Genomic DNA, 55526 nt, shown 5'->3' with positions numbered 1-55526 from the left:
TATCAAGCCCACGACTCGATGCACAACCTCTACGAATGGATCTATCAGATGCACACCGGCGAAGGCCTCTGGTGGCTGGGCCTGCCGCTTGGGTTCTGCGCCCTCTGCGTGCCGTTGATGAGCGTGACCGGCATCCTGTTGTGGTGGCGCCGCCGCAAGGCTGGCCCGAACATTCGCCACAACAGCCCTGCTCAATCCGCCGACAGCGTGATTCTGGTGGGCAGTGAAAACAACAGCACCTGGGGCTTTGCCAACACCTTGCATGAAGCCTTGCACCAGGGCGGACACCGGGTGCATAGCGCGGCGATGAATCAATACGCCAACGACTACGGCAGCGCCCAACGCGTGTTCATCCTCACCGCGACCCACGGTGACGGCGATGCGCCGGCCTCGGCTTCGCAGTTCCTGGCGCGGCTGGCCAAAACCGGCCTCAAACCCGGCATGCCATTTGCCGTGCTGGGCTTGGGCGACCGCCAGTTTGCGCAGTTCTGTCAGTATGCCCAACAGGTGCAGGATGCGATGTTGCAAGCCGGTGGCTCGCCGTTACTGGGGTTGGAAACCGTCAACCGCCAGTCCTCTCAGGAATTTGCGCGCTGGGGCCACACCTTGGGTGAAGTGTTGGGGCATGACCTGATGCTGGTTCACATCCCGCAGCAGCCGCCGACTCATCAATTGGAGCTGACGGAGCGCATTGCCTATGGCGAACTGGTGAACGCGCCGACCCACGTACTCCGCTTCAAATCACCCGGCGAGCGGCCGGGCTTTCTGGCCGGTGACCTAGTCGGGATTCTACCCCCGGGCAGCCCGATCCCACGTTTCTACTCGCTGGCCAGTGGTTCGCAGGACGGCGTACTGGAGATCTGTGTACGTAAACACAAAGGTGGCATGTGCTCGGAATTTCTACATGGCCTGAATATCGGTGCGCAGATCGAAGCTTTTATCCAGCCCAACCCGCAATTTCGTCCCGCATCGGGCTCGCACCCGGTGATCCTGATCGGCGCGGGTACCGGCATCGGTCCTCTGGCCGGTTTTATCCGCAACAACAAGGCCCGACACCCGATGCACTTGTATTGGGGCGGGCGCAACCCGGCCTCGGATTTTCTCTATGAACCGGAGCTCAACCAGTACTTGTCGGACCGACGCCTCAAGGCATTGCGCGCCGCCTTCTCTCAGGTTCAGGACCGCAGCTACGTGCAAGACCGGCTGATCGGCGATGCCCAGGCCTTGCGCCGACTGATTGAAAAAGGTGCCCAGGTGCTGGTGTGTGGCAGTCGCGAAATGGCCAAAGGGGTGATGCAGGCCCTCGATGAAGTGTTGGCGCCTCTCAACCTGAGTGTGCTGACCCTCAAGGCACAAGGACGCTACCGTGAAGACGTCTACTGAGTTGCAGCGCTATAGCCTGAACGGCGAAACCATGGGCACCCGCTACACCTCCCTGTTTTATGCCGGGGCCGGGATCAATACCGACGAAGTTGGCCATAGCTTGGCGCGCGCCGTGGCCCGGGTGGACCAGCAAATGTCCGCATGGAAACCCGACTCTGACCTCAACCGCCTCAACGCCGCCCCAGAACAGGAATGGGTGTCAGTGCCCAAGGAACTGGCCACGGTGCTGTCTGTCGCGCTGCGTGTCAGTCAGCAATCCGGCGGCGCCTTTGACATCGCTGTCGGTGATCTGGTTAACGCCTGGGGGTTCGGCCCCGGGGAACAGACGGTCACAGAGCAGGCGCTGGGCACGATTCCGCCGCGCGCCCGGCTGTTAGCCAGCGCAGCGTTGGTGGTTGACCCGCAACGCAATCAGGTGCGCAAGCGCGTGCCGTTGAACCTTGATTTGAGTGGCATCGCCAAAGGTTTTGGCGTTGATGAACTGGCTCGTTGCCTGGAGGGTTTGGGCATTACCTGCTACCTGGTCGGCATCGATGGCGAGATGCGCGCTCGGGGCGTCAAACCTGACGGCCAGTGCTGGGCCGTGGCCCTGGAAAAGCCCAACCGGGGCGTGCGTGAAGTCATGGGAGTGATGGAACTCAGCGATGCCGCTATTGCGACATCCGGGGACTATCGACACTGGGTCGACGTGGCCGGTCAATCCTATGCCCATACCATGAACCCGGCTACCGGCGCACCGCTGTGCAACCCGCTCGCCGCCGTCACCGTGGTGGCGGCCTCGTGCATGCTCGCCGATGCCTGGGCCACGGCGCTGATGGTATTGGGCGAAACCGAAGGCCCACGTCTGGCTCAGGAGCGCGCGATGGACGCGTTGTTCGTGCTGCGCGAGGGTGAACAGTTCAAAGAAATATCCATTGTCGGCGGCCAGTTGCAGGCGCAGATTGAAACGCGCTGACGCCGATTGCCGGGCCGCTCGGAACCCGTCCGATTTGAAACACCTAATGACAGTGAGTCTCGTTAAACAATGAAATTCATGCGCAGGCACACCGAGTCCCACCGAAGTGATCGTATCGGCTGGCTCCGCGCCGCCGTCCTGGGTGCCAACGACGGGATTGTCTCCACCGCCAGTCTGCTGATCGGCGTCGCGGCAGCCAACGCCAGCCACGCCACGTTGCTAGTCACCGGAATGGCAGGGCTGATGGCCGGTGCCATGTCCATGGCCGCAGGCGAGTACATTTCCGTTCACTCCCAGGCCGATACCGAGCAGGCCGACATGTCCCGGGAACGGGCAGAATTGGCGAGCGACCCGAAAGCCGAACACCTTGAACTCGCCAACATCTACATGCATCGCGGCGTCTCGCCGGAACTGGCCCATCAGGTGGCCGACCAATTGATGGCCTACGACGCGCTGGGCTCCCATGCCAGGGACGAACTGGGCATCAGCGACACCCTCACCGCCAAACCCTTGCAGGCCGCCCTGGCCTCCGCCGCCAGTTTTGTGGTGGGCGCAGCATTGCCTCTGGCGGTGACGTTTGTCGCACCGGAGCACAGCGCGGTGGCTTGGATATCGGGCATGTCATTGGTGTTTCTCGGGACACTGGGCGCCATTGCTGCCAGGGCCGGCGGCGCCAAGGTCATCACCGGCGCCTGGCGGGTGACATTCTGGGGGGCTCTGGCCATGGGTATTACGGCACTGGTGGGGCACTTGTTTGGCGCAGTGGTCTAGCTGGAGCGCCCTCTCCAAAAACAAAGGGCGACATGCCCACCTACACCAACCGCTCAATCTTCTGATGCTGCCAGACCAGTTTGTAATACGCCGTCTGCAACGCCAGCATCCCCAGATACGCCACCGGAAACGCCATCCACACACCTTGCAATCCAAACCGCGCATCCAACGCATACGCCACCGGCAATTGCACCAGCACCACGCAAACAATCGAAATCGCCATCGGCACCAGCACCGAGCCGCTGGCGCGCATGATGCCGCCGACAATCGCCTGGAAGCCGAACACCAACAGGCTCCAGAGCATGATGTGCAACAGGTGTTCCGCCATCGCCCGGGTGGAATCATCCGTGAGGAACAACCCCAGCAACCAGTGCGACAACAGATAACCCAACACCACCAACCCACCGGTCAGGCACACATTGATCAACAGCCCCGTGCGCAGAATCGGCGCCATGCGCTCAAGGCGCCCTGCCCCAATCGCCTGAGCGCCAAGAATCGACGCCGTGATCGCAATCGACAGCGCCGGAAACTGCACGTAATTGACGATCTGTGTCACCGCCCCGTACGCCGCCGTCGCTTGCGAACCGTGCTGATTCACCAGCGCCAGAATCACCAGCTCCGACACCGACAACACCACCATCTGCAACCCGGTCGGCAGACCGATGCGCAGCACCTTGCCGAGAATATCCAGGTCCAGCCGCATCGCCGCAAACATCTCCCGATCCGGCGCCAACGGATGCCCCTTGCGAATCAACCGCCACGCCAGCCACCCCATCGCCGACAAGTTACCCGCCAACCCCGCATACGCCGCACTCTGAATCCCCATCATCGGCAACCCGAACCAACCCCGAATCAACGCCGGCGTCAGTGCCAACCCGATACACGTCGACACCACCAACGCAATCAGCGGCGACACCGTATCGCTCACCCCGCGCAGGAGTTGGGTGAAGAGTACGTAGACCAGGAGGGACGGCATGATCCACATCATTACGTGGGCGTAGGACACTGCGTCGTCGAGTACGTCTGCCGGGGTCCCCAAACCCTGCAACGCTGGTCTTGCGAACACACTTCCGAGTACTGCTGCTGTCAGGCCGATCATTGCGCCTAACAGCAAGGTGGTGCCGGCGATGGTTTTCACCAGATGCGATTCGCGCGCGCCCCAGGCTTGGCCGATCAGGACACCCGCGCCCGCGCCGAGGCCGATGACCAGAGCGATGAAGAAGAAGACGATGGGGAACATGCCGGAGACGGCGGCCAGGGCTTGGGTGCCGAGCATTTGGCCGATGTAGATGCTGTTGATGGTGCCCGACATGGATTGGAGGAAATTGGAGAGGACCATGGGGGCCAGGAAAAGGAGGTAGGTTTTCCAGAGGGGATGTTGGGTGGTGGGGGTTAGCATTGAGGGTCCGTCTCGGGGGTGGGCTCGTGTTTTGGAAATTCTACGCTAGGGGACTAGGCGACATCCGATCCGATTTCGCAGATTTGGGTAGCCATTCACCGCTTACATCCAAGGCATGAGAATTGCCTTTCTGACACTGTCCGCATCGCACAGCAGCTATCGACGCTGCTTGCGCAAGTCGCCCCGTCTCCAGCTAGCGTCGCCAAAAACCTGGATATCAAGGATGGCTTTCCAAACGCCAAAATCATAGTTAATGTAATAACAACTACAAAATAAATAACGAGTTCTACATGAGCGACTGGCTGACACTGATTCTCGCTTTACCCACCGCTAATGCCACCGAGCGCATGCGAGCCTGGCGTGCTCTGAAAGCCTCAGGTGCGGCGGTTTTGCGCGATGGTGCCTATCTGTTGCCTGATACCGTTGTCTGTCGTGAAGCTCTGGCATCTGTCGAGCGCGACATCCTTTCTATCAATGGCACTGTTTACATCCTGCCCGTGGTCGATCCGGAGGGTGAGCGCTTTATCGAGTTATTCGACCGTAGCGATGACTACAGCACGCTACGCGCAGAGATTGAAGAGTGCCGTGGGCAGCTCAATCCTGAAAACGCATTGGCCACCACCAAACAAATTCGCAAGCTGCGCAAAAACTACGATCAGCTCGCCAACATCGATTATTTCCCAGGTAAGTCCAAGGAACAGATTGATTCAGCCTTGCAGGCGCTTGAGACGGCTGTCAGCAGAGCGTTGTCTGCGGATGAACCACATAGCCGCGACGAGCCCATAACGGCACTCAACCGTGGCGACTATCAAAGTCGTGTCTGGGCAACACGTAAGCGTCCGTGGGTTGACCGTCTGGCTTGTGCTTGGTTGATTCGGCGCTTCATTGATCCTCAAGCTCAGATCCTCTGGCTGAATACTCCACATGACTGTCCGGCAGATGCGCTGGGCTTCGACTTCGATGATGCGACCTTCAGTCATGTCGGCAATCGCGTGACCTTCGAAACCTTGCAAGCCAGTTTTGAACTTCAAGAGCCCGGCCTAAACCGCATCGCGGCCTTGGTGCACTACCTCGATATCGGCGGCATTCAGCCTTTGGAGGCTGCCGGCATCGAGCGCGTGCTGGCAGGACTGCGCGAAACCATTACCCATGACGACCACTTACTGGCTGCTGCTAGCGCCATTTTCGACGGCCTGCTCGCCGAGTTTGTGAAAGAGGAACAACCCAATGAGTAAGGTTTTGGCACCAATGGTTGAAGAAGAGCTGTCGAGGCCGGAAGCGATCAGTTTTCGTGAGGCGTTCTGGTTCTGGTTGAAGCTCGGCTTCATCAGCTTCGGCGGGCCTGCGGGACAAATCTCGCTCATGCACCAGGAATTGGTAGAGCGGCGGCGCTGGATATCCGAGCGCAGATTCCTGCATGCCCTCAACTACTGCATGTTGCTCCCTGGGCCAGAGGCTCAGCAATTGGCGACCTACATCGGCTGGCTGATGCATCGAACCTGGGGCGGGGTGATTGCTGGCGTGCTGTTTGTGCTGCCCTCATTGTTCATCCTGATTGCTTTGTCGTGGATGTACATCGCTTTCGGCGAAGTGCCTGTGGTGGCTGGGCTCTTCTATGGCATCAAGCCTGCCGTGACCGCCATCGTCGTGCAGGCGGCCCATCGAATCGGCTCCCGGGCATTGAAGAACAATTGGTTATGGGCGATAGCGGCAGCTTCATTCACCGCGATCTTCGCGTTCAATGTTCCGTTCCCGTTGATCATTCTGGGTGCCGCATTGATCGGTTATGTCGGTGGACGCCTGGCACCCGAGAAATTCAGAGCCGGGGGCCATAGCGCCGCCAAAAAAACCTTCGGCCCGGCCTTGATCGATGACGACACCCCGTCCCCGGAACATGCCCGGTTCAGCTGGTTCAAGCTGGCGTCGCTCGCCCTGACTGGCGCCGCGTTGTGGGCTTTGCCGATGGGCATTTTGATCGTCCTCTTTGGTTGGGAAGGCACCTTGACCCAGATGGCCTGGTTCTTTACCAAGGCCGCGTTGCTGACTTTTGGCGGGGCCTATGCAGTCCTCCCGTATGTCTATCAAGGTGCTGTCGGTCACTACGGCTGGCTTACCCCGACCCAAATGATCGACGGCTTGGCACTAGGGGAAACCACACCAGGGCCGCTGATCATGGTCGTGGCCTTCGTCGGCTTTGTCGGAGCGTACGTCTCACAAGTGTTCGGCGCCGATCATGTGTTTCTGGCCGGAGCTGTCGCAGCCACCTTGGTGACATGGTTCACCTTCCTGCCCTCGTTCCTGTTCATCCTCGCCGGTGGCCCGCTGGTGGAATCGACCCACAACGAACTCAAGTTCACTGCACCGCTTACCGCCATTACAGCGGCGGTGGTGGGAGTGATCCTTAATCTGGCATGTTTCTTCGGCTATCACGTGCTGTGGCCGCAAGGCTTCAGCGGCAACCTCGACTGGCCCTCTGCACTGATCGCCATTTTGGCGGCAATTGCCTTGTTCCGCTTCAAACGGGGCGTCATTCAGGTACTGATGGCTTGTGCGCTCGTCGGCTTGGCGGTGCATCTGCTGCGCTAGAGAGCACAGGTGAGGGACGAAGCAAAAAGGGAGGAGATCCGTTTGGGTTTCTGAATATCCGCTATGGGTTGTGGATTCAACCGCCCGTTCGCAAAGACTACTGTGCGCCGAAAGATGCCTGCCTCGAACAACCGCAACACTGCGTTTTTTGGGGGTCTAAGTGCTCTCCAATATCACGCCTGCTTTCCATACCGGTCCTCCAGCAACCTCGGAAACCGTTCCTTGTGACTTGTTAGGTGTGATCGGCGGGCGCTTGCGGGCTCAAGCAACGGAAGAAACGAAACGGGCCTCAAAGTCTGGAAGCCAACAATGAGCAAACAACCTCAACCCCGGAGCCGCTCCAACCCCCAGCCCAGATCTCGCCCGGTAGTGCCTGCCCTGCCCAGCAAAACAGGCACCCAGTCCGGGGGCTTGCGCGGTCACTACCCACCGAAGAAGTCGAATTGAGCTCAAGAGTGCGGCAGGCTTTGCCATTGAGTCTGTTGTACTTCTTTAATCAGCAGTTATGGCTGATCAGTGCGATTTTTTTGATACCGACGTCCCGGCTTTGCTCAACCCTTTCGCGTTGTGATCGCCTGGAGTCGAGGTCGAGATTGCACTGGCTTTGGTCACGCCGCGAGTATCTTTGGAATGGGCGATGCCTGAAGTCGTTGGGCCATGACCGCGATCACTATTGCGTTCACTGCCGTAGTGGTTTCCGCTTTCACCATGGTCGCGAACAGCCTTGCCGGCGTGATCGCTGGCCAGTCCATTACCGCGGCCGTTACTGGTAGAGCCGCCGGAGTGATCTGAACCACTGTGACCGCCGCCTATACCGCCGCCGTGGCCACCGCCATTACCGCCTCCGTTACCTCCCCCATTACCACCGCCGTTACCACCACCACCACCACCACCACCACCGTCTTTCGCATAGGCGGAGGTCATGATGGACAGGTCAGTAGGGAGTAATGGGGCGGCTGCAAACATCAGGGCGCATGACATTACAGCAACGAGACTCTTATTCTTTAAAAGCATGATTGCTTCCGTAGGGATGGTTGATATCGCGAGTCTTATGACGCTTTAAGCCCCAGTCAGTTCAAGTCCTGCGACCGACGGATGCAATGTGCACCGCCCCAATTGGCAGCTGCCAGCGCTAGCGTGCCGCGCTCCGGGTACTCGCGAACGCGCTCGTGCCAAGCCAGCGCCACAAGCTTTCCGCATCCTTCACCGCGCCATCCACACGCAGCTCTCGCGACTGAAGAACTTCCCGTGGTGTGCGGTCGCCCGTCCACACTTCGGTCAACGCGCGCACGCTGGAGTCCACGACGAGCGTCAGTTCGCGTCCGGGGTCGTCGCGGCACAGGTCTGCCACACCCTGTTCGACCACGAGCCACCACGCTTGCTCGCCGGGCCGCGCGTCGCGGAACGTGAACTGGATGACCACCGGTCGGGACGGGAACGTTTCGATGCGCACGAACCGGCGCACGTCCCACATCAGCAAACCCGCGTCGAGTTCGTCATCGCGAAGGCGACTGCCGATCCAGCGCGCGCCCCAATGTCCCAGCGCCATGATGATGGGGCGCAATTCCTCGCCCGCCTCGGTCAGGCTGTACTCCCAGACTTTGCCTGCGGGCGTGCGGTGCACGACGCCGATTTCTTCCAAATGGCGCAGCCGCTGTGTCAGCAGGTTGGTGGACATCCGTGGAACGCCGCGGTGCAGTTCATTGAAGCGTTTACTGCCGCACAGCAACTCGCGTACGACCAAAGGTGTCCAGCGCTCACACAGTGCTTCAGCACCGCGCGCGACCGTGCAGAACTGACCGTAGCTTTCTTCCATCGCCTGGACTCCGCAACTGCAACGCTTCAGATTTTGAACTAGCCCCGCCACTTCGCCACGCGCACGCTGAAACCTCGAAAGCCAAATGCCAAAGGAGAACGCCATGACCAAGGTAGCCATCATTCAGCGTCCGCCAGTGCTGCTCGATCGCAGCGCGACGATCGCCCGGGCCGTGCAATCGGTCGCCGAGGCTGCGGCGGCGGGAGCCTTGCTGATCGTTTTGCCCGAATCGTTCATTCCCGGTTACCCGTCGTGGATCTGGCGGCTGGCGGCGGGAAAGGACGGGGCTGTAATGGGGCAGTTGCACACGCGGCTGCTGGCCAACGCCGTCGATATTACTAACGGTGACCTGAGCCAATTGTGCGAGGTCGCCAGGGTTCACGCCGTGACGATCGTGTGCGGCATCAATGAATGCGAGCGGCAGAAGGGTGGCGGCACGCTCTATAACAGCGTAGTCGTTATCGGCGCGAACGGCGCAGTGCTCAACCGCCACCGCAAGCTGATGCCAACGAATCCCGAGCGCATGGTGCATGGCTTCGGTGATGCCTCCGGGTTGCGTACGGTCGATACACCGGTCGGCCGCATCGGTGCGCTCATCTGCTGGGAAAACTACATGCCGCTGGCACGCTATTCACTGTATGCCCAAGGGGTGGAAATCTACGTCGCCCCCACGTACGACACTGGCGAGGGTTGGATCAGCACGATGCGTCACATTGCACTCGAAGGCCGCTGTTGGGTGCTCGGCAGTGGCACCGCGCTGCGCGGCAGCGACATTCCCGACGACTTCCCGGCGCGTACGCAACTGTTTCCCGATCCGGACGAATGGATCAACGACGGCGACTCGGTGGTGGTCAATCCTCAAGGCCGGATCGTGGCCGGTCCATTACACCGAGAGGCAGGCATTTTGTATGCGGACATCGACGTCTCACTCGTGGCGCCAGCGCGGCGGGCGCTCGACGTCACCGGGCATTACGCGCGCCCTGACATTTTCGAACTGCAGGTGCGGCGCACGCCGGCGACAGCGGTGCGCTACATCGACGGGTGAAGGCAGGCAACGTTCAGGCGATCCAAGCCATGTCCGACGGTATCTCGCCTGGTAATTGATCAAGGAGTCATGCCATGAGCATTGAACGGTCTTACAAGGGCAGTTGTTTTTGCGGCGCAGTCGAGTTCACAGTCAGCGGCGAGTCGGCCGGAATGGGCTATTGCCATTGCGAGTCGTGTCGGCATTGGTCAGCAGGGCCGGTCAATGCCTTCACGCTGTGGAAACCCGAGGCGGTGCAAGTGACTCGGGGTGCTGACAACATCGGCACCTACAACAAGACATCGCGCAGTTACCGCAAGTGGTGCAAGACGTGCGGCGGGCACATCTTCACTGAACACCCGAGGATGGGACTCATCGACGTGTATGCCGCGGTCATCCCGGATCTCGCGTACTCGCCAGGCGTTCACGTCCACTATCAGGAGACCGTGCTGCGCATCAAAGATGGACTGCCCAAGCTGAAGGATGTCCCCAACGAAATGGGGGGATCGGGCATCAGCGTGGACGAATAGCGCTAGCAAGGTAAGGGCAATTTCATTGGCAGCCGCCGCAGAACATCGAAATGAGGCTTCATGACCGCCCGTAACCCGTGCACGAGGGCTGGCTCACGCTTCGCTATTCTTAATGACACAAACCGCGAGGACTGTTGAATGAATGGCCTGCGGCATGAGCGCCAGACGCAAAGGTCTGGCTACAGGGTTGCAAGTTAAGCAGAGGATTGAATGATGAAGATGTTACTGATGGTCGAGTGCCCTAATGAACCCTTTAATTCCCTTGTCAAAGCTGGAAAAGTGGGCGAGGTCATTGAGCGCATTCTGGTCAGCATCAAGCCGGAGGCGGCGTACTTTACTGAGCAGGATGGCATGCGCGGCGGGATCTTTCTGGTCGACGTAAAAGACCCATCCGACATACCCGCTTTTGCAGAGCCCTTTTTTCTCAACTTCAACGCCAACTGCAAGTTCCGTATCGTGATGAGCGCGCAGGATCTGCAAAAGGCCGATCTGGCGATGCTCGGGCAAACCTGGGTGTGAGGCGCATCCATTGCCGGCGTCGATAGTCACCATCAATTCAATGAAGTTCTCTTAAAAACTCCGGGGCGTAACATCGCGTCCATACCCAACAACTACACCCCGGAGCACACCCTCATGAAACGCCAAATCATCCTCAGCATCGCTTTCTCGGTTTTTGCAGTAAACGCTTTCGCCGCTACCTCTGCTCACCCGGTTGTCGCTGAAGGCGGCTCGGATCGTCTGATTGAAAGTCGTGTTGCTGAAGGTGGTTCCGATCGTCTGATCGAAAGCCGCGTTGCCGAAGGTGGCTCCGACCGTCTGATTGAAAGCCGCGCGGCATAAATGCGTAGTTTCACCGCGGTACTCAACGAAAAGCCCGGCCTGATCAGCCGGGCTTTCGTGCGTCGTGAGCACCAGCAATGGACGCGCCACTTCAGCATTACTTGCCTCTATTTCTGACATTGTTTTCCATGTGCACCGTCAAACACGCCAAGTTTGATGGCGAACGGCTACTCTCCTTCACGGTCTTCGCGACTTCTCAAGAATGCCTCGGTCATTACCGACTACTGATTTAAATCCTTGCCCTCCCCTCGTTTTTTGACCACTACCGCAAAGCCGACCGAATCATGCTGGGTTTGATCTGGCTGATGTTCCTCTTCGCATTGGGTTTGGCGTTCTGGCACCGCTAAGCCAACGGTTGATGACCGGTCACACAGTGGATACCGCCGCCACCGGCAGCGATGGCGTCGATGTTGAGCTGCACCACCTCACGGTCCGGGTAGAGTTCAGATAACAGATCCAGGGCGCTGGCATCTGCCGCCCGGTCACCGAACTCGGGCGCGATCACCGCCCCGTTGATGACGAAGTAGTTGATGTAGCCGGCAGCAAAGTCCGGATTGTTGTGGCTGAACCTGCTCTTTCGTGGTTTGAGGGGTGGCGACACGGTATGTATTTGCAACGTGCGACCATCGGCATCCGAGGCATTTTTGAGAATATCCAGATGGGTACGGGTGACTTTGTAATCGTATGACTCAGGGTCGTTGTCGAGGTTGGCGATCACGACACCTGGCTTTACGAAACGGGCGTAGAAATCAACATGGGCGTCGGTGATGTCTTTGCCTTTGACGCCGGGCAGCCAGATGATCTTACGCAAGCCCAGTCGGGCTTTGAGCTCTTGCTCGACCTCGGCCTTGCTCCAGTCAGGGTTGCGGTTGGTGTTGATCCAGCTACTTTCGGTCATGATCCCCGTGCCGTGACCATCCACTTCGATACCACCGCCCTCGCCCACCAACTCGCTGCGGATATAACGGGCATCCACGGCGCTGGCAACCAGAGCGGCCAGTTGCGCATCCTCGTCATGTTGCTGTTTGTTGCCCCAGCCGTTGAAGTTGAAATCCACAGCGCCGAGCCCACCTTCCCCATCGGTGACGAAGTTGGCGCCGATATCGCGCATCCAGATATCGTCCAGTTCGGTGGTGACGTAAGTGATGTTAGTCGTGCCGCAGTGTTCTTCAGCCAGACTCCGCTCGCGCTCGCGACAGAACACGGTGACCGGTTCATAACGGGCGACGGTGCGAGCGATCAGGCCAATGGCTGCTTGCACGTGGGGAGTGAAGTCCTCCCAGATTGCCTCCTGAGCACCGAAAGCGATGAAGGCCTGCCGGTGCCTGTCGCCCTCATCCGGCATGCGCCAGTGGCCTTGGGTCGCCGCGCGCACGTTCAACGCTGTCAGGCCAAGTCCGATGGAGGCTGCCGCGCCCAATCCCGCGACTGCCGATAGCTGTTTGATGAACTCGCGACGCGTCGACATGCGTTGATCCCTGAAGTGTCTGCCTGAAGTCATTTCGCGGTGGCCGTCTTGAACTTGGTCCAGGTTCGCATGCGCGCCCGCATGTCGGACTGGGGAATGTCCTTGCCAGGAATCAGCCGTGCGTAAGTGGCCTCATCGATGTAAATGTCCGGGTTGTCGCGCATTGTCGTATCGACTCTCGGACGTGCCTTGGCATTGGAGGTGGGATAGCCGGTGAAGTTACTGATGGCGGCCATGTTCTGCGGGCGCATGACGAAGTTGATGAACGCATAGGCGTACTCCGGATGTTTAGCGTCGACAGGAATCGCCATGGTATCCATCCACACCGTGGTGCCTTCACGGGGGATGCGGTACTGGAACGTGGTGTTCTTGCCTGCGGAATCCGCCGTCCGTTGCGCCTGAGTCATATCCCCGCTGTAGCCGAGCGACAGGCACAGGTTGCCGTTCACCAGGTCGGTCACCGGCTGCGACTGGAACTTGCGAATGTACGGCCTTAGTTTCAGCAGCAGTTCACTCGCGGCCGCCAGGTCTTCAGGCTTGGCGCTACGTGGCTCGCGGCCCAGATAGTTGAGCACGACGGCCAGTACTTCATCCGGCGAGTCGATGATTGAGATACCGCAATCAGCAAATTTGGCAGCCAGTTCCGGTTTGAACAACATGTCGAGGCTGTTGACCGGGGCATCCTGCATGCGCTGTTTGATCTGCACCGCGTTGTAGGTCAGGCCGATGGTGCCCCAGGTGTAAGGGACGGTGGCCTGGCTCGAATGTTCATACTGCGAACGCAGCTTCTGCAAACCGGGCTCGATGTCATTCAGGGCCGTGAGTTTTGACCGGTCCAGCGCTTGCAGGCTGCCGGCGCGCATCAAGCGTTCGGCGACGGTGTCGCCCGGGAAGATCAGGTCATAACCGCTGCCGCCGGCGAGCATTTTGGCTTCCAGTGTCTCGCTGCCATCCATGACGTCGTAGATCACTTTGATCCCGGTTTCGGCGGTGAATTTGGCTAGCGTGTCTTCGGCAAAATAGTCGGCCCAGTTGTACAGCCTGAGGGTTTTCTCCTCCGCGTGCAGCGACGGCATGGCACAGCCAAGTGTCAGTCCCAGGGCACCGCTCAACCACGTGTTGATCGTGTGCATATCAAACCTCTTGAGTGTTCCAGCGTGCATTGATGTGGCGACCGTCCTGAGTCAACAGCGCGCCATACATGTCCGGACGGCGATCGCGGAAAATGCCCCAGCTCAAGCGCTCTTCGCCCATGGCTGCCAGGTCCAGGCTGTGGACCTGCACGCCGGTGCTGTCGCGGTCGGCCTCGGCGAGCAACTGGCCTTTGTGGTTGCAGATAAAGGACGAGCCGTAGAAGCTCATTTGCAGGGCTGGATCGGTGGTGGCCACCTCGCGGCCAATGCGGTTGGCGGCCACCACCGGCAGGAGGTTGGCGGCGGCGTGGCCGCGCATGGTCATCTGCCAGTGATCACGGGAATCCAGCGTCGCGCAGCCAGGCTCAGAGCCGATGGCAGTGGGAAACAGCAAGACTTCGGCGCCCCATCAACGCCAGGCAGCGTGCGGTTTCGGGGAACCACTGATCCCAGCAGATTCCCACACCTATGCGCCCAAAAGCCGTGTCCCAGATACGGAAACCGGTATCGCCGGGGCTGAAGTATTCCTTCTCCTGATAACCGATGGCGTTGGGGATATGGGTCTTGCGATACACACCTAGCAGGCGCCCATCGGCATCGGCCACGCTCAAGGAATTGAAGTAAGCATTGCCGGCCTTCTCGAACCAGCTCAGCGGCAGCACCACACCCAACTCTTTGGCCAAAGCGGCAAAGCGCTTGAGTACGTGGCTGTCTCGATAGTCTTCAGCCAGCGCCAGGTGTTTATGGCTTTGCTCGATGCAGAAATAGGGTGTGGCAAACAGTTCCTGCAACAGGATGACCTGGGCGCCCTTCGCAGCCGCCTCACGCACCAGTTGCTCGGCCTGATCGAGGTTGTGTTGCAAGTCCCAGGTGCAGGGCATCTGGGTTGTAGCGACGGTCAGAAGTGTCATGGCATCAGCCCTCCACCGGCCAGGCCGGCTGTTGCTGGGTGATGCAATGCACTCCACCACCGCCATGAGCAAGGTGATTGATTCGAACCGGCACCACTTCGCGCCCGGGGAACGCCTGCCCCAGGACGGCGGCCGCCACGTTGTCGGCATCAATACCGTAGGCCGGCATGATGATGGCGTTATTGGCGATGTAGAAATTGGTGTAGGAGGCGCAGAACACTTCAGCCTCGGTGTCCACGGCGTCGGTGGCTTCATACAATTCGATCAGCTCGAACTGTCGGCCTTGGGCATCGGTGGCCAGCTCCAGCGCACGACGGTTTTCGCGAGCCACTTCGGCATACACCGATTGCTGGTCGTGGGTGGCGTCTACCAGCAAAACCCCAGGGCGGGCGAATGCGCACACGCCATCGACATGACCGTCAGTCATGTCGCCGGTCACATAGTCCGGATCGCCTGGCAGCCAGATAGTTTTCTTCACACCCAGCAGACGCGTGAAGATTTCCTCTATGTCAGCCTTGCTCATGCCCGGGTTGCGATTGGGGTTGAGCAATACCGATTCGGTGGTGATCAGCGTGCCCTCGCCGTCCACATGGATGGCCCCGCCTTCATTACTCAGCGCGGTACCAAAGCATTCCGCGCCCAAGTGATTGAGTGCGCGACGCGCCAGGCTTTCGTCCAGGTTGTGGGCGGACTTGCCGCCCCACGCATTGAAGCGCCAGCTCACCCCGGCCAGGCCTTGTTGCGGATGGCAGACGAAGCTCGGTCCAGAATCCCGGCACCAGCTGTCGTTCACCGCCAGCTCGATCAATTCGATGTTTGGCCCACATAACGCTTTGGCGCTGGCGACAGCAGAAGGGTCGACGACCAGTTTCACCGGTTCGAAGCGGGCTATGGCGTTGGCCACGCGAGCAAAGTCCTCTTGCACCCGCGGCAATGTCACGCCCCAACCGGACTCCCAGAGTGCCTTGTTGTGTGGCCAGACCATCCAGGTGGCGGCATGCCTGACCCACTCGGCCGGCATCATCCAACCACTGTTTCGAACTGCATTCTGCTGCATGACAAGTACCTTTAAGTTAAGTCATTGTGTTCAATGAAAACTGCTTGGGTGGTCCTGGCATGCATGCTACGGCCGTGAATACAGGCAAACAAACGATGAATTTTGCAGACAAATGATTAGAGGAACTTATCAATATGCTCAAGCACTGGCCGCCTCTCAGCACCCTTCGCGGCTTTGAAGCCGCCGCCCGGCTGGGCAGCTTCCACAAGGCGGCCGCGGAGTTGCACCTCACCCAATCTGCGATCAGTCAGCAGATCCGCAGCCTTGAGGCGTACCTTGAACAACCCTTGTTCTTTCGCAGTGGACGCAGCGTCAGCCTGACCGATGCCGGTCACGACTTGCTCAGCACCACCCAGGCGATGCTGCAACAACTTGCCGTCGGCATTCGCCGCCTCGGGCAGTACCAAAAACCCAACCAACTGGTCCTCAACACCACACCGGCGTTCGCCCGTCACTGGCTTCTGCCGCGTTTGAGAGATTTTCGCCGCGAGCATCCGGACGTTGATCTGTGGATTTTCAGTACTGATGAAGTCCCGGACATGGCCACCCAGACTATCGACCTCGCGGTGCGCGATGACATCAGTTCCCAAGCCGAGTGCAGCTTCAAGGTGCTGCACGCCGACCGCCTCTACCCGGCTTGTCACCCGAACCTGTTGGCGCTGCCACGCGAGCAGCGCACAACCCTTCACGGCGAGCGGGAAATGGACTGGAGTCACTGGGCGGTGGAGGCTGGCATTGATGTCGGCCAGAAAGATCAGGGGCTGAATTTTTCCGACGCTGGCCTTCTACTGGACGCCGCGTGCGCGGGGCTCGGTATCGCTTTGGTCAGCCAATTATTAAGTCGACAGGCACGCGCCAACGGTGTGTTGCTACCCTTGGTGGAGCAAACCATTCGTGGTCCGAACTGGGCCATGCTGACCCATCGTGACAGTGAAAATAATGTGCTAGCGCGAAGTTTCAGTGAGTGGCTGCTGAGTAACCTGGAAAATCGCCTGTAACGTCCGCTGGTCGAGGCAGTCTTGATCTGTAGATTCAATATGACTATCTTTGAGTCTATGGATTCATGATGAGGTATTGAACATGGCCGTTGCCCTCCAGGAACAAGCCTTTACCAAGAGCCAGTGTGTGACGGGCCTGCGTGCCGCTGTCGGCATACTCGAAAAATGGGGTGCGTCCAGCGATCAGGCCTGCCGCATCCTGCGCATTTCCCGCAGCACTTACACCCGCGCCCGGCAGCGTGATCCCGACTGGGCTGTGACGCTGGACTCGGACCAGATGCAGCGCATCAGTTTTGTGCTCAACATCCACGCCGCGTTGCGCCTGGTTTTCGATAACCCGGAGAACGTCTACGGCTTCCCGTCGATGGCCAACGACAACGAGTTTTTCAATGGGCGTAGCCCGCTTGAGATCATGTCTCAGGGCGATATGATTTCTTTGTATGAAACCTTCCGGCGCATTGACGTGCTGCGTGGTGCGCAATGGTAAAGGTGAACGAACTGGCAGAACTTACCGGAGAGCAGTTACAGGCCTATCGACTGGTCAATTCAAAGTTTCCACCTATCGCGATGTTTGATGACGTTGCGGACGCGGATGAGTTTGAGGTGCTGTATCAGATACAGGCGCTGACAAATCCCAGACTGAAAAATGAAGTGGGTCATCTTGAGTTGATTCCCCGTAACCAGATCCCTTTCGGCATTCCTGGCTGCTCTTACGCGACAGCGCCTTTTACCCACGTCAACCCGGCAGGTTCGCGGTTCAGCGATGGCAGTTTTGGGGTGTTGTACCTGGCGGACTCCATGGAAACGGCGCTGGCCGAGGTGCGGCATCACCAGAGTCTGTATTGGTCGAATGTCCCGAGCCTGAACTATGAGCGGTTCGTTTTTCGGGGACTGTCCTGCTCCTTCGTGGACGTGGCGATGAAAGATGCTGCAGCCATTGCGATGACTGATCCTGTCTACGCGCTTGACGATTACACGCACTCCCGTCAACTGGGGAAATCCATCAAAAAAGCGGGTTGTCCCGGCATTCGTTACAACTCCGTGCGCATGCAAGGTAGTTATTGCTGGGCGCTGATGACACCGAGACCGGTTTTATCAATCATTCAAGCAGCGCATTACGAGATGATCTGGAATGGGCTGGTGACCAGTGTCAGTAAGATCAGCGAAGCCTGATCGGGATACCCCTGCCCTCACCCCATGTCGAACCATCCGCATCCATTGCTAGCGACTATCAGTCTTATCGAAGCTCGTCGCGTGGCGAGCACGTAGAGGAAGAACGCATCCATTGGCGTGCCCATCCCGCAATCGGAGGTAGGGTAGTTTTATGTACCTGCGGGCATTTCACTATTTTCTATAATCCTGCGGAACAGACGCCACCGACGCTTCAGTAGAAACGCTCATTTGATCGCGACCAATAGAGCTCCGCCATCGCTTTAACACGCAGGCGTTTGCCAGCTTCGATCGGCCGAGTGGTTGAGTGGATGCGATTGTTAAACCCAAGGCTTAGAGCTATCTCTGCGTTAGGCAAAACATTCAAGCAGGGACGAGTCATGCGAGGGACGGAATGAAAAAGCTGAAAAACCCGCTCACTCTGTTGGTTTTGATTATTGTTGCAGCGTCCTTCAGCGCTCCATTTGGAACTCCGAAACTAGCGGCTTTCGCAAAAGACTTTTTGCCGGCTGTAGCGACATTGATCGCCGCCTACGCCGGTGCATGGTATGGAGCATCCTTGGTACGAGATGCGGCTCAGGAGGACGAGCGGAAAAGGCGGATAGGTGCTGGTGCACGCGCCATGTTCACGCTGTGGTGCCAGGTCAACATTCTCGCTCAGATACAAATGGACTTTGTGGATGACTACCGCGACAAGCCCTCAGTAGTAATTTCACTCCCTCCCATAGACTACCCCTGGATGAGCCGCCGAGGATAGACCTAGATAGCCTTGCATTCTTTCTCGACCTAGTAAATGCCGGGATACTGGCAACACTGGTCATTACCGAACAAAACTTTCTTCATGCGATAGACGTGGTACGAACCCGTTCGACGCTGCACCTCATGGAAGTACAGCCTATTCTAGAAAAGATCATCCCTATTGGCGGACCGGTCTCGCACGCTTCTTTAGAGCATGCACTTGGTCCTCGGCTGTTCTCACAACTGATTGACCAGACGAAACGACTGATTTTCAGGGTGGACAGCTCAATCGCGGATTTAGATAAGGTGGCTGATGAACTACACACGGCGCTGAAAAAAGGCTTTCCAGATGCAACATTTCCTCGACCGTCAAAACCAGCAACTGAGTGACAACATCGCGGTGCCAAAGATTGCGCGAAATTCAGTGATTTGAATGCAAGCGACCTGCGCCAAACATCCTGTAAGGCGGTGCCAAATCCGGCGCCAATTTACAGTTTTGCGCGGGTTTTGCGCAAGCCTGAAACGAGAAAGGGGATCAAGCCGCTAAGTGCTTGATCCCCTTACGAAATATGGTCGGGACGGAGTGATTCGAACACTCGACCCCTAGCACCCCATAAAGGTGAATCCATCTCCCACTATGTCCAGCACCATCCATCAAAGCACATAAACCCCAAGCAAATGTTGGACTATCCCCTTCCGCACGTCCACTAGCGTCCGCTAAGCTTCGCCTGAAGCTCATATCAATTAACTACCAATTAACTACCATAGAGTTAGCGCATGGCCAACATCACTGATAAGGCAATGAAGGCAAAGCCCGGTCACACCCATAAATGGATGAGCGAGGTTGCAATTTGGGGTCATGGCTCCCTGCTAGCCCGAATCACCCCAGCCGGAGACCGTCTTTTCTATTTTCAATATACAAACGAAGCAGGCAAACGATACGCGCTGCCAATTGGCACGTACGGCCCTGGAGACGATGCCGCAACAATGACTCTGTCTGATGCGCGACAGAAAGCAATAGAGCTCGCCAGCCTTCACAAGACAGGCATCAAAAATATTCGAGAACACCTTGAGTCTGAAGAAGTCGCACGCATCGCGGCCCGCGACGCCAAGCTGGCACAGTCAAATGCGGAGAAAGCCACGGCACAAGCCGAGCTGGACCGCCAAGCCGCCCGTAAGAGCGTTATTGAGCTATTTGAGCAATGGGCTAAGGTCGACTTAATCAATCGCAAGGATGGAGGCGCGGAGGTGCGCCGAATGTTTGAGAAAGATGTTCTGCCTGTTCTAGGCAGCTTTGCCGTAGCAGATGTAAAAAAGGGACATATCACCGAAGTGACCGATGTGATGCTCGCGCGTGGCGTCAATCGAGCAGCCAAAATAGCCTTTTCCCTCATGCGTCAAATGTTCCGCTTCGCAGTAGACCGCGATCTGATCGAACACGATCCTAGTGCCGGTATTCGCAAATCTAAGATTGGCGGCAAAGATGTCGAGCGAGATCGAGTATTAAATGATGATGAGATACGCAGTCTTTCCCAAAAGTCCCCGAAAGCTGGTCTGCTGGTCACAACTGAAGCAGCCATCTGGATTGCTTTATCCACCTGCTGTCGTATTGGCGAACTGCTGAGCAGCAGATGGCAACATATCGACCTTGAGCAGCGCACTTGGCTAATTCCGGGCGAAGACAGTAAAAATGGAAAACCACACCTCATCAGCTTATCGAACTTTGCAGCGACACAGTTCAAGCGAGTACAACAAATAAACGGTAAATCGATCTGGTGTTACCCAAATACAGACGACAGTGGGCCAGTCAACTCGAAGACTGTTACCAAACAACTGGGGGACCGTCAACGTCAGCCTGAGCAAGGGACCATGAGTCGACGTAGCGCCAAAGCCCAATCCCTTCTTCTAGCAAGCGGCAAGTGGACACCGCATGACTTACGTCGAACAGGAGCCACTCTGATGACAGCCCTGGGGGTGATACCAGAGGTCGCTGAGCGCTGCCTTAACCATACTGAAGATAACAAGATGAAACGAATCTATCAGCGGCACAGCTACGCTACCGAAATGGCCACCGCCTGGGACTTACTTGGCGAGCACCTGGAAACACTTACAAAGGTTGAAGCTAATAACCCAACCCCGCCAATTCCGCCCTCCCCTGAAACGCAGAACTAATGTAGCCAATCGAAGTGCCCCCCTCCTCATCCGCGATGAAGTCTGGCGCAGACTGAATCGCAGTCAAAAAATTCGTAGTCGTACATCACTCCCCCGCATCCCTCCGCACGTAACATCACATCCCCAGACTCCGTGGAGCCCACCACTCAAGTAGGCCGCAAGCGCGGCCTACTTGACGGGGCCTATGCCCGTGCAATGACTTAAACCCCGACTCACTCGACAGGAATCCTGCACATGAACACCCAATGCCCCAATTGCCAGTCCGCCGCTGTCACCACTAAAGATTTCGCCCGGAAATTCGGCGCACTCATCGGCACCCTCGGCGGCGCCACCCAAGGCGCGCAAGGCGCCCTCGCTGGCGCAGAGGCCGGTGCTGTCGCAGGACTCGCCGGTGGCCCTGTGGCCGTTGCTGCGGGCACGATGACCGGCGCCATTCTCGGTGGCTTGATCGGAGCCGCGACCGGCTGTATCACCGGCGCCAAACTCGGCGAAATCATCGATGATCAGGTGCTGGACAATTACAACTGCCTCAACTGCGGGCTGTCGTTTAGCTGCCGTCATTACGTTTGAATCGCTCCTCCCGGCTGAAGCTTCTTCACTGCCCCTGATCCACCGTTATCTCTCCCTGTCCCATCCCTCGCACGCGATTGATCCCTGCTGACTGTTCAGCGGCTTCGCCGTGCGCAACTGAAAAGGAAACTCCTCATGGCACACCTCATCGAACAAATGGCTTATGTCGGCGCTACCCCTTGGCATGGCCTGGGCAGTCGCCTCACGGAGAAACAACCGCTGGAAGTTTGGCAGCGTGAAGCCGGTATGAATTGGCAGATCCAGGAAAGCCCTGTGCACTTCAAATCCGACACAGTCGGCAACCTCGGCACCATCCATTCGTTTGCCGAACAGAAGGTGCTGTTTCGCTCCGATACCAAAGCGCCGCTATCGGTGGTCTCGCAACGCTACCAGGTGGTCCAGCCCCGTGAGGTCCTGGAGTTTTACCGCGACCTGACCGAGCGCTCCGGGTATGAACTGGAAACGGCGGGCGTGTTGAAAGGCGGACGCAAGCTCTGGGCACTAGCGCGCACCGGGCAATCGACGGCGCTCAAAGGCAACGACGTGGTCAACGGTTACCTGTTGCTGGCGACTTCCTGCGACGGCACGCTGGCCACCACCGCCACCCCAACCACCATTCGGGTGGTGTGCAACAACACCCTGACCATTGCCGTCAACTGCGCCAGTCAGGCAATCAAGGTGCCGCACAGCACGCGCTTCGATCCACGCGCGGTGAAACAGCAGTTGGGCATCACCGTGTCGCAGTGGGACGATTTCATGTATCGCATGCGCACGCTCGCGGCACGCCCGGTCAAAGACCAGGAAGCCAGGGACTACCTGCGCAGCGTGCTGTGTGAGGTACAAACGGGCAATCCTGAGCGCAGCGGGCTGTCGAATGAGCGCGCCTTAACCAAGGTGCTGAGCATGTATGACGGTCATGGCCGAGGGGCAGAGCTCGAAGCGGCCAAGGGCACCGCGTGGGGACTGCTCAATGCCGTCACCGAATACGTGGACCACGAACGCCGGGCGCGCAGCAACGAGTACCGCATGGACACCGCCTGGTTCGGCCAGGGTGCAGTCATCAAACAACGAGCGCTCAATACCGCCCTGCAACTGGTGGTTTGAAGCACTCGCCGCATAAAGGGAGGCCGTCGCCTCCCACATCCATAGACTTTCTCTCAGTGGTTTAATCCCTTCACGGAGCTCCACCATGCCCACACGCTGCCTGATCTGCGATTCCCAGGCTGTACTGTCCAAGGAGGCGACCAACGCGGCCGTCATGCTCATTGGCACCATTGATAATTTTCTACTCGGGGTTCACCAGGCCCATACCCAGGGTCGGGAAACGGGCGCAGAAATTCGACAGGAAAGCCTGCTGGTGCAACTCCTCGATCTGATCGGCGAGAGCGTGTCCAGTACGACCTCTGGCTATACCGCTTTGACGGCCTTTGCCAAGGACGTGCAGAAATATCAGTTCGGCGACTATGACTGTCTCTGTTTACGCTGCGGAGCCAAGTTCGATCAGAAAGCCGATGCCTGATAGCACCACAACCAAACCTGGTAGTCCGGCAATCATCCCTTACTTAGGCGTTCGGCCAGGCGCTCAACCAGCTCCACGACCAGTTGCCGATCATCATGCCCCAGCTGCATCAATAATCGACTGATCCGGTTGGCTTGGTCATCCGGGCGTGAACTGGCCTCGGTCAACAACTCGGCCGCCTCGCAACCAAAGATGCCGGCGAACTCCAGCAACCGCGCAATATTAGGAATCACGACGCCACGCTCAATGCGGGAAACGGCTTCGTTGCCAATACCCAGACGCTCGGCCACTTCCTCCTGCGTCAAGCCACCGCGAGTGCGTTGCTTGGCAATCGCACGCCCCACCACACCCGCCAAATACTTCTGATCAGTCTCTATCACGGCGCCTCCCAATATCCACCTAGATGGTTGGGTAACGCCTCATTGACATGAAGAGCTATTCAGGTTGAAAATCAACCTTTAAGGTTGTTTTTTGACTATTTGTGCCCACAGGAAAAACAAGGAGTTTTACAATGGATACTGGTGTTTACTCGGCTTCCAGCATAACAAACGAAGAAATATCGAAACTAATTTCTCAGAAAAAAACATTCACAATAAAAGACATCCCCACTTATTCCTTTGGAAATACGGTCGAAACAATTGAAAAACTCATCGAAGCAGAAGGCTTAAGCTGTCGAGTATACGTTGCAGGCCGCATCGCCGCTGTGGCTGCAAGTGCATGGACTGTAATGGGTGGATTAGCGGCAGGGTTGGCGATAGCAGCTCACAATATCGCCACGTACGACCCAGACTACGAAATAGCAAAATATTTCGTAGTGAGCACACTGATAGTCACATATAAGAAAAAATGACTTCAAACACATGACGTAATCTTTGTGTGGGGGTCCATTAACTATGCTGAACGGCCGGTTATCGGTAAGCACCTGTTTCGTGATCATCGTAGTGACATCCCAATGCTTAACGTAATCCCTTGGATCTTCAAGCCCCCGCCCGTGGGCGCTGGAAAGTCAGCTCGACAGGTTGATTTTCCAGCCATTCATTCCAAGCACTGCACTGCCACCTACTTAACAGAAGGAAACAACTCCATGAACAAAAAGTTTCTATTGATTGCACTACTTAGCTTTATTTCGAGTGTATATTCCTTAGGTGCAGCCGCTTGGCAAGCAAACGAAATACAAGAGTGCCCGACCAATAAACGCAACGCAGCTTGGTTGGATTGCGCACCTGAGGATGCTCCTGCCAAACTCCCTTACAAGATGCAGGATGGCAGCGTGAAAGTTCTACAAACACGTGGAACGGTATTCTGCGACCAAGGCACCTGTGAGTATCAATATCAGCGCGACAGCGGTCTATGGGACTCAACTAACGAATATGCAGGGCAAATACAGCAAACTCAAAAAACTCCCGTAGTCCTATTACGTGGATACTATTTAGGAAATGCTGAGGATGGTCGTATCGTAGCGTACCTAAAAGGCACAGGCCCAGAAGTGGGTGGACGAGCAGCGCCAGCCATGCAGAAAGCCTCTACGAACTCATCGAATAAAGCAAATATAGACAGCTGTGTCGATCAATGGGGCGCTGCGTTCCACAAGGAAAATGGTGAAGACGCCATGGTTATCTCCGACATGCTCGACGAGTGGGAAAACTGGTGTAAAGCAGGCAAGCATCCATGATTGAAAGAAAACTTAATGAGTTCAGCCAACTCTAGAAAATCTATCATCTGCACGACTTAAGTCCCTATCGGTTAAGCTCGAAGTAACCGTCCCCCCACCTTTCTGATCCAGCGCTTAGGGCAATGGTGTCCACCAAAGTGGCCACCATTTCTAACCTTTTAAGCGCCCCACTCATGCTGCCTACACTTAGCCTTCTACTTCGATAGAGGCAGCTGGAATAACCAACAGCAGTTCAGACTCGTCGACTAGTTGATAAGTTGGACGAATACCGGATAAGCGCTCGCTACTATCTAGAATAATCTGAACGCCCTCACCACGTTGACTCAGGGTGTAAGTGACCCTAGTGAATATGGACGTCTGGTGCAGCGTCGTTGTCGGCGACGGGGTCGAATACGCTTTCGGGTAAATCTTCGGCATTGGCAACTAGCCCCTTAGCCGGGGTGTCACCTTGTGATTCTGTGTAAATATCGTCCTTGAACTTGTCTGGAACCCCGAGTAAATCTCGTAGCGAGCGGACCCTATTGCTCGTGGCCGATCGCCGTGAGGGACAACACCAGTGGCTGCTCTATCAGCTGGCGTGGCAAGATGAAGGTGAACAAGTGGAAATTACATTCACCGGCGTTTACTCAGTAGTGAACGAAAGCCAATCCTGTACCTGCCACAGCGGCCACCCAGACCAGAATGATGAGTGCCGCCGCGACCCTGTTCATAGGACGCCTCACACCATTTTTCTCCCACTCACTCGCTTTCAGTTGACACTCTTCAAGCACCAAGGGGGGCATTAACCTGACGGCGAGCAGGATGCCGAGGGGCAAAATGATTACGTCGTCCAGATAGCCCAATACCGGGATGAAATCTGGAATGAGGTCGATGGGGCTTAATGCGTAAGCCACCACGAAAACCGAAATCCATTTTGGCAGCCATGAGGTTTGGGGATGCTGGTAGCAAAACCACAGAACCATGGTTTGTCGTTTCAGCCCTTTTTCCCAACGCCGCAGATGCTCAAGAATACCTTTCACTTGGTCATTGTCTGTGCAAGAGCGAATGTCCCAACAAGCATTAACAAAGCAGCAACGCTAAAGCCGAACACGGGTGAAACCGCCGTCCAAAGTACGCCCACCGCCGAACTAGCGATCAATTTGGCTGTGCCATTGACGGTGCCTAGGGCTCCGTAGCTCATAGCCAACGTATCGCGACTGACCATGTCCGCTGTCACTGTGGACTCCAGAGCTTCTTGTACCGCGACATATAGCCCGGCGATGAAGAAGATGACGCCTAACATCAGGAGACTGTCCGCCCCGATCCAGAAAGCGATTACCGTCAGTACTGCGGTCAACGTGCCCAGCGCATAGCCAACAACCAACATAGTCTGGGAGCCAAAGCGGTCTGCCAACATACCAACAGGGTAGGAAACAGCTACCTGCACCACATTGCGCCAGACATATAGCAAACCTGCAATTTGCGCTGCCGGCACAACTCCCATTGACGGTGTGAGGAGCTGAGTCGCGGCCAGGATGAGTAGGCTGTGCGAAAAGTCTCCAGAACCAAAGATTCCGACCGCGCCTAGGTAGCGCTTAAACCGCGTTGGCAATCCGCGTAAAGCCGCAAAGAACTTAAGCTCAGGGTTCGGTGAGTGCTCAGGGTCTTTTACCAGGGTCAAAAACGCCAGCACAGCAAGGGCGCCGGGGATAACACTCAGCCATAGAACCAGTCGAAATGGTCCGGCAGCATCTTCCCACGGTAACGTTTGAGCCCAGCCAAGAATGGCCACGCCCAGCAACGGACCTATCACCGCTCCGACCGTATCCATGGCGCGGTGAAAACCGAAGGCTCTTCCACGAGTTTCTGGTGTCACCGCCTGGATCACAATGGCATCGCGCAAAGGTCCTCTCAGGCCTTTGCCGAACCATGACACCAATCGTCCCAAAAGGATCAACGGCCAGCCCAGAGCAATGGCCAACAGCACTTGGCTAATGGGGGTTAATCCATAACCCACCAGCACTAACAGCTTACGGTGCCCGAGTTTGTCGGCGATGTAGCCTGAGACCATCTTGGTATAGCTGGCCAAGGCATCAGCCACCCCTTCAATGATCCCCAGGGCAGCAGCTGGAACACCCAATACTGCAAGAAAGCCGGGGAGGATAACGGTCGTTGTTTCGTAACAAAAATCCCCCAGCGCACTGGTCAAGCCAGCACCTACGACTGTCCGGTTCAACCAGCCTTGCGACTCTTGCGGCTGACTCGTATTTTCCTGCTTTTGCGTTTCGAGCGAGCCTTCATCCATCTTGTTCATCTCGACGACTCGGTGAATTTTTCGGAGAAAGTCATAACTACAACTCGTTGATAGTCAGCATTGAATGAGGACCCGCTTCAGTCAGCGGATTAAAAGGTTGTTGCGAAATTACTCACGGTTGGGGAGCTGCAACGTAAAGCGACTGCCACCGCTCGGGCTGGGGGCATGCTGAACACTCCACCCAAGGTGCTCGGTTACGCGCTTGACGATCGACAGGCCCAGGCCCGAACCGCTGGTGAAGTCATCGTCACCTCTGACGAAGCGATCAAACAGACGGGCACGCACCGCTTCAGGTAAACCCGTGCCGCAGTCTTCCACCACAATTCCTGCCGCATTCAAGTACACGGAGATGACGCCTTGCTCCGTGTGCTGGCAAGCGTTACGCAGCAGATTACTCACCGCGATGGTGACCAGTTCCGAAATGGCCCGCACCGAAACCTCTTCAGTGCAGAGGAAGTTGAGTGTCAAAGCCTTTCCTCGGAGCAGAGGTTGGCAGCGCTCCAGCTCACGTTCGATCAAGGGCCGCAGGTTGATCAAGGCGAGATCGGTAATTACCGGTACACGGGCCAGCTGCAATAAGGCCCCGACCTGCTGTGCAGTTTCCGAGGCGTTACGTCGGATACGTTCGGTCATGAGCAGAAGGTCCGGACGATCCTGCAAGCGGCTGGTGAGGATCTCTGCTGCGCCGAGCATGATCGTCAGCGGGGTCCGCAACTCATGGCTGACGTCGGCAGTGAACCAACGTTCGCGTTGCAAGGCATGGCTCAACTGGTTGGTTCGATCATCGATCGCCCTCGCCAGTACACCAATCTCGTCAGTGGCATCAAGGCCAGGCAACTTTCCTGTCGCATGCTTATCCTGAACCGAAGAAGCCAGCTTGGTCAGTGGCAGGATTACCCGATTGGCACTGGTTCTGCCAATCAAGATGGCTAAGCCGATGCCACCGAGGAACGCAAGGCCCAGGGTGATGTAGGAAGAGGTCTCGATAGACTCAAAGTCGCTCTGGTCATCCACGATGGCATAGCGCTCTCCATTCGCCTCGCCGATCAGGACATGCAGCCCTCGTCCATTCAACTTCATTTCGTGAGTGCCCAGTCCTAACGTTTGCAGAGGCTGCGGAATCAGTGCACCTTTGAAAAAGCTCAGATCAAGGGTTCGTGACTGCGCCACATGAAATGAATCTGCCGCCCAAAGATCAGCGGCGCGCACGAGCCGGTTATCGATGAGTTCTCGCTCTATTTTCGCGACGGCAAAGAAAGCTGAGCCCGTGAAAAAGCCAACGATGATGACTGCCAGCAACACATAGGCAGAGACCATGCGACCACGTAACGAGTCACTGTGAAACATCATGGCCCACCAGTCGATAGCCTATCCCCTGAACGGTGAACAGCATTGGTGGGGATTGCGGGAAGGATTTGTCGATTGCCAGCCTCAGGGCGTGGATATGGGTTCGTAAAGCATCGCTGAGCGGCGGATCACCATTCCAGAGTTCTTGTTCAAGCTCTTCACGGGTCACCAGACTTGGGGCGGCACGCAACAGCGCCACCAACATCTTGTAACCGAACGGTGTCAACTCCAGCCGTTGTCCTGCTCGACGAGCCACGAAGATTCCAGGGTCGAACTCCAGCTCACCAAAACGCAATATCTGACCAGTAGCTGATTCGCTAGCTCGTCGCACCAAAGCATGAAGCCGAGCTTCCAACTCAATCAGCGAGTAAGGCTTGACCAGGTAATCATCAGCTCCCGCTTGCAGCCCATCTACTTTGTCATGAATAGTGTCTCGTGCAGTGAGCATCAGCACCGGTGTAGTGCATTGCTGCTCTTCACGTAGCCGTCGGCACACTTCCAACCCATCCAGGACTGGCAGCATGCCATCCAGGACAATCACGTCGAAACGCTGCTCAACCACCCGAGCCAGTCCAGCATGCCCGGTGCGGGCATTGTCGAGTTCGTGCCCCAGGGGCTCGAAATACTCGTAGAGGTTGGCCACGATGTCCGGGTTGTCTTCAATAATCAAAATTCGCATGGTTTGGCTCAAACAACCTCATTCATACATGGAAATCGGTGAGTTGGCCGTCGCATGAGCGAAAGCAACGCTCGGTGGGACAACCTATCTGCGTGCTCCGGTGCAGGTTGCTATCAAGAACTACTTGGCAGACGTTTCTTTGCTGCACTTAGGCTCCATGGTGAAGGTGTGGGAAACGTCCACCAGCCCCAGGTTCTCAAGCGTACGGCGACCGATCAGAACTGGGTATTTCATCTTGCCTCGATCCTTCAAGGAGAACTGCTCGTTATAGATCTGGTCGCCAATGCAGATGGTCATCAGCACCACTGGCCGGTGCTCGGCACCACCAGCCCCCCGGACTTTTACATTACGCTCAACCTTACGCTCGAACGGCGCAGTGACCAGCTTTCCCGTTTCGCTGTCTTTCACCTCAACATTGAAGCGAACCCATTTTTCACCGTCCTTGCGGAAAGGCTCAAGGTCCTTGGCATCCAGTGAGGAGGTCAATGCCCCGGTATCCAGCTTGATCTTCACCGAGATTTTTTCGGGCATCAGCACGCCTTCCTCGATCCAGCCAAAGACCTTCGTTGGGCTTTGAGTTGCCGAGAAGGCAGGCTGTATCAGTGATAGTCCAAGAACGGATGCTGCAAGCCATTTTGCCATTGAGCGTGCCATATCGGGCTCCTCCAGGATTCGAAGCGTCACTTTGCATGAAGCACCGTCAAGAACCTGTTAACACCGATTTATTGATTTCCATTGTCCAATGGAACGGTTTTTTTTCAGTTCGTCGGGCAAGCCCTCTGCCGAACCAGTTGTGCGTCAAAATGGGATAGAGCAGTAGCTATGCGTTTACCCAACTGAACCATTTGTCTTTTAATCTTTACTCAAGAGCTGTACCAGCAGTACAAATGTAATCCCTACGATTGGCACGATAACCACGTTTACAAAGAGTTCTGGTAGTTCAGTCAAAGCCATATGATATTGCTGCGCGGAGGCCATTCTTAAAATATCGGACAGCTTTTGTGAAAGCATCACAATGCCCAGACAGTAGACAATTAAAGCTCTGAGGCGAACGTCGATATCGAATTTCAGGAAACCGAGAATGATGGTGATTGCCATACTGGATACGACCAGCATAACTAGGCTGAGTCCAGATCGCGTATTCAGACAACCGACTAGAGCACCGAAGAGTGCGCATAACGGGTACCGTATCATCGGACCATGGATCCCATGTGAATTAAGATAAAACACGCAATCTCACCCCCCTGATACTTGTATCAACTTTTTTATTTTCAACACCTGAACCAGCATAGCGCCCCTAGGATCACAGCTTTCCCGCCTTTGGCAAGAGCAGGGAGAAGGTCGCACCTTTCCCTGGCGAACTGCTCACCGTGACTTGTCCGCCATGCAACTGAGCCACCGACTGCACGATCGAAAGGCCTAGACCGGTACCGTGCCATCCGCTGCGCGACGAATCGATCCGGTAAAACCGTTCAAAGAGGTGCGGTAAACATTCTGGAGGAATGCCCAAGCCGCTATCCTGTACGGTCAATCGGACGAATTCGTGGTCCTCACGTGCCATCAACCAAACCTTCCCGCCCTCGGGAGAGTGGCGTATGGCGTTTGCAATGAGGTTGGACAGTGCTCGTCTTAACAGTATCGGATCGGCTTGAATTGAGGCTTCGCCTTTTCTGGATAGGATGACCCGTTTGTCGGCTGCGAGAGCATCGAAGATTTCCACTTGCCGCTGAAACTCATTTGCCACCGACAGGGTTTCGACGTGCAAGACTTCAACTGCATTTTCGGCACGGGCAAGAAACAGCATGGCCTCGACCATATGGGCTAAGTGTTCACATTCCTCAATGACGGTGGCCAGCGCGTCCTGATACTCCTCCGGCGTGCGTGGACGGGCCAACGTCACGCTCGCAGCTGCCACCAGATTGTTGACTGGGGTACGCACTTCATGTGCTAGGTCAGCGGAAAAACGGTTGAGTTGGGCGAATGCATCTTCTAATCGTCCCAGCATTGCATCAAAAGACTCAGCGAGTTCCGCCAACTCACGCGGCCATGATTGTCGGCCAATGCGATGAGACAGTTTCTCACCAGAGATCCGATGCATTTGCGTACCGATCAGCAACAGAGGGCGTAATCCACGCTGCGCAATCAATCGTCCCACCATGGAAGTAAGGATTGTTGCGATCAGCAGTAACCACGCCAGTCGCCGTACATACGCCTCCAACACTTCATGGCTGTGCGTCAAGTCCAGTGCGGCTTCCACGCGCCAAAACTGGCCTGAAGGGGTCTCTACCGGGACGGTGGTCAGCAGGTAGTGCTCATCATCCTCGGCCGTCCGCCAGCGGCCATAAGCAGGAGGAGAGGCAATGGCTGGGAACGCTGGTGACGGTGGCAGCATGCCAGGCGTTGCAATGTAAACGCCACCATCCGGTTTCAGCACCCGCGCAGAAAGGCGCGGGCTTCGAGAGACACTTTCCTCCCATTCGCGTCGCCAGTTTTCGCGTTGCTCTTCGCTTGCCAGTTCTCTGACGCTTTCACTCAGCGCGATTGCTGCCTGGTGTAGCTCGATCTTGTCTTTTGCCCGCAGTTGTAGCTTCAACTCGCTATACAACAGCCCCGATACACCGATCAGAATGGCAGCTGTTGCAAGCGTGAAAAAAAAAGCTAACCGAGCCGTTAGCGACCAGCAACGCGGATCGAGCGCATCAGTCGCGCGCTTCCAAGACATAGCCGGCCCCGCGTAGTGTATGAATAAGTTTCAGATCGTAACCATTATCAATTTTGGCGCGGAGCCGCCGGACTGCGACGTCAATCACGTTGGTATCGTAATCGAAATGCATGCCCCATACCTGTTCGGCCAGCACGGTCCGCGATAGGACCTCACCGCTTCGCCGCATCAAGAGTTGTAGCAAGCCGAATTCTTTCGGGGTCAGTTCAATCCGCGCACCTGCGCGGACGGCTTGATGCTTAAGCAAATCCAGCTCTAGATCAGCCACTTTCAGTACTGTTTCCACGGCGGTGACGGGCGCATTACGGCGGAACACGACTCGGATACGCGCCAGCAATTCAGAGAATGCAAAGGGCTTCACAAGATAGTCGTCAGCACCTAGTTCGAGCCCTCGAACACGGTCCCCGACGGTGTCCCGTGCGGTCAAGAACAATACAGGGGTCGATTTGCCAGCGCGGCGCAGTGTTTCGAGAATCGTCCAGCCATCCAGCCCAGGCAGCATCACGTCCAGTATTGCAAGGTCGTAGCCCCCTGTGAGCAAGAGATGCAGACCATCAGGACCGTTGCTGGCCAACTCGACGGAAAACCCCTCTTCACGCAAACCCTTCGTGATATAGGCCGCAGCCGTTGCCTGATCCTCAATCAGTAGCAGTTTCATGCGTCTTCCTTATGAGATCCCTGGGCCTGAAGCCGCGGCCATATCTGATTCGCGAACTTAGAAGTTGACGCCAAACTTAAGCTTTACGAATGAAAAGCGGTCAGTCGGGTCATCTATCTGCTGATGATAGAAGTAGGAGACGCCCATGACATAGCGCTCGCTTGGATAGTAATTGAGGCCCGTCTCGAACTCACGTTTGAAAGACGGGGTAGTATCGAATTCACCGAGGTTTTCATAGAGGTGGGTCGCAACAAAGGCCCCATATTTTTCCCACAACCGTCGCTCCAAGGTTGCCGAAAAATCATAGAACACACGTCCGCCGTCGTTGCGTTTTTCGGCGAGCAAACCCGTGGTCAGATTCGTGTTGGTCGCTACTTCACCGTTCCAAACCAATCCGGCAATTCCCCACCAGTAGTCGTCTGGGAATGTCGAGTTATCGTGATGCAGGATACCGGTAGTCGCGCTCAGATGTTCAGTGAGCGGCAGGTTGTAATTGAACTGTTCTTCCTGCTTGTGTTCCCTGACGATTGCACCATCCTTTCCGTGATACGAGGTTTCGGTGTACTGCTCAACGCGAAAATCGAAGTTGCCCGTCATCCAGCTTGGCGCATAGTTGGCGGTCAATTTGTTGTTCATTGACGGCATCAGGGCTGTCTGCGTCGACAGGTTGCCAGTCGCCATGTACTGCCCAGTGAACCCCTCCGCTTGAGCGGCCCCATTTCCCCCGACAAGACATCCCAGCAACGCAGGAACAGTCGCACTTGCCCATTTCTTTTTCATTTTTTTACGTTCCCTTTCCTTACCCTAAAAAAAACCACGTTCATGCTTCAAGCTGAATTTCACCGATCACCGAGCGCGCTTGGCAGGCGAGGACGATCCCCTGACGCAGCTCCCGCTCCGTCAGCAGGTCATCGCGATGCATCTTGACCTGGCCCACCAGCAGCTTCACTTTGCAGCTGCCACAGGTGCCCGTTCTGCACGATGATTGGATGGAAATGCCGGTTTCCTCAGCGGCGTCGAGCAACGTCTTGCCGGCCGGCACGAAACACGTCTTGCCCGACCTCGTGAAAGTTACCGTCGAGTCGGACAACTGATCGTCACGCTCAACCTCACCATGGCCTCCGAAAGACTCGGTGTAGATTTGGCTATCCGGGACACCGAGTCTGTACAAAATGGCGATCGTCGCGTCCATCATCGGCTGAGGGCCGCAGACGTGGACACGCCGGTGGTTGAGATGTGGAACAAATTCAGACAGGTGCCTAGCTTCAATGAGGCCGTGCGGGCCGCTCCAGGTATGGCCCTCGATTGATGTTGGAAGAATTAAGAGCTTGAGATGCCGATAGCTGGCTGCGATGCGCTTCAGTTCGTCCGCAAAGAGCACGTCACTGGGCGTGCGGACGGCGAACACCAAATAGACCTCATGCGGCCAGTCCTGCGCCGCGAGGTGCTTCACCACGCTGAGCAACGGGGTGATGCCGATCCCCCCAGCGATCAGTACGACACTGGTCGCTTCTGTACCCTGGAACGTGAACATGCCGTGCGGGCCTAGACATTCCAGCGAACTACCAACACCTACCTGGGTGTGCAAGTAGGTGGAGCCCTGTCCGTCTTCCAGCAGCTTGACCGAAATATCGCAATAATTCGTTTCACCCGGTGCGGAGGAGATGCTGTAGTTACGCGTCAACGAGCGATTGCCGTCACTGATGCGCAGGCTGAGATATTGGCCTGGATGAAAACTGAAGGGCAAAGGGCCACCTTCCGGCGTCGTCAGGCGGAAGGTCTTTACATCCGGGGATATGTCAGTGATCGCAGTGACATCCAGAGGCCCATGCCAATCCAGGCTTGTCTCGGGGCTCTGCACCTCGACGGCTTGCGCATTAGCCTGTCTAAGTGTCTTCCCGGCGGTCACGCGCCACGCAATGAGGGCCACTGAAATCAGCGCGCAGGCCTCGATGAACAGCTTTCCTCCGTCCAGAAAGTCGATCGGAGTACCGGGTTTCAGCGAGGGTTCGGTGAACACGCCATGAATCAGGAACGATCCGATGACGAGGTAGGACGCATAGTGCAGCTTCTTCCAAGACGCATACTGAAAGCGGTGCCGGAAGTAAGCGGTGACCACAACAAAAAACAGCGTATAGATCGAGAGCGCGCCCAAACTATTGATGATGGGCTGCTCGGGCGCAACCATCGGATAAAAGACCGCGAGTACTGTGTAGTTTGCGGCCTTCGCCAGCGGCAGCCAGACGGGATGAAGCAATGCAAGGAACAGCGCACCGTAGCCGGACCATTTATGCAGGCCTGAGAGCGGTATCCGCTTATACGGCCAACGTGCTATTGGGTTGTATTGGAGCGACAGTAACAACCCCACGAACAGGTTCAGGGTCATCACGCCGGCCGCAGCCAAACCAACATACGAACTGATGTCGATAAATGAAATACCGAATAGTTGAGTGAGTTGCTCTTCCATTTAACTGCCCCAATTCGTTCTATCAATACACGGCACCTGGCTGCGGAGCTTCTCCGTTTGAGTGTGCTTTGGCGGACATGGTAGAGAGGGACAACAAACAGAAATCAAACCGGCAGATGACAAAATTGTCATTTATTAGTCCATTCACATAGCGACTCGACTCGATTGCGCCACCACGACAAATTACTGGCTCACAAGCCTGAAGGTCGGAGGAGCGCATTGCTGACCTGGTCAGGAATTGGATATCTGCCTTGAGCAGGCTGAGCCAGGAGTCGATGTAGCCCTGATGCCTAAGCTCTCCCTGAATACCGGCGTAGACGCATAAGAAAGTGGTGCCCGGTGACGAGGGACAGGGAATGATAGAAACGTTCCTCGACAGCCGAGCCAATCCACAGCGGTGCAGTTCGCCCGTTTGTGAACCCGGGCACTGGCGGGCACGAACATCACCGTGATCAGCATCGGCCACCGCGAAGGGCTCACTGCCTACCACACAGGTGTGGTACCGCTGCGCCTGCCTGTGCAATTGCGCTGGACACCGAGCCATCGCTCCACTCCGCCACGAGCTATTGAACGGCACATCAGATGGGGTTCACGTGAATCGCACGGGTTGACCCGCGCAGCGTTAATCTAATTAGAAAGCACAGCCATTAGCCGTTTCCTTGACGTTTTTTTGCATTTCTCTCTACATTCCCTTCGATTCAGGCATGCAAATAATTCGCATTTCCATGGATCATTAACTCCTATAATCTAGCGATCCCCCTCAAGACCTCCGACCACAATTCTTTGAATAACTGCAGGAACTGCTAAATAATGATTTCGCTTGCCCCTTCCTTTCTCAAAACGGCATTACTGACGACCGCGCTGATGAGTGCGAGCCTTGCTTATGCAGCACCTGGCCCCGACGGCATCGTGGTTTACAACGCTCAGCACGAAGGCCTGACCAAGGCCTGGGTCGAGGATTTCACTCAGGAAACTGGGATCCCGGTCACCCTGCGCAATGGCGATGACACCGAGATGGGCAACCAGATCGTGCAGGAAGGTGCTGCCTCCCCGGCCGACGTGTTCCTGACCGAGAATTCCCCGGCCATGGTGCTGGTCGACAACGCCGGCCTGTTGACCCCGGTGGCGCCGACGACCCTCGAGCAAGTGGGTGCCCCGTATCGCCCGGCCCACGGCCGCTGGATTGGCATCGCGGCGCGCTCCACGGTGTTCGTCTATAACCCGAGCAAACTGGTTGAGGCGGACTTGCCCAAGTCCCTGCTCGACCTGGCCGCTCCAAGCTGGAAAGGCCGTTGGGCCGCGTCCCCTGCAGGTGCCGACTTCCAGGCCATCGTCAGCGCCGTGCTGGAGCTCAAGGGCGAAGCCGCCACCCTGGAATGGCTCAAGGCGATAAAAACCAACGCCACCGTCTATCGTGGCAACAGCTCAGTGCTCAAAGCTGTCAATGCCGGCCAGATCGACAGCGGCGTGATCTACCACTATTACAGCCTCGTCGATCAGGCCAAGACTGGCGAAAACAGCAAGAACACCAAGCTGTACTACTTCAAGCACAAGGATCCGGGTGCCTTTGTCAGCATCTCCGGCGGCGGCGTCCTGAAATCGAGCAAGCACCAGGAAGAAGCCCAGGCTTTCCTCAAGTGGATCACCGGTAAGGAGGGTCAGGAAGTCCTTCAGACCGGCAAGTCGTTCGAGTATGCCGTGGGCCTGAATGCACAATCAAACCCGGAACTGGTGCCACTCAAGGAGCTCGATGCGCCAGTGATCGATGCGTCCAAACTCAACAGCAAGAAGGCCGTCGAGCTGATGACTCAGGCCGGGCTGCTGTAACCTGATGGTGGAGCCAATCATGGTCCCGGAACGGACTGGCATGGTCGAATCAGCAATTCCAGCGACTCTGTGCCAGCAAACGCCTGGCCGCGTGAGCCCTTGGTCGGACTGTCCGTTCTGGTCTCGTTGCTGGCGCTGCTGCTCGTCTTCGTGATCGGAGTTTTCTTGCATCCATCCAGAACGTCGGTGGCGCAATGGGCTGCAATATCATAGACGCGCTAGAAGGTAACGAGCGCAGCGGTGGCGAGGAAAGCAAGCCCGACGCGTCTCATGTCGTGCATGAGCTCCGCTGCGTCGTCCAAACCACGGCTTAATACCGAACTCTGAGCACCTGGGCGTTTCATCGCGATGCCGAGCATTGCCTAATGACGCTCCCTCATTCCGTACCGAGAGGGCGCATCACCTCACGCTCGCCTTGAGTGAGGGGACAAATGGGGGGACAGATTCTAGAAACCTCATAAACCCCAGCAAAATAGCCTCATAACCAGACAATAACGCCGCCCACAAGCCGAATTCTATCTGCCAGTGCGTTCATCGATTGAGCAGTGCTCAGGTAACCTGTTTCGGTATCGTTCATGCAGACCAGCCCTAATGGGCTATGTTCAAGCCCAATCTCCTGGTACGCGGCCCAAAACACCTCTTGGTGTTCGTCGTCGCAGCAGTCCGCATACGCCTCGTTTATCTGCGGCACGCAGTCAAATAGCCTGGAGAGCGATGTCGACTTGACCTGCTCATCGCCCAGAGCATCCAGAGTGACAAGGTAGGCCGGCTCGTCCGTGCAAGCGACAGCCTCAACCATCCGGTTGATTAGGATTGAAGCGTTTGAATGGGAGAGATCGATGCGTGAATCACTGATGGGAAAATTCATTATCACTCCTGCTAAATAATTGATGGATTGAGAATGGAATTAGCGAAATTGCTCATGCCCACGAGCATGGCCATGGCTATACAACGCCATTGCTCACGCATGGCCAGCCCCCACACGGAACGTGCAGTCGTATGCAAGCACAGGGCGAGGCTGGAGGCTTGAGGTTGGCGTTCGGTAGTCAGGGGGAATACTCGCCCGATGACGAGCCAGGCGAGTGGACGAGCCGATCTGGATCGGTGTCAACGATGACGTCGCTGTGGGAAAAGGTGTTCAGGCTGTGGCGGTGACCCCGTCACTCAGCCTCTGCTGCAACCGAATGCCCGGCATCGACTGCCGAATTCCTTGGTCTCGGCCTTACAGATGTAGCTCACTCGGTGGAAGTACCGATCCATCTGCGCTGGATCATCCTGAGAGAGGTTGAATGTGGCGTTTGCCGGGATATGCACCAAGCCATCTGCATCGTCGACGCATATTTTCAACGCGCTTGCCCATGCGGACTGGATGCGGCTGTAAAGGTTCACACGCTCAGATTGAAAGCGTCCCACCGTGTGAAACGCATCCCTGTTGAGCAGCAGGACGAAGTGAAAGTGCGGGCGCCCCTCTCGCCCTACCTCTCTCACCCAGCACCAGCGAACGCTTGTCTGATGCGCAGAGCCATTCAGACGCTTGGCACGTTCACGTGCGATTTCAATTTTTGTGGACAAGGAAGCGACAAACCTGGAGATGACGGTGTTGCTTGATGTAGGTGGCAAATAGTCATCTGGGAAGCGCAGATCGAAACGTACCGCAAACACCCGACGGTGGGCACTCAGCGCCAACTGAGTCGTTTCAAGAAGACTTTGCAGGTATTCGGTGATGAAGGGGGCGTGGGACGTCATCACGGGTAGACCGCGAAAAGTGTCATCGTAATGCAGGTGGAGATTACTGTTACCGACGTGACGCTTGGACTGGTGTGCCATGGAGGTGATCCGCTGAGTGAATTCATAAACTCAGTGGGCTGGGTATTTATTTACGATTCGATCAACTGTGGGGGCTGGCTCAGATCAGCGCTTGGCGCTGATCCTGTTGCTAGTGATATCGTGGAGATGGATGACTGAGCTCATGCGCTTACCCCAGAAGGGTGAGCCTGATAGGTTTCTGAATTCTGAAGATTGGTCGGTTCGATTGGCTGTGATGGGCTGACGCAATGAGCAATGGATATCTCGTGTAAATATTGGCTATGAATATCGACTCTATGAATGACCCTATAAATAATACTAATACCGAGATACAGCTCCCCACGCCTGCAAGGGCGTGGGGAGTTGCAATGCCAGGGAACGCGGGAAGAATGCGACGATTTCAATGATTCAGATGCTCTGGAACTAAACCACTTTTGGGACTCATCCGATCAGCACGAACGCCGACCGAATGACTGGGCGCCAGCTCAACCCATGGACGTGGATCATGCAGCCTTTAGCTGCGAAACCGCAGCGAGGGAGTCGTGCCTATCACGCGCTTCGATCCTAGCCATGACCCAGGCCATAACTTCACTTTCGACCCAAGCCACTGCTCTTTCCCCCAGCGACACTGACTTGGGAAAAACTCCGTCTTCGATGTATTTGTAGATGGTGGACCGACCTAGACCAGTGACGTGTTTGACATCCTTCAGGCGAATTAACCTCATGAACAGGCTCCTCTGTATTCCGTTCAGAGGATTGGGAAGTCCTGTAGAAAAATACGGACCCCGTCCACAGCAGCGTGAATCGCTCAAGCTTTGCCAGACGCTATTGGATGACTTGAATCAGCACAGGCATCGCCTGTGGCCGAAAACTGGTGTCGCTTAGCGTAAGGGCTTCAATGGCCAATGGCGGTTGAGTCAACACATCCATTCCAGTATCAGCCGTTTCACTGATTCCTTGGCGGCCCAGGATGCACGACGATGAATCAACTGTGCCGTGCATATCCCAGTGCTCATTTATGTCCATCGCGCCCGACCACCCAACCAAAGATTACAAATGCCTACCTTGATCAGTCGCTCGCGGCAGTAAGCGAGATCTGCGCCCCCGGCCTCACCGGTAGAGGCGAACACGACTCATCAGGGCCTACATAGAGCAACCAATCTCACCAGCACTCGATAGCTCCCCCAAGAGCATGGCAAAGCATCACTGATGGGACTCATGACAGCTCTCAAAAAATCCTTTCTAGATTCACATGTGAAAATTCGGCGCTCACCGATAAATGACGAGCAATAGAGGCTTAAAGCCCTTATTTACTGGTCATAAAAGACAAACAAAAATCATAGATCATTCCTAGAACGAACATAGAACAATCCTAGACTTATCATAGACCTACTATAGGTTAGACATAGAATTGTGCTAGATTCACGCTCGACAAATAGTTTTTATTTTAAATAATAAACATATAGATAGTTTTTAACTATGAATAATGATAGGGATTTTGTCTTGAAGACTGACCGGCAATCTGGCCGAGCAACGAGGGAGCCCAAGCACAGCGACCGCTATGACATTTGGCTATGGCTGTGCCTGGACCGCTACGAAAATGCCGAACTAGATCCCGCCACCTGCAATGGCATTACCATGAGGGATGTCATTGCTCGGTACCTGAAAGGAAATCCCGATCTGTTCGAGAGAATAAACCACGATAAAGACCGGTTTATGGTACGGGATGACTGTCTTAGGTGGATTGAAGAAGATCGGCGGCAATATGAATGGTTGCTTGGCAGGATTGAACGCACCACCGGCTTGGGGCTATCTAGGAGACTGGTACACCTCACCGGCAGAAATCACCTCATCGCCATGTTCGATCTCTGGAATGTCGATATTGGAGATAAAGCAGAAGAAATCGAATGCCTCCGCAATCATTGGATTCGACACCAGGCAAGGGACAAAGATTTCAAATGGTTTCAAGACAAAACTGAGGGTTCCCAGCGCTGCAAATGTGCCTGGGAGTGGCTCAACACAAACACTGCTTCTCTTTTTTCCCTACGCCCCCCCATTAGCAACCTCCAAGAACTGCTTATGTTTTTCGATCAAGCGGAGTACGGCCCAAACGAACAGAAAGCCATCATCGAGAAGATTAAACAGAGCTGGCGCCGAAAGAAATATAGCGAGCGGACAAAGGCGGCAGGCAGGTTTCAAGTTAACGTCGAGCTCTCGTCAACAGCAATCGACCTCCTTGATGAGCTAGCCCAAAAGCACGATCTGACACGACCTCAAGTCGTGGAGCGATTGATAATCATGGAGTCTGGAATGGGCATGATAGAAAAATACTTCACCCACCACGCATCGAAAGAGATAGCAGCAGAGACCATCAGCAGTGCACCGACGCAACCAGCTCGCGCCCAGGTGATAATTGATAAGAGCCCAGCCGCTCTCCTAGCACCTCAGAACCAACCGACCCTAGAAGCAAAGCCAGAGCCCAGCTCAGCATTCATGAGTGATAGCGCCAACCCAGTGATCGACCATCTTGTTAGTGAAAACCTAGAGGCACAACCCAATAAAAATGCTTCGTCCCACTTCGAAACAGACAGGCCGCCCCTGAGCATTCAGGCAACCACGCAAAGCCCACCCAGCAGAGGTGAGCGCCCCCAGACCCTCGGGGATATCCTGCGCGAAAAAGAAGAGGAAGAGTCCCGTCGTTTGAAAGCTGAGATTGGGTCTATTTAAACCAGGCCACGCGACATCTTTTCAGGCAAGCATAGGCGGGACTATCCGGACTATCCCCCACCCCACCCCGGAAGACGTAGGCCGCTCGCAAAAGCCGCAGTAATCCAGAGAGGTCTGTTCTGAACCGATAGGATAAGGTCTGTTTGCATTCGCACTGATTACTATTCGGTAACCGCCAACCCGACATAGCAGCGCAAGGCGCCAGCAAGTCTCAATTCACTACCATTTAACTACCAGAAAGCCTAAATCGCAGATATGAAAAAGCCCAACCTTTTCAGATTGGGCTAAGTCATTGAAAAATATGGTCGGGACGGAGTGATTCGAACACTCGACCCCTAGCACCCCATGCTAGTGCGCTACCGGACTGCGCTACGCCCCGACTAGGCGTGAATCTCATTCCTCATCTCGAAGAACGCTCAAGAATATATCGCAACCTTTTGAAAACTGGAAGTATTCAAAAGCATGATTTTATTTCTTGAGCACCACCAACACATCTTCCAATTCGGCAATCATCTGTCGAATCATTTGCTTGTATTGGGTGGTGTCGTCTTTGGCTTCATCACCGGACAATCGCAAGCGTGCGCCGCCGATGGTGAATCCTTGATCGTAAAGGAGCGCGCGGATCTGCCGGATCATCAGCACGTCTTGTCGCTGATAGTACCGGCGGTTTCCGCGGCGTTTGACGGGGTTGAGTTGAGGAAACTCCTGCTCCCAGTAGCGCAGCACGTGCGGTTTTACCGCACACAGCTCGCTAACTTCACCAATGGTGAAGTAGCGTTTGCCTGGGATGACGGGTAGCTCGTCGTTATGACTTGGTTCCAGCATAAGCCTCAACTCGGGCCTTCAACTTCTGCCCTGGACGAAAGGTGACCACACGGCGAGCCGTGATCGGGATTTCTTCACCCGTTTTCGGATTGCGGCCAGGCCGCTGGCGTTTGTCCCGAAGGTCGAAATTGCCGAAACCGGACAATTTGACTTGTTCGTTGTCTTCAAGAGCGTGCCTGATTTCCTCAAAAAACAGTTCGACCAATTCCTTGGCTTCCCGTTTATTCAGGCCCAGCTCTTCATACAGACGTTCCGCCATCTCAGCTTTCGTCAGAGCCCCCATACGTCACTTCCTTAACGTGGCGTTCAACCTTTGTTCGAGCGAGGTGAGGATGTTTTGCGTCGTGGTATTCACCTCATCGTCATTAAGAGTGCGCGATGGATGCTGCCAGGTCAAGCCGACTGCAAGGCTTTTTCTATCAGGATCAATGCCTTTACCCTGATATACGTCAAATAGCCTGAGGTCTGTCAGCCATTCGCCTGCATTTTCACGGATTACGTCCAGTACGGCACTGGCCGCGACGTCCTTGGCCGCAATCAGTGCCAAGTCACGACGTACTTCAGGAAAACGTGATAACTCCTGGAATTTAGGCATTTTACCCAATGCCACTTCAGCCAGAACCAGCTCGAAAACGAAGACCGGACGGTCGAGACCGAGGGTTTTCGACAGTTCAGGGTGAATAGCGCCGACGAAACCGACCAATCGGCCTTCACGTTCGATGCGTGCGGTTTGACCCGGGTGCAACGCAGGATGTTTTCCCGGTACGAAAGTGAACGAATTCAGTGCACCGGCAAAGCCCAGCACCGCTTCCACGTCGGCTTTGACGTCGAAGAAGTCCACGACATCGCGACCTTGTGCCCAGCCTTCCGGCAGACGGCTACCGCAAACAACACCCGCCAACATCGGTTCTTGCCTCAGGCCTTCCAACTGACCGACGAAACGCAGGCCACTTTCGAACAATCGAACACGATCCTGCTGACGGTTCAGGTTGTGCTGAAGCGCCTTGACCAGACCAGGCCATAGGGACGAGCGCATGGCGGCCATGTCGTTCGAAATCGGGTTGGCCAACAACAGCGGTTCGACACCTGGATTAAACAGCTCGAATTGTTTCGGATCGATGAAACTGTAGGTGATCGCTTCCTGATAACCACGGGCCACCAGCAGACGGCGCAGCTCAGGCAGATCACTACGCGCTTCAGCCTTGGCTTGCGGCGCAAGGCGAGCTTGAGGGTAGCGAACCGGTAGACGGTTGTAACCGTACAGACGAGCCAGCTCTTCGATCAGATCGACTTCCAGACTTATGTCGAAGCGATGGCTTGGGACCTCAACGCGCCACTGCCCTGCCCCATCGGCAGAAATTTTCAGACCCAAGCCGCTGAGCAGTCGCTCGACTTCGGCCGAATCCATTTCCATACCCAGCATCTGAGTGACGCGTTGCGCACGCAGAGTAACCGGCGCAATCGACGGCAGATGCTGCTCGCTGACGGTTTCGATAACCGGGCCGGCTTCGCCGCCAGTGATTTCCAGCAGCAGGCCAGTGGCGCGCTCCATGGCTTCACGGGCCAGTTGCCAATCGACGCCACGCTCGTAGCGGTGGGAGGCGTCGGTATGCAGGCCGTACGAACGAGCCTTGCCAGCAACAGCAATCTGATCGAAGAACGCGCTTTCCAGGAATACATCGCGAGTGGTCGCGGTGTTGACACCGCTGTGCTCACCGCCCATGACGCCGGCGATAGCCAAGGCGCGGGTGTGGTCGGCAATCACCAGCGTATCGCTGCGCAGGCTGACTTCCTGACCGTCGAGCAGAACCAGCTTCTCGCCTTCTTCGGCCATGCGTACGCGGATGCCGCCATTAATTTCGGCGAGATCGAAGGCATGCAGCGGTTGGCCCAGTTCCAGCATCACGTAATTAGTGATGTCGACGGCAGCGTCGATGCTGCGCACGTCGGAACGACGCAGACGTTCGACCATCCACAGCGGTGTTGGCTTGGAAAGATCGACGTTACGAATCACGCGACCCAGGTAACGCGGGCAAGCAGCCGGCGCCAGCACTTCGACCGAGCGCACTTCATCGTGCACGGCTGCAACTGTAGCAACGACCGGGCGGGTGACTTTAGCGGCATACAACGCACCAACTTCACGGGCCAGACCGGCCAGGGACAGGCAGTCGCCGCGGTTCGGGGTCAGGTCGACCTCGATGCTGGCGTCGTCCAGGCTCAGGTATTCACGGATGTCCTGACCGACCGGCGCATCGGCCGGCAATTCCATCAGGCCGTCGTTACCTTCGCCGACTTGCAGCTCTGCTTGCGAGCACAGCATGCCGTTGGATTCAACGCCACGCAGCTTGGCTTTCTTGATTTTGAAGTCGCCCGGCAGTTCGGCACCGATCATGGCGAACGGGATTTTCAGGCCCGGGCGTACATTTGGCGCACCGCACACAACCTGAAAAGTCTCCGAGCCATTGCTGACCTGGCAAACGCGGAGCTTGTCGGCGTCCGGGTGTTGCTCGGCGCTCAGCACCTCGCCCACGACCACGCCACTGAATTCACCGGCGGCCAGCGTAACGCTATCGACCTCAAGACCGGCCATCGACAGACGAGCAACCAGCTCGTCGCGACTTACCTGCGGGCTTACCCAGCCAAGCAGCCATTGTTCACTGAATTTCATCCTGCTCTCCTAAGAATTCGTTACGACTAGCGAAATTGCGCGAGGAACCGCAAGTCGTTGTCGAAGAACAGACGCAAGTCGTTCACGCCGTAACGCAGCATGGCCAGACGCTCGACGCCCATGCCGAAGGCAAAGCCCGAAAACTCTTCCGGATCGATCCCCGACATGCGCAACACGTTCGGGTGAACCATGCCGCAGCCCATCACTTCCAGCCAGCCCGTCTGCTTGCAGACACGGCAGCCTTTACCGCTGCACATCACGCATTCCATGTCGACTTCAGCGGATGGCTCGGTGAACGGGAAGTAGGAAGGACGGAATCGCACGGCCAGTTCTTTTTCGAAGAACACGCGCAGAAACTCTTCGATGGTCCCTTTCAGGTCGGCGAAGTTGATATCGCGGTCGACCAGCAGGCCTTCGACCTGGTGGAACATCGGCGAGTGGGTGATATCGGAGTCGCTACGGTACACACGGCCCGGGCAGACGATGCGGATCGGCGGCTGTTTCGATTCCATGGTGCGGACCTGTACCGGCGAGGTATGGGTGCGCAACAACATGTTGGCATTGAAATAGAAGGTGTCATGCATCGACCGGGCCGGGTGATGGCCTGGGATGTTGAGCGCTTCGAAGTTGTGGTAGTCGTCTTCGACCTCAGGGCCTTCGGCGATGCCGTAGCCGATGTGGGTGAAGAACTGTTCGATACGTTCCAGAGTGCGAGTAACCGGATGCAGACCACCAGAGGTCTGACCACGGCCAGGCAGGGTCACGTCAATGGACTCGGCGGAGAGTTTGGCGGCTAGATCAGCCTCTTCAAACAATGCCTTGCGCGCATTGAGAACCTCTGTGACACGCTCCTTGGCAACGTTGATCAAAGCACCGACTTGCGGGCGCTCTTCTGCCGGCAAATTCCCCAGGGTCTTCATCACCTGAGTCAATTCGCCCTTTTTGCCTAGGTAGTGAACCCGGATTTGCTCCAGGGCATTGATATCTTCAGCGCTTTGCACAGCCTCTAGTGCTTGAGAGACGAGCGCATCCAGGTTTTCCATGTACAGACTCCAGATACAAAATAGGGGAAGAGCTTGAAGGCTCTTCCCCTATTTATGACGTTTAACACCTGGCCCCACAAAGGTGAGGCCGGGTGACTGTCGGGGGTACTTAAGCCAAGGTGGCTTTAGCTTTCTCGACAATCGCAGCAAACGCCGCTTTTTCGTTCACTGCCAGATCAGCCAGAACCTTACGGTCGATCTCGATGGACGCTTTTTTCAGGCCGGCGATGAAACGGCTGTAGGACAGACCGTTGATACGTGCACCAGCGTTGATACGAGCGATCCACAGAGCGCGGAACTGACGTTTTTTCTGACGACGGTCACGGTAGGCGTATTGGCCTGCCTTGATTACCGCTTGCTTGGCAACACGGAATACGCGCGAGCGAGCGCCGTAGTAGCCTTTAGCAAGTTTCAGAATTTTTTTGTGACGTTTACGGGCAATGACGCCACGCTTTACACGAGCCATGAGTTACTTCCTCTATTCTTAACCAAAAATTAGCAAAGGCGCAGCATGCGCTTGACTTTTGCGACGTCACACGGTGCCAGCAAGCTGCTACCGCGCAGTTGACGCTTACGCTTGGTCGACATTTTGGTCAGGATGTGGCTCTTGAAAGCGTGTTTGTGCTTGATACCGTTAGCAGTTTTCAGAAACCGCTTAGCAGCACCACTTTTAGTTTTCATTTTTGGCATGTTCGGATACTCCGCATTCAGTTGATAAACATAATCAGAAGGCCTGCCGTGCCCTATTGATTACTTCTTCTTTTTCGGGGCGATGACCATGATCAGCTGGCGTCCTTCCATCTTAGGATGCTGTTCGACCGAACCGTACTCGAGCAAGTCACCTTCAACTCGCTTGAGGAGTTCCATCCCCAGCTCCTGGTGGGCCATCTCACGGCCGCGGAATCGCAAGGATACCTTGGCCCTGTCCCCATCACTCAGGAAACGTACCAGGTTGCGCAGTTTTACCTGGTAATCCCCTTCCTCCGTCCCTGGACGAAACTTGATTTCTTTAACCTGAATCTGCTTCTGGTTTTTCTTGGCCGCGGCAACCTGCTTCTTCTTCTCGAAGATCGATTTGCCGTAGTCCATCAGTTTGCAAACAGGGGGTACTGCATCGGCGGAAATTTCCACCAAATCCAGTTTGGCCTCTTCAGCCTTAAGAAGCGCGTCTTCAATTGACACAATCCCAAGCTGTTCACCTTCAGCCCCAATTAACCGAACCTCGCGTGCCGAGATATTCTCGTTGATCGGGGCTTTCGGTGCAGCTCGTTTATCTTGTCTCATTTCACGCTTAATAGTAATTACTCCGAATCTGGGCGACCACGCCGGGAAACCGCTTGCGCGAGAAACTCAGCGAACTGGGCGACGGGCATCGAGCCCAGGTCAGCACCTTCACGAGTACGCACAGCGACAGTCTGCATCTCGACTTCCCGATCTCCAATAACCAAGAGATAAGGAACCTTGAGCAAAGTATGCTCGCGGATTTTAAAGCCGATCTTTTCATTTCTCAAGTCAGACTTGGCACGAAATCCGCTTTCATTGAGAGTTTTTTCAACCTCAGCGGCAAAATCGGCCTGTTTATCTGTGATGTTCATGATCACTGCCTGGGTCGGAGCCAGCCACGCAGGGAATGCACCCTCGTAGTGCTCGATCAGGATTCCAACGAAGCGTTCGAAGGAGCCGAGGATCGCCCGGTGCAACATCACCGGGTGCTTGCGACTGTTGTCTTCGGAGACGTATTCGGCTCCCAGACGGACAGGCAGGTTAAAATCGAGCTGCAGGGTACCACACTGCCAGACGCGGCCGAGGCAATCTTTCAGCGAGAACTCGATTTTCGGACCATAGAAAGCACCTTCGCCCGGCTGCAGATCGTATGGCAGGCCAGCGCTATCAAGGGCTGCAGCCAATGCAGCTTCGGCGCGATCCCACAGTTCGTCGGAGCCGACGCGTTTTTCCGGACGAGTGGACAGCTTCATTTCGACTTCTTTGAAGCCGAAGTCGGCGTAGACGTCCATGGTTAGTTTGATAAATGCGGCGGATTCGGCCTGCATCTGCTCTTCGGTGCAGAAGATGTGGGCGTCGTCCTGAGTGAACGCGCGCACACGCATGATGCCGTGCAGCGCACCCGATGGCTCATTGCGGTGGCAGGCACCGAATTCGGCCAGACGCATCGGCAACTCACGGTAGCTTTTCAGGCCCTGATTGAACACTTGCACGTGGCAAGGGCAGTTCATCGGCTTGATGGCGTAGTCGCGGTTTTCCGACTGAGTGGTGAACATGTTGTCGGCGTAGTTGGCCCAGTGCCCGGATTTCTCCCAGAGGCTGCGGTCAACGACCTGTGGAGTCTTGATCTCCAGATAGCCGTTGTCACGCTGAACCTTGCGCATGTACTGCTCGAGCACTTGATACAAAGTCCAGCCGTTCGGGTGCCAGAACACCATGCCCGGCGACTCTTCCTGGGTGTGGAACAGGCCCAGACGCTTGCCGATTTTGCGGTGATCGCGCTTTTCAGCTTCTTCGATGCGCTGGATGTAAGCCGCCAACTGCTTTTTGTCGGCCCATGCGGTGCCATAAACGCGCTGCAATTGCTCGTTCTTGGCATCGCCACGCCAGTAGGCACCGGACAACTTGGTCAGCTTGAAGGATTTCAGGAAGCGAGTGTTCGGCACGTGCGGACCGCGGCACATGTCGACGTATTCTTCGTGATAGTACAGACCCATGGCCTGTTCGTTCGGCATGTCTTCGACCAGGCGCAGCTTGTAGTCTTCGCCGCGGGCCTTGAACACTTCGATCACTTCGGCGCGTGGAGTGATTTTCTTGATCACGTCGTAATCTTTTTCGATCAGCTGCTGCATGCGCTGCTCGATCGCGGCCAGGTCGTCCGGAGTGAAAGGACGTTCGAAGGCGATATCGTAATAGAAGCCTTCGTCGATGACCGGACCGATAACCATCTTCGCCGTCGGGTACAGCTGCTTGACCGCGTGACCCACCAGGTGGGCGCAAGAGTGGCGAATGATCTCCAGCCCCTCTTCATCCTTTGGCGTAATGATTTGTAGCGTGGAATCGCTATCGATGATATCGCTGGCGTCGACGAGCTTGCCATTGACCTTGCCGGCCACGGTGGCTTTGGCCAGACCGGCACCAATGGATGCGGCGACCTCGGCTACGGAAACCGGGTGATCGAATGAACGTTGATTGCCGTCGGGAAGAGTAATAGTTGGCATGGCGCCTCCTCTCCTAGTGGTGACCCCTACCAAAGGTCACGTGGGTTGGGATGAGCCAGTACAAGATCCGATCCAGGCCATTCAATGACGAACGCCTGCCTTACAGCGGCAGGAGCCTTGCGGCCAACCGGAAAACCGAACCAGAGTGACTGGGATTCAAATCAGGGTTATTCGCACATTTGCCGCTACCGGGACCGAAGGTCATCCGGGGCCTGCAAACGCCCGAGCGGGGCATGCTAGCACAGATGAACGGTCGTCGATGCAACGACGCTTTGTGCTGGGGCAAATCATTCAATTTATGCCAGAGTGCTGAACTTGAACCCCGCTTTACCCCTCAGATAACAAGACATTGACCCACAAGGAGCATCCCAGCATGCGTCTGAATCGTTTGTTCGCAGTAGTCGCCCCAATTGTTCTGCTGCTGCCACTGGCGGCCCATGCCGATTGGCCAAAGGGCGAGCGCGAGAAATACATGGCTCAGTGCACAGAAGCGGCCACTCCGCAGATCGGTGCTGCAGCAGCGAAGGCTCACTGCGCTTGCGGCGCCGATGCGATCAAATCGTACCCTGCCAAAGACATCCAGTCCCTGATGGACAACACCGCCAATGACGCCCTGAAACAAAAAGCACTGACTCAAATTGGCGCCTGTAAAGCCGATAACAAGGTGAAAAAATAAGCCCGACCGAGCGCTTTTTGCGCCTGCAACGACAGTAAAAAGCCTCTGAAAACCGCCTTTTCGTACAATTTATTCAGGTTTTACAGGTTTTTTTATTGTCTTTACTTTTGGCTGAAAGCCTTTTAAAACGGGGCTTGCAGCCAAACAATGCAACAAACAGAACGCGACTGCAGGGCAAAGAGCACGTCCGGGGGGCTCCCAAAGCGAACATTTCGACTATGATACCCCGGTGTGCCCAGTTGGCCTGAGCAGCACAGCACTACTGAAAATATATGTTTCTTGGAGATACACCATGTCTAATCGCCAAACCGGCACCGTTAAATGGTTCAACGATGAAAAAGGCTTCGGCTTCATCACTCCTCAAGGTGGCGGTGACGACCTGTTCGTACACTTCAAAGCTATCGAAAGCGACGGTTTCAAAAGCCTGAAAGAAGGCCAAACCGTTTCCTTCGTGGCTGAGAAAGGCCAAAAGGGTATGCAAGCTGCACAAGTCCGCGCTGAGTAATTTTCAGCCGCACTAAAAAAACCCCGTCCATGTGACGGGGTTTTTTATGGGCGAAACAAAAGTCTGATTGATCAGCCGCAATTGACGCGGGTGACGACCCGATTGGCATCAGTGTTCAGGTTCAGCCGATCGGAGCGGTATTCCAGGGTCACCATGTCAGTGGGCAAGAGGAACCGTGCATTTTGTGCCCCTGCGCGGGTACGCGCCTGCTCCAGCAGTTCAGGCGAAGCCTTTTTGCCAATGGTGAATTCGGCAGCCTTTGCCTCACAACGGCTGTGGCCCGTATCCGTCGTCGTGACAGGGTCTGTTGTCGACTCGGTGGAGGTAGTGCTGCAACCGGCCAGCATGGCAACGGCCAACAAAGTACCCAATGACGCGAGCTTCCAAGGCATGAAGCCTCCTTTTTTCAATAGTTAAGCTGAGATCGTGCGACCGCCAATCTAGCGTTTGGTTTCACAGGGAGTGCTAGCACCCCGCCCTCGATCTGGACACGCGGCGAGTTTGCCTGAGCATTCCCTGACGTTCATCTCGTAATCGTGACTGAATATGAACAGCGCTCAATAGACGTCAATGTAGTCGAACGGTGGATTCGGCCAATTTTCCTTGAGCGCGTTGAAAATCTGCATGACCCAGACCTCGTCGCTGGCCGCGACCAATCCTACATAACCGGAACCCTTGGCCCACGTCTCCAGACGAAACAGCAGCCCGCTGATATCAGTGCCGCCCACAACACCTGATGAAATGTAGGCGATGCCGCCCTTGGTCACCCGCAATTGAGTGTGTTCATCGTCGCTGGCAGAGGCCAGCAGCTGACGCACGGCCTCAAAGGTCAAGCCGTCAGGAGCGTTCAAATCGATCTGCACAGCACAGTCCTTGAAAATTCGTCAAAGACCAAGTGTCGCATAGCCCTCCCCTCATGCCTAAGTCGGAGTGTCAAAAGCCGCGCAAAATGGTTAACTCGACACTCAGACTTTCCCGACTTCACGAGCGCCATCATGACCACCGTAAGCATCGACGCCGACATCAAAGCCAAGTGGCCACAGGGCCACAGCTCCTACAGCCCGGGCAGCCCGGAAGAGTTGGCAATCATTGGCATCGATCTATTGGTCAAGGAGCTCGGGACGCAAGCCGCCCAGACATTCATCGCACAAATATTCGAGAAGTACCCCCTCAACTATAGGGGCCTGACAGATAGCGAGTGAACGTAAAACCCGCAGGCTGACACCTGCGGGCGTAGGGCTTACTTTAGACGAGCCAGACGCTCGGTCAGCAGGTCAAAGAAGCCCTGGGCGTCACCACTTTCAACCCAGAAGGCGTTCTTCGGCGCTTTAAGGCCGTCATACCAGTCGACGATGGTTTGGCCGAACGTCGGGCCTTCGCGGCTATCGACGACCACATTCACCGAACGACCGGTGAACAACTCAGGCTTGAGCAGGTAGGCGATGACGGTTGCGTCATGCACCGGACCACCAGGAATGCCGTAGTGCTCCATGTCACCTTTGACGTATTCATTGAGAATATCGCCTACCAGCTTGCTGGCATTGTTGTTGATTGCCGCGATCTGCTTCAGGCGCGCTTCGCTGGTGAGGATCTTGTGGGTCACATCCAGCGGCAGGTAGGTCAGCTTCACGCCACTTTCCAATACCACCTGCGCAGCCTGTGGGTCGGCGAACAGATTAAATTCGGCCACCGGGGTGATGTTGCCACCATTGAAGTGCGCACCGCCCATGATCACCACTTCCTTGATGCCCTGAATGATTTCAGGTTCCTGGATCAGCGCCAGGGCCAGATTGGTCTGCGGACCCAGCATGGCGATGGTGATGCTGTGGGGCTTGGCGGCCTTCAAGGTATCGATCAGGAAATTGACCGCATTGCCTTCGGCCAGTCCTTTCTTCGGTTCATGTACGGTGACGCCCGACAGGCCTTCCTTGCCATGGATGTTCTCGGCATAAATCGGCGTACGCATCAGCGGCTTCGGTGCGCCCGCGTAGACCGGCACCTCCTCGCGCCCCGCCCACTCGCGGGCCAGCCGCGCATTGCGCGAAGTCTTGTCCAGACGCACATTGCCGGCGACGGTGGTCAGCGCACGAATGTTCAGCTCTTCCGGCGACGCCAGCGCAAACAGCAAGGCGACCACGTCGTCGGCACCCGGGTCTGTGTCGATAATCAAGTCGATTTTTTCCGCCGCCTGGGCGCTTGTTGCGGTAATCAGGGACAAAAGCAGCAGACTCCGGAGCAGGTGGTGCAGTTTCAGAGCATAGCGGTGCATAGCGCACTCCTTGTGCGTGGGACAGCAGAAAGACAACAGCGAGTTAGAACGTTACCCCCGCCACCAGCACGATATTGCAATACGGCTGACATTCGCCTGTACGAACAATCGCCCGTGCCTGTCGGCTGAGGACTTTGAATTGGTCATGACTGAGCAGCTCACGCTGACCTAGCGCACCTTCAGCATTCAGCTCATCGAGTGTCGCCAACACCGAAGGTTTCTTGCCCAGGATCTCCTGGGCCAGCACATGGCTCTCGACCTGCATTTCGCTGAGCACAACCTTCAACGTGCTGATGAAATCCGGGATGCCATGGGTCAGGGCCAGGTCGATCAGTTCAACGCCTGGCGGCACCGGCAGGCCTGCGTCGCCGATCACCACCCTGTCGCCATGGCCCAGGGATGCGATCAGCCGCGACAGTGCAATATTGAGCAAAGGTGTCTTTTTCATGGTGCTTTAAAGGCCTGTACGTCGGACAAGGTGGGGATCGAGGGTTGTGCGCCGGAACGGGTCACCGACAGCGCCGCGGCGACTTGGCCGAAACGGATTGCTTCGGCTTCGCTTTTGCCGGCCGCCAGTGCCGCAGCGAAACCACCGACGAAAGTGTCGCCTGCCGCCGTGGTATCGACAGCTTTCACCTTCGGTGCAGGGAAATGCTCGAAGCTTTTGCCGTCGGCAAACAGCGAACCCTGAGCCCCCAAGGTGATGATGACCTTGCCGGCGCCCATGACGATCAATCGGGTCGCAGCGGTTTCAGCAGATGCCAGAGAATCCACTGGCAAACCACTCAGGGCCGAGGCCTCGCTCTCGTTGGGAATCAGGTAATCGATGGACGCGTACCAACCCGCCGGCAGCGGGCGGCTGGCCGGCGCCGGATTGAGGATCACGGTCTTACCCAATTCACGGCCGCGCTTGAGCGCATGACCGACAGTGGCATCCGGCACTTCCAGCTGACAGATGATCACGTCCGCGGCCTGCAATACTGCATCGAAACGGTCGATCACCGCTGGCGTCAGCGCGCCATTGGCACCGGCAACGATCACAATTGCGTTCTGGCTGTTGTCATCGACCACGATCAATGCGACGCCGCTGGAATTGTCGACGGTGCTGACCGCCTGGCAATCAATCTGCTCGGCCAACAGCGCCCCGCGCAGTTCTTCGCCGTAGGCATCGCTGCCCACGCAACCGACCATCGACACCTGCGCTCCCAGCCTCGCCGCGGCAACCGCCTGATTCGCACCCTTGCCACCGGAGACCGTGGCAAACGACTCGCCGATCAGCGTCTCACCGCCACGGGGCAGCCGTGGCGCCCGGGTGACCAGGTCCATGTTCAGGCTGCCTATAACCACTACTTTTGCTGGCATACATCACTACTCATCAATTCTGTTTCAGCGGTGCTTTTGATTTAGCGGCTTTTTATTTCAACGGAACTGGGCGAACACGCCGGCCAGCGGCGCAGTCGACTCCCGCAGGACAATACTGGGCGTCACGATCCGTTGATCGGTGGCCATATTCGGTGTGGCGATTCTTCTTAAAAGCACTTCGGCCGCCATCTCACCGAGTTGCAGAATCGACTGCCCCACGGTGGTCAGCGCCGGGTACACATAGCGACTCATCTGAATATCGTCGAAGCCGATCACCGACAGCTCCGTCGGCACACGAATATTGCGCTCGGCCGCCGCTCGCAGCACACCGATGCCAATCATGTCGTTACCGGCGAAGATCGCGCTCGGCGGGTTCTTTTCCAGCAAGATCGCGGCGGCGTTGTAACCGCCGGTGCTGGTGAAGTCGCTTTCAAACATGCGCTCGCGGGGCACTTCGACACCCGCCTCTTTCAGGGCACGGCAATAACCGGCCAGACGCATCTGCGCCACGCTGGTACTCGCCGGCCCACCAATGGTGGCGATGTCCCGATGCCCCAACTCCAAAAGGTGGCGGGTCGCCAGATAGGCGCCGTATTCGTGATCGATGCGCACCAGATCGGCATTTACACCTTCCAGCCCACGGTCAACGATCACCATCGGCGTACGCACGCCTGCCAGGCCTTCTGCCAGCCCCGCGTCACCGCCGGCCGAAGCGACGATTAGCCCGTCGATGCGTTTTTCCAGCAGCACGCGCAAGTAACTGCGTTGCTTGTCCGGGTTGTCGTCGGAATTACAGAGGATCACGCAGTAGCCGTTACGCTCGCAGTAATCCTCAATGCCTCGCGCCAATTCGGCGAAGTACGGGTTGAGGCTGTTGGGCACCAGCAAACCGATGGTCGCCGTGGTTTTGGCCTTGAGGGACCGGGCCACGGCACTGGGCACGTAGTCGAGGGTTTCGATCGCTGCCTCGACCTTGATCCGTACCTCTTCACTGACCGGCCGGGTCTTGTTCACGACGTGGGAAACCGTGGTGTAGGAAATTCCCGCGAGCGCTGCCACATCCTTGATCGTTGCCATGACTCAGGTCCGCCGGCTTGCGCGCTGACTGCGATAAGTATCAAGCACCACCGCCACCACGATCACTGCGCCGGTGATGATGCGTTTGGTGGGTTCAGTCGCGCCGATCTGCGCCAGGCCGGCCGCCAACACGGAAATGATCAGAACCCCGAAGAACGTGCTGATGACCGAACCCCGGCCCCCCATCAAGCTGGTACCGCCGATCACTACCGCGGCGATCACTTGCAGTTCAAGCCCGGAGCCGGCATTCGGATCTGCCGCTTCCAGACGGGAAATCTGGAACAGCGCGGCAATACCGGCCAGCAATCCCATCAGACTGAACACCAGGATCTTGTAGGGCTTTGGATTGATTCCTGCCAGACGCACCGCCTCTTCGTTGGTACCGATGCCGATCAGGTAACGACCGAACACGGTACGCGTCAGCACCGCCTGGGCAATGAAGATGATCAGCAAGGCAATGATGAACGACGGCGAGATGCCGAAGGCGATCGGGTTGGACAACCAGGCAAAGGCGTCACCGATATAGGCCGTGCGCGATCCGGTCATCTGATACGCCACGCCGCGGGCCATTTCCAATACGCCGAGGGACACGATGAACGACGGAATCCGCCACGCAACGGTGATCGAACCGGTGATCGT

General features: G+C 56.3%; 59 protein-coding genes, 1 tRNA gene and 2 pseudogenes (2 of these 62 cut by a window edge). 25 read left to right on the top strand and 37 right to left on the bottom strand.

The window, feature by feature from the left end; genetic code table 11:
- The 3 genes from ACYZT0_RS07465 to ACYZT0_RS07455 all read left to right on the top strand — a co-directional run.
- On the top strand, positions 1-1383 hold the 3' portion of the coding sequence (locus ACYZT0_RS07465; protein WP_462045268.1) for a PepSY domain-containing protein. Its footprint begins 798 nt before the window's first position; the window shows 1383 of its 2181 coding nt (coding positions 799-2181); the start codon falls outside the window, past its left edge; it ends in the stop codon at positions 1381-1383.
- Positions 1367-2338 carry an FAD:protein FMN transferase gene (locus ACYZT0_RS07460; RefSeq protein ID WP_462045267.1) on the top strand — a complete coding sequence of 324 codons (972 nt, stop codon included), beginning with the start codon at positions 1367-1369 and terminating at the stop codon, positions 2336-2338. The genes ACYZT0_RS07465 and ACYZT0_RS07460 overlap by 17 nt, the downstream gene beginning before the upstream one ends.
- A 69-nt stretch (positions 2339-2407) precedes the next feature.
- Entirely contained in the window at positions 2408-3109 is a 702-nt protein-coding gene (locus tag ACYZT0_RS07455) for a VIT1/CCC1 transporter family protein (RefSeq protein ID WP_462045266.1), read from the top strand.
- Positions 3110-3149: 40 nt separating this feature from the next.
- On the opposite strand, the gene ACYZT0_RS07450 is transcribed toward ACYZT0_RS07455, so the two are convergent.
- Positions 3150-4508 (bottom strand): MATE family efflux transporter, encoded by a 1359-nt coding sequence (locus ACYZT0_RS07450; RefSeq protein ID WP_462045265.1) that lies wholly within the window; start codon positions 4506-4508, stop codon positions 3150-3152.
- 290 nt (positions 4509-4798) lie between these two features.
- On the opposite strand from ACYZT0_RS07450, the gene ACYZT0_RS07445 reads away from it, so the two are divergent.
- The gene (locus ACYZT0_RS07445; protein ID WP_462045264.1) at positions 4799-5743 is read left to right on the top strand and encodes a chromate resistance protein ChrB domain-containing protein; all 945 of its coding nucleotides are present in this window, start codon (positions 4799-4801) and stop codon (positions 5741-5743) included.
- Positions 5736-7094, top strand: a complete 1359-nt coding sequence (gene chrA, locus ACYZT0_RS07440; protein WP_462045263.1) for a chromate efflux transporter — start codon at positions 5736-5738, stop codon at positions 7092-7094. The genes ACYZT0_RS07445 and chrA overlap by 8 nt, the downstream gene beginning before the upstream one ends.
- 513 nt (positions 7095-7607) lie before the next feature.
- On the opposite strand, the gene ACYZT0_RS07435 is transcribed toward chrA, so the two are convergent.
- Both ACYZT0_RS07435 and ACYZT0_RS07430 read right to left on the bottom strand, forming a co-directional pair.
- The gene (locus ACYZT0_RS07435; RefSeq protein WP_462045262.1) at positions 7608-8108 is read right to left on the bottom strand and encodes a hypothetical protein; all 501 of its coding nucleotides are present in this window, start codon (positions 8106-8108) and stop codon (positions 7608-7610) included.
- A gap of 118 nt (positions 8109-8226) precedes the next feature.
- Entirely contained in the window at positions 8227-8910 is a 684-nt protein-coding gene (locus ACYZT0_RS07430) for a winged helix-turn-helix transcriptional regulator (RefSeq protein ID WP_462045261.1), read from the bottom strand.
- Positions 8911-9013: 103 nt separating this feature from the next.
- Between ACYZT0_RS07430 and ACYZT0_RS07425 the strand changes: the two genes are divergently transcribed.
- From ACYZT0_RS07425 to ACYZT0_RS07410, 4 genes and pseudogenes are all read left to right on the top strand, one after another.
- Positions 9014-9955 carry a carbon-nitrogen hydrolase family protein gene (locus tag ACYZT0_RS07425; protein ID WP_462045260.1) on the top strand — a complete coding sequence of 314 codons (942 nt, stop codon included), beginning with the start codon at positions 9014-9016 and terminating at the stop codon, positions 9953-9955.
- 74 nt (positions 9956-10029) lie between these two features.
- Complete coding sequence (locus tag ACYZT0_RS07420; RefSeq protein ID WP_462045259.1) at positions 10030-10464, top strand: GFA family protein; 435 nt, start codon at positions 10030-10032, stop codon at positions 10462-10464.
- A gap of 213 nt (positions 10465-10677) precedes the next feature.
- Complete coding sequence (locus ACYZT0_RS07415; protein WP_462045258.1) at positions 10678-10983, top strand: panthothenate synthetase; 306 nt, start codon at positions 10678-10680, stop codon at positions 10981-10983.
- A gap of 114 nt (positions 10984-11097) precedes the next feature.
- A pseudogene (locus tag ACYZT0_RS07410) lies at positions 11098-11301 on the top strand (phage infection protein); the annotation flags it as partial.
- Positions 11302-11647: 346 nt separating this feature from the next.
- On the opposite strand, the gene ACYZT0_RS07405 reads toward ACYZT0_RS07410, so the two are convergent.
- From ACYZT0_RS07405 to ACYZT0_RS07390, 4 genes and pseudogenes are all read right to left on the bottom strand, one after another.
- The gene (locus ACYZT0_RS07405) at positions 11648-12772 is read right to left on the bottom strand and encodes an agmatine deiminase family protein (protein ID WP_462045257.1); all 1125 of its coding nucleotides are present in this window, start codon (positions 12770-12772) and stop codon (positions 11648-11650) included.
- 29 nt (positions 12773-12801) lie between these two features.
- Entirely contained in the window at positions 12802-13905 is a 1104-nt protein-coding gene (locus tag ACYZT0_RS07400) for an extracellular solute-binding protein (RefSeq protein WP_462045256.1), read from the bottom strand.
- A gap of 1 nt (position 13906) precedes the next feature.
- A pseudogene (aguB, locus tag ACYZT0_RS07395) lies at positions 13907-14816 on the bottom strand (N-carbamoylputrescine amidase).
- A 4-nt stretch (positions 14817-14820) separates the two neighbouring features.
- A complete protein-coding gene (locus ACYZT0_RS07390) occupies positions 14821-15873 on the bottom strand; it encodes an agmatine deiminase family protein (RefSeq protein ID WP_462045255.1) in 1053 nt (350 codons plus the stop codon).
- 134 nt (positions 15874-16007) lie between these two features.
- On the opposite strand from ACYZT0_RS07390, the gene ACYZT0_RS07385 reads away from it, so the two are divergent.
- The 9 genes from ACYZT0_RS07385 (at position 16008) to ACYZT0_RS07345 (ending at position 23040) form a co-directional block, all read left to right on the top strand.
- On the top strand, positions 16008-16871 hold the full coding sequence (locus ACYZT0_RS07385; protein ID WP_462045254.1) for a LysR substrate-binding domain-containing protein: 864 nt from the start codon (positions 16008-16010) through the stop codon (positions 16869-16871).
- Between the two features lie 82 nt (positions 16872-16953).
- Positions 16954-17358, top strand: a complete 405-nt coding sequence (locus ACYZT0_RS07380) for an antitoxin Xre-like helix-turn-helix domain-containing protein (RefSeq protein WP_461970378.1) — start codon at positions 16954-16956, stop codon at positions 17356-17358.
- Positions 17352-18044, top strand: a complete 693-nt coding sequence (locus tag ACYZT0_RS07375; RefSeq protein ID WP_462045253.1) for an RES family NAD+ phosphorylase — start codon at positions 17352-17354, stop codon at positions 18042-18044. Before ACYZT0_RS07380 ends, ACYZT0_RS07375 begins: the two co-directional genes overlap by 7 nt.
- A 391-nt stretch (positions 18045-18435) precedes the next feature.
- Entirely contained in the window at positions 18436-18798 is a 363-nt protein-coding gene (locus ACYZT0_RS07370; RefSeq protein WP_462045252.1) for a hypothetical protein, read from the top strand.
- A 125-nt stretch (positions 18799-18923) separates the two neighbouring features.
- Positions 18924-19169 carry a hypothetical protein gene (locus tag ACYZT0_RS07365; RefSeq protein WP_462045251.1) on the top strand — a complete coding sequence of 82 codons (246 nt, stop codon included), beginning with the start codon at positions 18924-18926 and terminating at the stop codon, positions 19167-19169.
- A 387-nt stretch (positions 19170-19556) separates the two neighbouring features.
- Complete coding sequence (locus ACYZT0_RS07360; protein ID WP_462045250.1) at positions 19557-20951, top strand: tyrosine-type recombinase/integrase; 1395 nt, start codon at positions 19557-19559, stop codon at positions 20949-20951.
- Positions 20952-21185: 234 nt separating this feature from the next.
- A complete protein-coding gene (locus tag ACYZT0_RS07355; protein ID WP_462045249.1) occupies positions 21186-21521 on the top strand; it encodes a hypothetical protein in 336 nt (111 codons plus the stop codon).
- Between the two features lie 135 nt (positions 21522-21656).
- On the top strand, positions 21657-22625 hold the full coding sequence (locus tag ACYZT0_RS07350) for a DUF932 domain-containing protein (protein WP_462045248.1): 969 nt from the start codon (positions 21657-21659) through the stop codon (positions 22623-22625).
- A gap of 85 nt (positions 22626-22710) precedes the next feature.
- Positions 22711-23040: a hypothetical protein gene (locus tag ACYZT0_RS07345; protein ID WP_462045247.1), complete on the top strand. Its 330-nt coding sequence runs from the start codon at positions 22711-22713 to the stop codon at positions 23038-23040.
- Positions 23041-23072: 32 nt separating this feature from the next.
- Here the strand turns inward: ACYZT0_RS07345 and ACYZT0_RS07340 are convergent, their stop codons facing one another.
- Complete coding sequence (locus tag ACYZT0_RS07340; RefSeq protein WP_462045246.1) at positions 23073-23420, bottom strand: helix-turn-helix domain-containing protein; 348 nt, start codon at positions 23418-23420, stop codon at positions 23073-23075.
- Positions 23421-23551: 131 nt separating this feature from the next.
- On the opposite strand from ACYZT0_RS07340, the gene ACYZT0_RS07335 reads away from it, so the two are divergent.
- Together ACYZT0_RS07335 and ACYZT0_RS07330 are read left to right on the top strand one after the other, a co-directional pair.
- The gene (locus ACYZT0_RS07335) at positions 23552-23890 is read left to right on the top strand and encodes a hypothetical protein (RefSeq protein ID WP_462045245.1); all 339 of its coding nucleotides are present in this window, start codon (positions 23552-23554) and stop codon (positions 23888-23890) included.
- Positions 23891-24124: 234 nt separating this feature from the next.
- Positions 24125-24712, top strand: coding sequence for a hypothetical protein (locus tag ACYZT0_RS07330; protein WP_462045244.1), 588 nt, complete (start codon positions 24125-24127; stop codon positions 24710-24712).
- 626 nt (positions 24713-25338) lie between these two features.
- On the opposite strand, the gene ACYZT0_RS07325 is transcribed toward ACYZT0_RS07330, so the two are convergent.
- The 10 genes from ACYZT0_RS07325 to ACYZT0_RS07280 form a co-directional block, all read right to left on the bottom strand.
- A complete protein-coding gene (locus tag ACYZT0_RS07325; RefSeq protein WP_462045243.1) occupies positions 25339-25731 on the bottom strand; it encodes a YkvA family protein in 393 nt (130 codons plus the stop codon).
- The gene (locus tag ACYZT0_RS07320; protein ID WP_462045242.1) at positions 25728-27005 is read right to left on the bottom strand and encodes an MFS transporter; all 1278 of its coding nucleotides are present in this window, start codon (positions 27003-27005) and stop codon (positions 25728-25730) included. Before ACYZT0_RS07320 ends, ACYZT0_RS07325 begins: the two co-directional genes overlap by 4 nt.
- 108 nt (positions 27006-27113) lie before the next feature.
- Positions 27114-28322: a sensor histidine kinase gene (locus ACYZT0_RS07315; RefSeq protein WP_462045241.1), complete on the bottom strand. Its 1209-nt coding sequence runs from the start codon at positions 28320-28322 to the stop codon at positions 27114-27116.
- Positions 28323-28338: 16 nt separating this feature from the next.
- Positions 28339-29031, bottom strand: a complete 693-nt coding sequence (locus ACYZT0_RS07310) for a response regulator transcription factor (RefSeq protein ID WP_462045240.1) — start codon at positions 29029-29031, stop codon at positions 28339-28341.
- Between the two features lie 120 nt (positions 29032-29151).
- On the bottom strand, positions 29152-29685 hold the full coding sequence (rloA3, locus tag ACYZT0_RS07305; protein ID WP_462045239.1) for a retropepsin-like aspartic peptidase RloA3: 534 nt from the start codon (positions 29683-29685) through the stop codon (positions 29152-29154).
- 198 nt (positions 29686-29883) lie between these two features.
- A complete protein-coding gene (locus ACYZT0_RS07300) occupies positions 29884-30147 on the bottom strand; it encodes a hypothetical protein (protein WP_462045238.1) in 264 nt (87 codons plus the stop codon).
- A gap of 187 nt (positions 30148-30334) precedes the next feature.
- Positions 30335-31753, bottom strand: a complete 1419-nt coding sequence (locus ACYZT0_RS07295) for a heavy metal sensor histidine kinase (protein WP_462045237.1) — start codon at positions 31751-31753, stop codon at positions 30335-30337.
- A complete protein-coding gene (locus ACYZT0_RS07290; RefSeq protein ID WP_462045236.1) occupies positions 31731-32411 on the bottom strand; it encodes a heavy metal response regulator transcription factor in 681 nt (226 codons plus the stop codon). Before ACYZT0_RS07290 ends, ACYZT0_RS07295 begins: the two co-directional genes overlap by 23 nt.
- A gap of 57 nt (positions 32412-32468) precedes the next feature.
- Positions 32469-33191 (bottom strand): hypothetical protein, encoded by a 723-nt coding sequence (locus tag ACYZT0_RS07285; protein ID WP_462045235.1) that lies wholly within the window; start codon positions 33189-33191, stop codon positions 32469-32471.
- 40 nt (positions 33192-33231) lie between these two features.
- Complete coding sequence (locus tag ACYZT0_RS07280) at positions 33232-34878, bottom strand: 2Fe-2S iron-sulfur cluster-binding protein (RefSeq protein WP_462045234.1); 1647 nt, start codon at positions 34876-34878, stop codon at positions 33232-33234.
- Positions 34879-35688: 810 nt separating this feature from the next.
- Here ACYZT0_RS07280 and ACYZT0_RS07275 point away from each other — a divergent pair.
- On the top strand, positions 35689-36705 hold the full coding sequence (locus ACYZT0_RS07275) for an iron ABC transporter substrate-binding protein (protein WP_462045233.1): 1017 nt from the start codon (positions 35689-35691) through the stop codon (positions 36703-36705).
- A 478-nt stretch (positions 36706-37183) separates the two neighbouring features.
- Here the strand turns inward: ACYZT0_RS07275 and ACYZT0_RS07270 are convergent, their stop codons facing one another.
- The 3 genes from ACYZT0_RS07270 to ACYZT0_RS07260 form a co-directional block, all read right to left on the bottom strand.
- The gene (locus tag ACYZT0_RS07270) at positions 37184-37573 is read right to left on the bottom strand and encodes a hypothetical protein (RefSeq protein ID WP_462045232.1); all 390 of its coding nucleotides are present in this window, start codon (positions 37571-37573) and stop codon (positions 37184-37186) included.
- Between the two features lie 296 nt (positions 37574-37869).
- Positions 37870-38532, bottom strand: a complete 663-nt coding sequence (locus tag ACYZT0_RS07265; RefSeq protein ID WP_462045231.1) for an inovirus Gp2 family protein — start codon at positions 38530-38532, stop codon at positions 37870-37872.
- A 482-nt stretch (positions 38533-39014) separates the two neighbouring features.
- Positions 39015-39236 (bottom strand): AlpA family transcriptional regulator, encoded by a 222-nt coding sequence (locus ACYZT0_RS07260; RefSeq protein ID WP_102666385.1) that lies wholly within the window; start codon positions 39234-39236, stop codon positions 39015-39017.
- Positions 39237-40014: 778 nt separating this feature from the next.
- Here ACYZT0_RS07260 and ACYZT0_RS07255 point away from each other — a divergent pair.
- A complete protein-coding gene (locus tag ACYZT0_RS07255) occupies positions 40015-41238 on the top strand; it encodes a hypothetical protein (protein ID WP_462045230.1) in 1224 nt (407 codons plus the stop codon).
- 302 nt (positions 41239-41540) lie between these two features.
- Here ACYZT0_RS07255 and ACYZT0_RS07250 read toward each other — a convergent pair.
- The 9 genes from ACYZT0_RS07250 to thrS all read right to left on the bottom strand — a co-directional run bounded on the left by ACYZT0_RS07250 (position 41541) and on the right by thrS (position 48998).
- A tRNA-Pro gene (locus ACYZT0_RS07250) sits at positions 41541-41617 on the bottom strand.
- Between the two features lie 89 nt (positions 41618-41706).
- Positions 41707-42063, bottom strand: coding sequence for a MerR family transcriptional regulator (locus ACYZT0_RS07245; RefSeq protein WP_003179985.1), 357 nt, complete (start codon positions 42061-42063; stop codon positions 41707-41709).
- The gene (gene ihfA, locus ACYZT0_RS07240; RefSeq protein WP_002553164.1) at positions 42044-42346 is read right to left on the bottom strand and encodes an integration host factor subunit alpha; all 303 of its coding nucleotides are present in this window, start codon (positions 42344-42346) and stop codon (positions 42044-42046) included. The genes ACYZT0_RS07245 and ihfA overlap by 20 nt, the downstream gene beginning before the upstream one ends.
- A gap of 3 nt (positions 42347-42349) precedes the next feature.
- Complete coding sequence (gene pheT / locus ACYZT0_RS07235) at positions 42350-44731, bottom strand: phenylalanine--tRNA ligase subunit beta (RefSeq protein ID WP_462045229.1); 2382 nt, start codon at positions 44729-44731, stop codon at positions 42350-42352.
- A gap of 26 nt (positions 44732-44757) precedes the next feature.
- Positions 44758-45774, bottom strand: a complete 1017-nt coding sequence (gene pheS, locus ACYZT0_RS07230) for a phenylalanine--tRNA ligase subunit alpha (protein ID WP_007905876.1) — start codon at positions 45772-45774, stop codon at positions 44758-44760.
- A gap of 109 nt (positions 45775-45883) precedes the next feature.
- Entirely contained in the window at positions 45884-46240 is a 357-nt protein-coding gene (gene rplT / locus ACYZT0_RS07225) for a 50S ribosomal protein L20 (protein WP_007905879.1), read from the bottom strand.
- A 29-nt stretch (positions 46241-46269) separates the two neighbouring features.
- Positions 46270-46464: a 50S ribosomal protein L35 gene (gene rpmI / locus ACYZT0_RS07220; protein WP_462045228.1), complete on the bottom strand. Its 195-nt coding sequence runs from the start codon at positions 46462-46464 to the stop codon at positions 46270-46272.
- A gap of 60 nt (positions 46465-46524) precedes the next feature.
- A complete protein-coding gene (gene infC / locus ACYZT0_RS07215) occupies positions 46525-47076 on the bottom strand; it encodes a translation initiation factor IF-3 (protein ID WP_176469887.1) in 552 nt (183 codons plus the stop codon).
- A complete protein-coding gene (gene thrS, locus ACYZT0_RS07210; protein ID WP_462045227.1) occupies positions 47076-48998 on the bottom strand; it encodes a threonine--tRNA ligase in 1923 nt (640 codons plus the stop codon). Before thrS ends, infC begins: the two co-directional genes overlap by 1 nt.
- Before the next feature lie 373 nt (positions 48999-49371).
- Between thrS and ACYZT0_RS07205 the strand changes: the two genes are divergently transcribed.
- Together ACYZT0_RS07205 and ACYZT0_RS07200 are read left to right on the top strand one after the other, a co-directional pair.
- On the top strand, positions 49372-49674 hold the full coding sequence (locus ACYZT0_RS07205; protein WP_462045226.1) for a hypothetical protein: 303 nt from the start codon (positions 49372-49374) through the stop codon (positions 49672-49674).
- 292 nt (positions 49675-49966) lie between these two features.
- On the top strand, positions 49967-50179 hold the full coding sequence (locus ACYZT0_RS07200; RefSeq protein WP_007905882.1) for a cold-shock protein: 213 nt from the start codon (positions 49967-49969) through the stop codon (positions 50177-50179).
- A 71-nt stretch (positions 50180-50250) separates the two neighbouring features.
- Here the strand turns inward: ACYZT0_RS07200 and ACYZT0_RS07195 are convergent, their stop codons facing one another.
- Both ACYZT0_RS07195 and ACYZT0_RS07190 read right to left on the bottom strand, forming a co-directional pair.
- Positions 50251-50571: an I78 family peptidase inhibitor gene (locus ACYZT0_RS07195; protein ID WP_033061805.1), complete on the bottom strand. Its 321-nt coding sequence runs from the start codon at positions 50569-50571 to the stop codon at positions 50251-50253.
- A 165-nt stretch (positions 50572-50736) separates the two neighbouring features.
- A complete protein-coding gene (locus ACYZT0_RS07190) occupies positions 50737-51042 on the bottom strand; it encodes a hypothetical protein (protein ID WP_462045225.1) in 306 nt (101 codons plus the stop codon).
- 132 nt (positions 51043-51174) lie between these two features.
- Between ACYZT0_RS07190 and ACYZT0_RS07185 the strand changes: the two genes are divergently transcribed.
- The gene (locus tag ACYZT0_RS07185; RefSeq protein WP_282376634.1) at positions 51175-51381 is read left to right on the top strand and encodes a hypothetical protein; all 207 of its coding nucleotides are present in this window, start codon (positions 51175-51177) and stop codon (positions 51379-51381) included.
- A 38-nt stretch (positions 51382-51419) separates the two neighbouring features.
- On the opposite strand, the gene ACYZT0_RS07180 is transcribed toward ACYZT0_RS07185, so the two are convergent.
- The 5 genes in view from ACYZT0_RS07180 to ACYZT0_RS07160 are tightly spaced (at most 57 nt apart) and all read right to left on the bottom strand, a layout consistent with a single transcriptional unit that may run on beyond the window.
- Positions 51420-52448 carry a nucleoside hydrolase gene (locus ACYZT0_RS07180; RefSeq protein WP_462045224.1) on the bottom strand — a complete coding sequence of 343 codons (1029 nt, stop codon included), beginning with the start codon at positions 52446-52448 and terminating at the stop codon, positions 51420-51422.
- Between the two features lie 43 nt (positions 52449-52491).
- Positions 52492-52896 carry a D-ribose pyranase gene (rbsD, locus tag ACYZT0_RS07175; protein ID WP_462045223.1) on the bottom strand — a complete coding sequence of 135 codons (405 nt, stop codon included), beginning with the start codon at positions 52894-52896 and terminating at the stop codon, positions 52492-52494.
- Positions 52893-53810: a ribokinase gene (gene rbsK / locus ACYZT0_RS07170; RefSeq protein ID WP_462045222.1), complete on the bottom strand. Its 918-nt coding sequence runs from the start codon at positions 53808-53810 to the stop codon at positions 52893-52895. Before rbsK ends, rbsD begins: the two co-directional genes overlap by 4 nt.
- Positions 53811-53867: 57 nt before the next feature.
- Positions 53868-54887: a LacI family DNA-binding transcriptional regulator gene (locus ACYZT0_RS07165; RefSeq protein WP_462045221.1), complete on the bottom strand. Its 1020-nt coding sequence runs from the start codon at positions 54885-54887 to the stop codon at positions 53868-53870.
- 3 nt (positions 54888-54890) lie between these two features.
- Positions 54891-55526 carry the 3' portion of an ABC transporter permease gene (locus ACYZT0_RS07160; protein WP_282376628.1) on the bottom strand. 342 nt of this gene lie beyond the right edge of the window, so the window shows 636 of its 978 coding nt (coding positions 343-978); its start codon lies beyond the right edge, outside the window; its stop codon occupies positions 54891-54893.

Source organism: Pseudomonas sp. ZS1P83, assembly GCF_054897825.1.
The sequence above is the reverse complement of the archived record's forward strand: the minus strand, read 5'-3'. Positions and strand labels throughout refer to the sequence as shown.

What these genes read in the sequence shown, in the direction of transcription:
- ACYZT0_RS07455 (WP_462045266.1), top strand. Translation starts at nt 2,408, where the DNA reads ATGAAATTCATGCGCAGGCACACCGAGTCCCACCGAAGTGATCGTATC.
- ACYZT0_RS07450 (WP_462045265.1), bottom strand. Translation starts at nt 4,508, where the DNA reads ATGCTAACCCCCACCACCCAACATCCCCTCTGGAAAACCTACCTCCTT.
- ACYZT0_RS07445 (WP_462045264.1), top strand. Translation starts at nt 4,799, where the DNA reads ATGAGCGACTGGCTGACACTGATTCTCGCTTTACCCACCGCTAATGCC.
- chrA (WP_462045263.1), top strand. Translation starts at nt 5,736, where the DNA reads ATGAGTAAGGTTTTGGCACCAATGGTTGAAGAAGAGCTGTCGAGGCCG.
- ACYZT0_RS07435 (WP_462045262.1), bottom strand. Translation starts at nt 8,108, where the DNA reads ATGCTTTTAAAGAATAAGAGTCTCGTTGCTGTAATGTCATGCGCCCTG.
- ACYZT0_RS07430 (WP_462045261.1), bottom strand. Translation starts at nt 8,910, where the DNA reads ATGGAAGAAAGCTACGGTCAGTTCTGCACGGTCGCGCGCGGTGCTGAA.
- ACYZT0_RS07425 (WP_462045260.1), top strand. Translation starts at nt 9,014, where the DNA reads ATGACCAAGGTAGCCATCATTCAGCGTCCGCCAGTGCTGCTCGATCGC.
- ACYZT0_RS07420 (WP_462045259.1), top strand. Translation starts at nt 10,030, where the DNA reads ATGAGCATTGAACGGTCTTACAAGGGCAGTTGTTTTTGCGGCGCAGTC.
- ACYZT0_RS07415 (WP_462045258.1), top strand. Translation starts at nt 10,678, where the DNA reads ATGAAGATGTTACTGATGGTCGAGTGCCCTAATGAACCCTTTAATTCC.
- ACYZT0_RS07405 (WP_462045257.1), bottom strand. Translation starts at nt 12,772, where the DNA reads ATGTCGACGCGTCGCGAGTTCATCAAACAGCTATCGGCAGTCGCGGGA.
- ACYZT0_RS07400 (WP_462045256.1), bottom strand. Translation starts at nt 13,905, where the DNA reads ATGCACACGATCAACACGTGGTTGAGCGGTGCCCTGGGACTGACACTT.
- ACYZT0_RS07390 (WP_462045255.1), bottom strand. Translation starts at nt 15,873, where the DNA reads ATGCAGCAGAATGCAGTTCGAAACAGTGGTTGGATGATGCCGGCCGAG.
- ACYZT0_RS07385 (WP_462045254.1), top strand. Translation starts at nt 16,008, where the DNA reads ATGCTCAAGCACTGGCCGCCTCTCAGCACCCTTCGCGGCTTTGAAGCC.
- ACYZT0_RS07380 (WP_461970378.1), top strand. Translation starts at nt 16,954, where the DNA reads ATGGCCGTTGCCCTCCAGGAACAAGCCTTTACCAAGAGCCAGTGTGTG.
- ACYZT0_RS07375 (WP_462045253.1), top strand. Translation starts at nt 17,352, where the DNA reads ATGGTAAAGGTGAACGAACTGGCAGAACTTACCGGAGAGCAGTTACAG.
- ACYZT0_RS07370 (WP_462045252.1), top strand. Translation starts at nt 18,436, where the DNA reads ATGAAAAAGCTGAAAAACCCGCTCACTCTGTTGGTTTTGATTATTGTT.
- ACYZT0_RS07365 (WP_462045251.1), top strand. Translation starts at nt 18,924, where the DNA reads ATGGAAGTACAGCCTATTCTAGAAAAGATCATCCCTATTGGCGGACCG.
- ACYZT0_RS07360 (WP_462045250.1), top strand. Translation starts at nt 19,557, where the DNA reads ATGGCCAACATCACTGATAAGGCAATGAAGGCAAAGCCCGGTCACACC.
- ACYZT0_RS07355 (WP_462045249.1), top strand. Translation starts at nt 21,186, where the DNA reads ATGAACACCCAATGCCCCAATTGCCAGTCCGCCGCTGTCACCACTAAA.
- ACYZT0_RS07350 (WP_462045248.1), top strand. Translation starts at nt 21,657, where the DNA reads ATGGCACACCTCATCGAACAAATGGCTTATGTCGGCGCTACCCCTTGG.
- ACYZT0_RS07345 (WP_462045247.1), top strand. Translation starts at nt 22,711, where the DNA reads ATGCCCACACGCTGCCTGATCTGCGATTCCCAGGCTGTACTGTCCAAG.
- ACYZT0_RS07335 (WP_462045245.1), top strand. Translation starts at nt 23,552, where the DNA reads ATGGATACTGGTGTTTACTCGGCTTCCAGCATAACAAACGAAGAAATA.
- ACYZT0_RS07330 (WP_462045244.1), top strand. Translation starts at nt 24,125, where the DNA reads ATGAACAAAAAGTTTCTATTGATTGCACTACTTAGCTTTATTTCGAGT.
- ACYZT0_RS07320 (WP_462045242.1), bottom strand. Translation starts at nt 27,005, where the DNA reads ATGAACAAGATGGATGAAGGCTCGCTCGAAACGCAAAAGCAGGAAAAT.
- ACYZT0_RS07315 (WP_462045241.1), bottom strand. Translation starts at nt 28,322, where the DNA reads ATGGTCTCTGCCTATGTGTTGCTGGCAGTCATCATCGTTGGCTTTTTC.
- ACYZT0_RS07310 (WP_462045240.1), bottom strand. Translation starts at nt 29,031, where the DNA reads ATGCGAATTTTGATTATTGAAGACAACCCGGACATCGTGGCCAACCTC.
- rloA3 (WP_462045239.1), bottom strand. Translation starts at nt 29,685, where the DNA reads ATGGCACGCTCAATGGCAAAATGGCTTGCAGCATCCGTTCTTGGACTA.
- ACYZT0_RS07300 (WP_462045238.1), bottom strand. Translation starts at nt 30,147, where the DNA reads ATGCTGGTCGTATCCAGTATGGCAATCACCATCATTCTCGGTTTCCTG.
- ACYZT0_RS07295 (WP_462045237.1), bottom strand. Translation starts at nt 31,753, where the DNA reads ATGTCTTGGAAGCGCGCGACTGATGCGCTCGATCCGCGTTGCTGGTCG.
- ACYZT0_RS07290 (WP_462045236.1), bottom strand. Translation starts at nt 32,411, where the DNA reads ATGAAACTGCTACTGATTGAGGATCAGGCAACGGCTGCGGCCTATATC.
- ACYZT0_RS07285 (WP_462045235.1), bottom strand. Translation starts at nt 33,191, where the DNA reads ATGAAAAAGAAATGGGCAAGTGCGACTGTTCCTGCGTTGCTGGGATGT.
- ACYZT0_RS07280 (WP_462045234.1), bottom strand. Translation starts at nt 34,878, where the DNA reads ATGGAAGAGCAACTCACTCAACTATTCGGTATTTCATTTATCGACATC.
- ACYZT0_RS07275 (WP_462045233.1), top strand. Translation starts at nt 35,689, where the DNA reads ATGATTTCGCTTGCCCCTTCCTTTCTCAAAACGGCATTACTGACGACC.
- ACYZT0_RS07270 (WP_462045232.1), bottom strand. Translation starts at nt 37,573, where the DNA reads ATGAATTTTCCCATCAGTGATTCACGCATCGATCTCTCCCATTCAAAC.
- ACYZT0_RS07265 (WP_462045231.1), bottom strand. Translation starts at nt 38,532, where the DNA reads ATGGCACACCAGTCCAAGCGTCACGTCGGTAACAGTAATCTCCACCTG.
- ACYZT0_RS07260 (WP_102666385.1), bottom strand. Translation starts at nt 39,236, where the DNA reads ATGAGGTTAATTCGCCTGAAGGATGTCAAACACGTCACTGGTCTAGGT.
- ACYZT0_RS07245 (WP_003179985.1), bottom strand. Translation starts at nt 42,063, where the DNA reads ATGCTGGAACCAAGTCATAACGACGAGCTACCCGTCATCCCAGGCAAA.
- ihfA (WP_002553164.1), bottom strand. Translation starts at nt 42,346, where the DNA reads ATGGGGGCTCTGACGAAAGCTGAGATGGCGGAACGTCTGTATGAAGAG.
- pheT (WP_462045229.1), bottom strand. Translation starts at nt 44,731, where the DNA reads ATGAAATTCAGTGAACAATGGCTGCTTGGCTGGGTAAGCCCGCAGGTA.
- pheS (WP_007905876.1), bottom strand. Translation starts at nt 45,774, where the DNA reads ATGGAAAACCTGGATGCGCTCGTCTCTCAAGCACTAGAGGCTGTGCAA.
- rplT (WP_007905879.1), bottom strand. Translation starts at nt 46,240, where the DNA reads ATGGCTCGTGTAAAGCGTGGCGTCATTGCCCGTAAACGTCACAAAAAA.
- rpmI (WP_462045228.1), bottom strand. Translation starts at nt 46,464, where the DNA reads ATGCCAAAAATGAAAACTAAAAGTGGTGCTGCTAAGCGGTTTCTGAAA.
- thrS (WP_462045227.1), bottom strand. Translation starts at nt 48,998, where the DNA reads ATGCCAACTATTACTCTTCCCGACGGCAATCAACGTTCATTCGATCAC.
- ACYZT0_RS07205 (WP_462045226.1), top strand. Translation starts at nt 49,372, where the DNA reads ATGCGTCTGAATCGTTTGTTCGCAGTAGTCGCCCCAATTGTTCTGCTG.
- ACYZT0_RS07200 (WP_007905882.1), top strand. Translation starts at nt 49,967, where the DNA reads ATGTCTAATCGCCAAACCGGCACCGTTAAATGGTTCAACGATGAAAAA.
- ACYZT0_RS07195 (WP_033061805.1), bottom strand. Translation starts at nt 50,571, where the DNA reads ATGCCTTGGAAGCTCGCGTCATTGGGTACTTTGTTGGCCGTTGCCATG.
- ACYZT0_RS07185 (WP_282376634.1), top strand. Translation starts at nt 51,175, where the DNA reads ATGACCACCGTAAGCATCGACGCCGACATCAAAGCCAAGTGGCCACAG.
- ACYZT0_RS07180 (WP_462045224.1), bottom strand. Translation starts at nt 52,448, where the DNA reads ATGCACCGCTATGCTCTGAAACTGCACCACCTGCTCCGGAGTCTGCTG.
- rbsD (WP_462045223.1), bottom strand. Translation starts at nt 52,896, where the DNA reads ATGAAAAAGACACCTTTGCTCAATATTGCACTGTCGCGGCTGATCGCA.
- rbsK (WP_462045222.1), bottom strand. Translation starts at nt 53,810, where the DNA reads ATGCCAGCAAAAGTAGTGGTTATAGGCAGCCTGAACATGGACCTGGTC.
- ACYZT0_RS07165 (WP_462045221.1), bottom strand. Translation starts at nt 54,887, where the DNA reads ATGGCAACGATCAAGGATGTGGCAGCGCTCGCGGGAATTTCCTACACC.